56 protein-coding genes, 6 tRNA genes and 1 pseudogene (1 of these 63 only partly in view) are annotated in these 57171 nt (G+C 47.4%); 39 read left to right on the forward strand and 24 right to left on the reverse strand.

Translation table 11 applies throughout. The annotated features are described in order from the left end of the window. The 3 genes from DFR44_RS02575 to DFR44_RS02585 all read left to right on the forward strand — a co-directional run. A partial coding sequence (locus tag DFR44_RS02575; protein WP_162845126.1) for an OmpA family protein occupies window positions 1-489 on the forward strand: 489 nt, incomplete at its 5' end. Between the two features lie 116 nt (window positions 490-605). Then, the gene (locus DFR44_RS02580; protein ID WP_133619161.1) at window positions 606-962 is read left to right on the forward strand and encodes a hypothetical protein; all 357 of its coding nucleotides are present in this window, start codon (window positions 606-608) and stop codon (window positions 960-962) included. A 9-nt stretch (window positions 963-971) separates the two neighbouring features. Next, window positions 972-1313, forward strand: coding sequence for an arsenate reductase (locus DFR44_RS02585; RefSeq protein ID WP_133619162.1), 342 nt, complete (start codon window positions 972-974; stop codon window positions 1311-1313). Window positions 1314-1315: 2 nt separating this feature from the next. Here DFR44_RS02585 and yiaA read toward each other — a convergent pair. Next, a pseudogene (yiaA, locus tag DFR44_RS02590) lies at window positions 1316-1658 on the reverse strand (inner membrane protein YiaA). Between the two features lie 172 nt (window positions 1659-1830). On the opposite strand from yiaA, the gene dapE reads away from it, so the two are divergent. Then, window positions 1831-2997 carry a succinyl-diaminopimelate desuccinylase gene (dapE, locus tag DFR44_RS02595; RefSeq protein WP_133619163.1) on the forward strand — a complete coding sequence of 389 codons (1167 nt, stop codon included), beginning with the start codon at window positions 1831-1833 and terminating at the stop codon, window positions 2995-2997. A 20-nt stretch (window positions 2998-3017) separates the two neighbouring features. Next, window positions 3018-3893, forward strand: a complete 876-nt coding sequence (prmB, locus tag DFR44_RS02600) for a 50S ribosomal protein L3 N(5)-glutamine methyltransferase (RefSeq protein WP_133619164.1) — start codon at window positions 3018-3020, stop codon at window positions 3891-3893. 54 nt (window positions 3894-3947) lie between these two features. Here prmB and DFR44_RS02605 read toward each other — a convergent pair whose 3' ends face one another. The 3 genes from DFR44_RS02605 to dapA form a co-directional block, all read right to left on the reverse strand. Then, window positions 3948-4751, reverse strand: coding sequence for an MBL fold metallo-hydrolase (locus DFR44_RS02605; protein WP_246012029.1), 804 nt, complete (start codon window positions 4749-4751; stop codon window positions 3948-3950). Window positions 4752-4755: 4 nt separating this feature from the next. After that, window positions 4756-5823, reverse strand: a complete 1068-nt coding sequence (gene bamC, locus DFR44_RS02610; RefSeq protein WP_133619165.1) for an outer membrane protein assembly factor BamC — start codon at window positions 5821-5823, stop codon at window positions 4756-4758. Window positions 5824-5889: 66 nt separating this feature from the next. Further along, window positions 5890-6771, reverse strand: a complete 882-nt coding sequence (dapA, locus tag DFR44_RS02615) for a 4-hydroxy-tetrahydrodipicolinate synthase (RefSeq protein WP_133619166.1) — start codon at window positions 6769-6771, stop codon at window positions 5890-5892. Between the two features lie 224 nt (window positions 6772-6995). Between dapA and DFR44_RS02620 the strand changes: the two genes are divergently transcribed. From DFR44_RS02620 to DFR44_RS02655, 8 genes are all read left to right on the forward strand, one after another. Further along, window positions 6996-7072: transfer RNA gene (locus DFR44_RS02620), tRNA-Arg, on the forward strand. Between the two features lie 67 nt (window positions 7073-7139). Further along, window positions 7140-7352, forward strand: coding sequence for a 30S ribosomal protein S21 (gene rpsU / locus DFR44_RS02625; RefSeq protein WP_114562290.1), 213 nt, complete (start codon window positions 7140-7142; stop codon window positions 7350-7352). 119 nt (window positions 7353-7471) lie between these two features. After that, window positions 7472-7924, forward strand: coding sequence for a GatB/YqeY domain-containing protein (locus DFR44_RS02630; RefSeq protein WP_133619167.1), 453 nt, complete (start codon window positions 7472-7474; stop codon window positions 7922-7924). Window positions 7925-8027: 103 nt separating this feature from the next. Beyond that, window positions 8028-9788, forward strand: coding sequence for a DNA primase (gene dnaG, locus DFR44_RS02635; protein WP_133619168.1), 1761 nt, complete (start codon window positions 8028-8030; stop codon window positions 9786-9788). A gap of 175 nt (window positions 9789-9963) precedes the next feature. Next, window positions 9964-12276: an RNA polymerase sigma factor RpoD gene (gene rpoD, locus DFR44_RS02640; protein WP_133619169.1), complete on the forward strand. Its 2313-nt coding sequence runs from the start codon at window positions 9964-9966 to the stop codon at window positions 12274-12276. A 59-nt stretch (window positions 12277-12335) separates the two neighbouring features. After that, window positions 12336-12412 (forward strand) — tRNA-Ile (locus DFR44_RS02645). 329 nt (window positions 12413-12741) lie between these two features. Beyond that, entirely contained in the window at window positions 12742-13515 is a 774-nt protein-coding gene (locus DFR44_RS02650; protein ID WP_133619170.1) for a YidX family protein, read from the forward strand. A 388-nt stretch (window positions 13516-13903) separates the two neighbouring features. Beyond that, entirely contained in the window at window positions 13904-14200 is a 297-nt protein-coding gene (locus DFR44_RS02655; protein ID WP_133619171.1) for a hypothetical protein, read from the forward strand. 166 nt (window positions 14201-14366) lie between these two features. Here DFR44_RS02655 and DFR44_RS02660 read toward each other — a convergent pair whose 3' ends face one another. The 3 genes from DFR44_RS02660 to DFR44_RS02670 are packed head-to-tail and all read right to left on the reverse strand — an operon-like array spanning window position 14367 to window position 16524. After that, entirely contained in the window at window positions 14367-14921 is a 555-nt protein-coding gene (locus DFR44_RS02660) for a shikimate kinase (protein ID WP_133619172.1), read from the reverse strand. After that, the gene (locus tag DFR44_RS02665) at window positions 14915-15163 is read right to left on the reverse strand and encodes a glutaredoxin family protein (protein WP_133619173.1); all 249 of its coding nucleotides are present in this window, start codon (window positions 15161-15163) and stop codon (window positions 14915-14917) included. Before DFR44_RS02665 ends, DFR44_RS02660 begins: the two co-directional genes overlap by 7 nt. 2 nt (window positions 15164-15165) lie before the next feature. Continuing rightward, window positions 15166-16524: a trypsin-like peptidase domain-containing protein gene (locus DFR44_RS02670; RefSeq protein ID WP_133619174.1), complete on the reverse strand. Its 1359-nt coding sequence runs from the start codon at window positions 16522-16524 to the stop codon at window positions 15166-15168. 207 nt (window positions 16525-16731) lie between these two features. Between DFR44_RS02670 and DFR44_RS02675 the strand changes: the two genes are divergently transcribed. Continuing rightward, complete coding sequence (locus tag DFR44_RS02675) at window positions 16732-18084, forward strand: tetratricopeptide repeat protein (RefSeq protein WP_133619175.1); 1353 nt, start codon at window positions 16732-16734, stop codon at window positions 18082-18084. Between the two features lie 32 nt (window positions 18085-18116). Here the strand turns inward: DFR44_RS02675 and DFR44_RS02680 are convergent, their stop codons facing one another. The 8 genes from DFR44_RS02680 to DFR44_RS11370 form a co-directional block, all read right to left on the reverse strand. Then, complete coding sequence (locus tag DFR44_RS02680; protein WP_133619176.1) at window positions 18117-18443, reverse strand: GlpM family protein; 327 nt, start codon at window positions 18441-18443, stop codon at window positions 18117-18119. A 28-nt stretch (window positions 18444-18471) separates the two neighbouring features. Further along, window positions 18472-19203, reverse strand: a complete 732-nt coding sequence (locus tag DFR44_RS02685) for an endonuclease/exonuclease/phosphatase family protein (RefSeq protein ID WP_133619177.1) — start codon at window positions 19201-19203, stop codon at window positions 18472-18474. Window positions 19204-19215: 12 nt separating this feature from the next. Next, complete coding sequence (locus DFR44_RS02690; protein WP_162845127.1) at window positions 19216-20130, reverse strand: cobalamin-binding protein; 915 nt, start codon at window positions 20128-20130, stop codon at window positions 19216-19218. A gap of 8 nt (window positions 20131-20138) precedes the next feature. Beyond that, complete coding sequence (locus tag DFR44_RS02695; RefSeq protein ID WP_133619179.1) at window positions 20139-20582, reverse strand: ExbD/TolR family protein; 444 nt, start codon at window positions 20580-20582, stop codon at window positions 20139-20141. 3 nt (window positions 20583-20585) lie between these two features. Further along, the gene (locus DFR44_RS02700) at window positions 20586-21200 is read right to left on the reverse strand and encodes a MotA/TolQ/ExbB proton channel family protein (RefSeq protein WP_133619180.1); all 615 of its coding nucleotides are present in this window, start codon (window positions 21198-21200) and stop codon (window positions 20586-20588) included. Window positions 21201-21334: 134 nt separating this feature from the next. After that, window positions 21335-22021 (reverse strand): TonB family protein, encoded by a 687-nt coding sequence (locus tag DFR44_RS02705; RefSeq protein WP_133619181.1) that lies wholly within the window; start codon window positions 22019-22021, stop codon window positions 21335-21337. A gap of 57 nt (window positions 22022-22078) precedes the next feature. Next, window positions 22079-22879, reverse strand: a complete 801-nt coding sequence (dapB, locus tag DFR44_RS02710) for a 4-hydroxy-tetrahydrodipicolinate reductase (protein ID WP_133619182.1) — start codon at window positions 22877-22879, stop codon at window positions 22079-22081. Between the two features lie 85 nt (window positions 22880-22964). Further along, the gene (locus DFR44_RS11370; protein ID WP_162845128.1) at window positions 22965-23336 is read right to left on the reverse strand and encodes an outer membrane protein assembly factor BamE; all 372 of its coding nucleotides are present in this window, start codon (window positions 23334-23336) and stop codon (window positions 22965-22967) included. 229 nt (window positions 23337-23565) lie between these two features. On the opposite strand from DFR44_RS11370, the gene fur reads away from it, so the two are divergent. From fur to DFR44_RS02730, 3 genes are all read left to right on the forward strand, one after another. Beyond that, window positions 23566-24003: a ferric iron uptake transcriptional regulator gene (gene fur / locus DFR44_RS02720; RefSeq protein ID WP_133619184.1), complete on the forward strand. Its 438-nt coding sequence runs from the start codon at window positions 23566-23568 to the stop codon at window positions 24001-24003. Window positions 24004-24082: 79 nt separating this feature from the next. Continuing rightward, window positions 24083-24868, forward strand: a complete 786-nt coding sequence (locus DFR44_RS02725) for a tRNA threonylcarbamoyladenosine dehydratase (protein ID WP_133619185.1) — start codon at window positions 24083-24085, stop codon at window positions 24866-24868. After that, a complete protein-coding gene (locus DFR44_RS02730) occupies window positions 24865-25716 on the forward strand; it encodes an MOSC domain-containing protein (RefSeq protein WP_133619186.1) in 852 nt (283 codons plus the stop codon). The genes DFR44_RS02725 and DFR44_RS02730 overlap by 4 nt, the downstream gene beginning before the upstream one ends. Before the next feature lie 34 nt (window positions 25717-25750). Here DFR44_RS02730 and DFR44_RS02735 read toward each other — a convergent pair whose 3' ends face one another. From DFR44_RS02735 to DFR44_RS02755, 5 genes are all read right to left on the reverse strand, one after another. Further along, complete coding sequence (locus DFR44_RS02735; RefSeq protein ID WP_133619187.1) at window positions 25751-26437, reverse strand: TIGR02117 family protein; 687 nt, start codon at window positions 26435-26437, stop codon at window positions 25751-25753. Between the two features lie 3 nt (window positions 26438-26440). Further along, window positions 26441-27046: a GNAT family N-acetyltransferase gene (locus DFR44_RS02740; RefSeq protein WP_133619188.1), complete on the reverse strand. Its 606-nt coding sequence runs from the start codon at window positions 27044-27046 to the stop codon at window positions 26441-26443. 169 nt (window positions 27047-27215) lie between these two features. Then, the gene (gene lolA / locus DFR44_RS02745) at window positions 27216-27848 is read right to left on the reverse strand and encodes an outer membrane lipoprotein periplasmic chaperone LolA (protein WP_246012030.1); all 633 of its coding nucleotides are present in this window, start codon (window positions 27846-27848) and stop codon (window positions 27216-27218) included. A gap of 147 nt (window positions 27849-27995) precedes the next feature. Beyond that, window positions 27996-29984 (reverse strand): DNA repair helicase YoaA, encoded by a 1989-nt coding sequence (gene yoaA / locus DFR44_RS02750; protein WP_133619189.1) that lies wholly within the window; start codon window positions 29982-29984, stop codon window positions 27996-27998. Between the two features lie 133 nt (window positions 29985-30117). After that, window positions 30118-30846, reverse strand: a complete 729-nt coding sequence (locus DFR44_RS02755; protein WP_133619190.1) for a hypothetical protein — start codon at window positions 30844-30846, stop codon at window positions 30118-30120. Between the two features lie 150 nt (window positions 30847-30996). On the opposite strand from DFR44_RS02755, the gene DFR44_RS02760 reads away from it, so the two are divergent. Both DFR44_RS02760 and DFR44_RS02765 read left to right on the forward strand, forming a co-directional pair. Then, window positions 30997-33375: a Tex family protein gene (locus DFR44_RS02760; protein ID WP_133619191.1), complete on the forward strand. Its 2379-nt coding sequence runs from the start codon at window positions 30997-30999 to the stop codon at window positions 33373-33375. Window positions 33376-33472: 97 nt separating this feature from the next. Next, entirely contained in the window at window positions 33473-34993 is a 1521-nt protein-coding gene (locus tag DFR44_RS02765) for a multicopper oxidase family protein (RefSeq protein ID WP_133619192.1), read from the forward strand. 72 nt (window positions 34994-35065) lie between these two features. Here the strand turns inward: DFR44_RS02765 and ubiM are convergent, their stop codons facing one another. Beyond that, window positions 35066-36253 (reverse strand): 5-demethoxyubiquinol-8 5-hydroxylase UbiM, encoded by a 1188-nt coding sequence (ubiM, locus tag DFR44_RS02770; protein WP_133619193.1) that lies wholly within the window; start codon window positions 36251-36253, stop codon window positions 35066-35068. A 186-nt stretch (window positions 36254-36439) separates the two neighbouring features. Next, complete coding sequence (locus DFR44_RS02775) at window positions 36440-36727, reverse strand: hypothetical protein (protein WP_133619194.1); 288 nt, start codon at window positions 36725-36727, stop codon at window positions 36440-36442. A 91-nt stretch (window positions 36728-36818) separates the two neighbouring features. Between DFR44_RS02775 and thrS the strand changes: the two genes are divergently transcribed. The 11 genes from thrS (at window position 36819) to DFR44_RS02830 (ending at window position 48454) form a co-directional block, all read left to right on the forward strand. After that, on the forward strand, window positions 36819-38726 hold the full coding sequence (gene thrS, locus DFR44_RS02780) for a threonine--tRNA ligase (protein ID WP_133619195.1): 1908 nt from the start codon (window positions 36819-36821) through the stop codon (window positions 38724-38726). 159 nt (window positions 38727-38885) lie between these two features. Continuing rightward, window positions 38886-39395 (forward strand): translation initiation factor IF-3, encoded by a 510-nt coding sequence (gene infC, locus DFR44_RS02785; RefSeq protein ID WP_133619196.1) that lies wholly within the window; start codon window positions 38886-38888, stop codon window positions 39393-39395. A gap of 189 nt (window positions 39396-39584) precedes the next feature. Further along, window positions 39585-39782: a 50S ribosomal protein L35 gene (gene rpmI / locus DFR44_RS02790; RefSeq protein WP_133619197.1), complete on the forward strand. Its 198-nt coding sequence runs from the start codon at window positions 39585-39587 to the stop codon at window positions 39780-39782. Between the two features lie 25 nt (window positions 39783-39807). Beyond that, on the forward strand, window positions 39808-40164 hold the full coding sequence (rplT, locus tag DFR44_RS02795; RefSeq protein WP_133619198.1) for a 50S ribosomal protein L20: 357 nt from the start codon (window positions 39808-39810) through the stop codon (window positions 40162-40164). A gap of 211 nt (window positions 40165-40375) precedes the next feature. Then, window positions 40376-41392 carry a phenylalanine--tRNA ligase subunit alpha gene (gene pheS / locus DFR44_RS02800; RefSeq protein WP_133619199.1) on the forward strand — a complete coding sequence of 339 codons (1017 nt, stop codon included), beginning with the start codon at window positions 40376-40378 and terminating at the stop codon, window positions 41390-41392. Between the two features lie 221 nt (window positions 41393-41613). Further along, window positions 41614-44031, forward strand: a complete 2418-nt coding sequence (gene pheT, locus DFR44_RS02805; RefSeq protein WP_133619200.1) for a phenylalanine--tRNA ligase subunit beta — start codon at window positions 41614-41616, stop codon at window positions 44029-44031. A gap of 80 nt (window positions 44032-44111) precedes the next feature. Further along, window positions 44112-44453, forward strand: coding sequence for an integration host factor subunit alpha (locus tag DFR44_RS02810; RefSeq protein WP_246012034.1), 342 nt, complete (start codon window positions 44112-44114; stop codon window positions 44451-44453). Window positions 44454-44466: 13 nt separating this feature from the next. Continuing rightward, complete coding sequence (locus DFR44_RS02815; RefSeq protein WP_133619202.1) at window positions 44467-45009, forward strand: MerR family transcriptional regulator; 543 nt, start codon at window positions 44467-44469, stop codon at window positions 45007-45009. 100 nt (window positions 45010-45109) lie between these two features. Continuing rightward, entirely contained in the window at window positions 45110-45784 is a 675-nt protein-coding gene (locus tag DFR44_RS02820) for an HAD family hydrolase (RefSeq protein ID WP_133619203.1), read from the forward strand. Window positions 45785-45786: 2 nt separating this feature from the next. Further along, complete coding sequence (locus DFR44_RS02825; RefSeq protein ID WP_133619204.1) at window positions 45787-47808, forward strand: sensor histidine kinase; 2022 nt, start codon at window positions 45787-45789, stop codon at window positions 47806-47808. 37 nt (window positions 47809-47845) lie between these two features. After that, the gene (locus DFR44_RS02830; RefSeq protein WP_133619205.1) at window positions 47846-48454 is read left to right on the forward strand and encodes a response regulator transcription factor; all 609 of its coding nucleotides are present in this window, start codon (window positions 47846-47848) and stop codon (window positions 48452-48454) included. Window positions 48455-48526: 72 nt separating this feature from the next. Here DFR44_RS02830 and DFR44_RS02835 read toward each other — a convergent pair whose 3' ends face one another. Further along, window positions 48527-49381, reverse strand: coding sequence for a ZIP family metal transporter (locus DFR44_RS02835; protein WP_133619206.1), 855 nt, complete (start codon window positions 49379-49381; stop codon window positions 48527-48529). A gap of 312 nt (window positions 49382-49693) precedes the next feature. On the opposite strand from DFR44_RS02835, the gene DFR44_RS02840 reads away from it, so the two are divergent. From DFR44_RS02840 to DFR44_RS02850, 3 genes are all read left to right on the forward strand, one after another. Further along, window positions 49694-50443: an electron transfer flavoprotein subunit beta/FixA family protein gene (locus tag DFR44_RS02840; protein ID WP_133619207.1), complete on the forward strand. Its 750-nt coding sequence runs from the start codon at window positions 49694-49696 to the stop codon at window positions 50441-50443. A 100-nt stretch (window positions 50444-50543) separates the two neighbouring features. Continuing rightward, on the forward strand, window positions 50544-51473 hold the full coding sequence (locus tag DFR44_RS02845) for an electron transfer flavoprotein subunit alpha/FixB family protein (RefSeq protein ID WP_133619208.1): 930 nt from the start codon (window positions 50544-50546) through the stop codon (window positions 51471-51473). Window positions 51474-51642: 169 nt separating this feature from the next. Continuing rightward, window positions 51643-53427: an acyl-CoA dehydrogenase family protein gene (locus DFR44_RS02850; RefSeq protein ID WP_133619209.1), complete on the forward strand. Its 1785-nt coding sequence runs from the start codon at window positions 51643-51645 to the stop codon at window positions 53425-53427. Between the two features lie 114 nt (window positions 53428-53541). Here DFR44_RS02850 and argH read toward each other — a convergent pair whose 3' ends face one another. After that, window positions 53542-54975, reverse strand: a complete 1434-nt coding sequence (argH, locus tag DFR44_RS02855) for an argininosuccinate lyase (protein ID WP_133619210.1) — start codon at window positions 54973-54975, stop codon at window positions 53542-53544. Between the two features lie 367 nt (window positions 54976-55342). On the opposite strand from argH, the gene DFR44_RS02860 reads away from it, so the two are divergent. The 6 genes from DFR44_RS02860 to DFR44_RS02885 form a co-directional block, all read left to right on the forward strand. Further along, window positions 55343-55615, forward strand: a complete 273-nt coding sequence (locus DFR44_RS02860; RefSeq protein ID WP_133619211.1) for an HU family DNA-binding protein — start codon at window positions 55343-55345, stop codon at window positions 55613-55615. A gap of 10 nt (window positions 55616-55625) precedes the next feature. Further along, window positions 55626-55701: transfer RNA gene (locus tag DFR44_RS02865), tRNA-Val, on the forward strand. A gap of 19 nt (window positions 55702-55720) precedes the next feature. After that, window positions 55721-55797: transfer RNA gene (locus tag DFR44_RS02870), tRNA-Asp, on the forward strand. A 72-nt stretch (window positions 55798-55869) separates the two neighbouring features. Further along, window positions 55870-55945 (forward strand) — tRNA-Val (locus tag DFR44_RS02875). 24 nt (window positions 55946-55969) lie between these two features. Continuing rightward, window positions 55970-56046: transfer RNA gene (locus DFR44_RS02880), tRNA-Asp, on the forward strand. Between the two features lie 160 nt (window positions 56047-56206). Next, window positions 56207-57171, forward strand: the 5' portion of a protein-coding gene (locus DFR44_RS02885; RefSeq protein WP_133619212.1) for a peptidylprolyl isomerase. The gene runs 607 nt beyond the window's last position; only the first 965 of its 1572 coding nucleotides appear in the window; it begins with the start codon at window positions 56207-56209; its stop codon lies beyond the right edge, outside the window.

The raw sequence follows: 57171 nt of genomic DNA on the forward strand, positions 1-57171 counted from the left end.
TGCCAATATCAGGTGCAATACGATGAGAAATATCGTGTCAAAGCCACTTACTGGAAAGATGGGCAATGCGAAAACTTTTTGCATCCAAAAGCCAAGCCTGCGGTGGCCAAACCTTTGACATTGTCAGCCGATGGACTGTTTGCCTTTGGGCGTTCGGATTTGAATAGCTTGCAGGCGTCAGGTCGTGCAAACTTGCAGCAACTGGCCTCAAAAATCAACTCAAGTTCAGCTAAATTAAACTCGGTTTCGATAGTGGGTTACACCGATCGTTTTGGTTCACAAGCGCAAAATCAAGCCTTGTCAGAGGCGCGCGCCGCATCGGTTAAAGCATATTTGGTGCAACAAGGTGTGCCTGCCAATTTAATCCAAACCGAAGGTCGTGGGGCTTCCAATCCAGTGGTGAGCTGCCCAGGTGCAAAATCACCTCAGGTCGTTGCGTGCTTGATGCCCAATCGACGGATTGAAGTGACTTTAAAGGGTGAAATCTAATCGTGTAAACCCAGCAGATTCAACGAAGAAAAACAAAAAGCGTCGTGCCAGTCACGACGCTTTTTGTTTTACAATGATTCATCTGCAATCACGCTTATCACATATAGAGGCTCTACATGGCAGTCACCCCTTGGCTACAAGCAGCACTTGCTGCCTTGCCCCACATCACTGAGTTGATGAAAAGCAGTAAAGACTTGCTGAAAAGCAATAAGTCCAAACGCATGGATGAGCCGCTTGTGATTGATGCAAATGACTCGCAAGCACTTGCGGTTCAAGTGGCTCGCATCTCTAAAGCGTGCGAGAACAATTCTGAATCCATTCAAATTCTTGCCGAGCAGATGCACAATCAACTTGAACACGCCAATCAAACCATCACTCGCCTCACTCAGAAGTTACGACGCGCTCAAATGTTATCTACTGCGGCATTACTGATGGCGTGTTTAGCTGCAGCAAAAGTGTTTTCAATTTTTTAAGGTCTGTTCATGATTACTGTTTATGGCATCCCCAATTGCTCCTCTGTTAAAAAAACCCGCGCATGGCTGGACAGCCACAGCATCGATTACGTTTTTCACGATTTTAAAAAGCAAGGCATTGACGAATCAACCATCAAAAGTTGGCTTTCTCATGTTCCGCTGACGGTTCTGGTGAATCGAAAGGGAACCACATGGCGAGGACTTTCAAGCGAACAGCAAGCGATGAGTCAAGACGAGCACAGCGCAATTGAGCTCATGATGCAAAATTCATCGGTGATTAAACGCCCTGTGCTGGTTTTTGACAGTGGTGTTATTGTGGGGCATGACGAGGAGGCTTTAGCACGACTGTGACCTTACAAATGGTGTTTGTCTCGGGTGTTCTTTTGCACGGCAACCGCAGCAAATAACGCCAAGATAATGAAATGCCATAAAACCTTTTTTCACTCTGCAACATGTTGGTATTCAACAGACGGGCTACAAGTAGCAAAACAGATAACACCAAAGACAACCATGCCAAGCTATAATATACAGATGGTACGGGGATGTTTTCTTCTTTATCACGGATACTTTTTTGCAACGAAATCGCAGAAAAAAGGCCGTACATTAGAATGGTAAAAAACACCCTTTTTCATTGAGTTGCATGTGTGCATCAACGAGCCCTAAGATGAACACAGTGACACCTGCGCATAATGCCAACCAAGAAGCCCCAACGAATGCGGTTGATGGTTTTTAATAGTGAACTTGAATCATAATTTACCTTTCTTTAAATGTTCATGTAGTTGAATTTTTGAAGATGCTTATTTGCATCGGTCGAAATGATAATGCACACATTAACAATATTAAATCTATAGATTGATTATAAATTTTTATGCCTACTTCTACTTTCGATTTAACTTGCCAACTTTTACGTTTGGCTTCCGTCACGCCCAACGATGAAACCTGTCAAGAGCTTTTAATTAAACGCTTACAGCCGTTGGGCTTTGAGTGTGAAACCCTCATCCGCGGGCCTGACGATTTTCGCGTGACGAATCTATGGGCCATTCGCCGTGGCGAGTTGCACAAGGCGGGTCAAGTGGGTCAGACTTTTGTTTTTGCGGGGCATACTGATGTTGTTCCCACTGGGCCTGTTGCGCAATGGCGCAGTGAGCCTTTTACACCAACCGTGAAAGATGATGGTTATTTATATGGTCGCGGTGCGGCGGATATGAAAACTTCAATCGCTGCTTTTGTCACCAGTATCGAATCTTTTTTAAAGCAGACTCCTAATCCCGCGCACAACATTGCCCTGCTTATCACCAGTGATGAAGAAGGGCCTGCCCACGATGGCACGGTTAAAGTGGTGGAGATGCTTAAAGCGCGGGGAGAGCGTTTGGATTATTGCATTGTTGGCGAGCCAACGAGCAATGAGGTTTTTGGTGATATGATGAAAAACGGTCGTCGCGGGACGATGAGTGGCCGTCTGACAGTCAAAGGCAAGCAAGGTCATATCGCTTATCCGCATCGCGCCATTAATCCCATTCATTTATTTGCGCCCGCGCTGACGGAGTTGGCATCGACAGTTTGGGATGAGGGCAATGCATATTTTCAACCCACTTCATGGCAGGTCTCTAATATTCATGCGGGTACGGGTGCATCCAATATCATTCCAGGTGAATTGGTTGTGGATTTCAATTTTCGCTTTTCAACCGCCAGCACATCGTCGGACTTACAGCAGCGTGTCCATGCGATTTTGGATAAACATAATTTAAACTACGATTTATCTTGGGTCATTGGCGGGCAACCTTTTTTAACAGAAGCAGGCGAATTATCCAAAGCCATGAGCCACGCGATACAACAGCATTCAACTCAAACGCCTGAGTTGTCCACTTCAGGTGGCACATCGGATGGTCGCTTTATCGCCACAATTTGCCCTCAAGTGATTGAGTTTGGCCCTGTTTCAAAAAGTATTCATCAGATTGATGAGCGAGTTGAAGTGGCGTGCATGACGCCTTTATCAAATATCTATCGTGATGTGCTTCAGCAATTGGTGGCGTAAACCCTCTTTGAAGGAAAAAAATGAACACTTTTGAACAAGCCGTTGAAGCTGCGGAAAAACACTTACTCAAAGCGAATTTGTTTTACGGGCACGGCATGGGCGACGCTTATGATGAGGCGGTGTATGCCGCATTGTACTGCGCTAAGTTGCCCGTTGATGAAGACATTGATTGGGAGGCGCAATACCCCAGTGCTGCTTTTTTAAAATTGTCTGAGTTGATTAATGCCCGTTGCCAAACCAAAAAACCGTTGGCTTATTTGACGCGAGAAGCCTATTTACATGGCTACAAGTTTTATGTGGACGAGCGCGTGATTGTTCCACGTAGTTTTATTGGGGAGTTGGTTTTAGACGGTTTTGCGCCTTGGGTCAATCCTGATAAAGTCACTGATGTGTTGGAACTATGTACAGGCTCTGGCTGTTTGGCCATTATGGCGGCGGACACGTTTCACAATGCGCACATTGATGCGATTGACATCGATAACGCAGCCCTTGAAGTGGCGCAGCTTAATGTCAAGGATTACAACTTAAGCGAGCGCATCTCCTTAATCAAAAGTGATTTGTATCAAGCGATTGCGCATCAAGCCAAACAATACGACATCATTTTTTCAAATCCGCCCTACGTCAACAGCGAGAGCATGAGTAATTTGCCCTCCGAATACCTCGCCGAGCCACACATCGCCTTGGCTGGCGGTCAAGATGGCATGGACTTGGTGCGCACCATTGTTAATCAAGCCGCGCCTTTGCTCAAGCCCAATGGTATTTTGGTGGTGGAAATTGGTAACGAATATGCCCATGCGAATGCGGCTTTTAAGCAATTGCCTTTGGTTTGGCTCGACACCAGCGGCGCGGATAATGCCGTGTTCTTACTCACTCGCGCGGATTTAGAACGGCTCTAAACATATTGATTTCGCACTGAATCGCATTTTGTAAAATTTGCTCGCCACGCCAAGTTATGTCACTTCAAACCAATCGAAACCTTGATTCTGACAGGCCAATGCAAATGGAATACCTTGAGCCGAAAGTGCTTCCTCCAGCAACTGCTGAACCCGTGTGACATCGTTATTATTTTGGCTGATGTGCGCAGCATGCACATGGTGTAAGTTTGGATGAATCAGCTGTAATAACAAAGCTTGAGCCACTTGATTATCTAAGTGCCCATAATCACCGATGATGCGCTGTTTGAGTTTGGGTGGGTACTTGGTCGATGCGGCCATCATTGCCGCATCGTAATTGTATTCAATGACCAAACCGTGACAATTTTGTAACGATGCAACCACTGCAGGGGTAATGTGCCCCACATCTGTAATCACCCCCAAATGCAAGTCCTGACATTTAAATGTGAATTGCAAAGGCTCACGTGCATCATGTGGCACGGTATATGGATTCACCTGCACAACGCCGAGTTCAAACGGCTTATGGTCGGCACAAAAAAACACATCCAATCCCCTGCATGAATGCATGTGCTCCAGCACGCTTAAGTACGTCCCACGTGACATATAAATCGGCGTGCCAAATCGGCGGGCAAAACGAGCCACGCCACCAATATGGTCGTCATGCTCATGTGTGACCAGCAGTGCATCAATGTCACTCCCCGTCAATTCAAGGCGTGCGAGCCGCTTTTCGGTTTCTTTGGTACTGAAACCACAGTCCAACAAAAGGCGCGTTGTCTGTCCTGCACAACGCGCCTCGATGACTAAAGCATTGCCCGAACTGCCGCTACCCAAACTGGCGTAGCGCAAAATCGGTCTAGTCATATGGTTATTTCAAACTTTTTTGTAACGTTTTCAACACTCTCGCCAACCCTGATGTGTCAGCAACAGCAGCCCCGTTCTTATCTGTGAACGACACTTGAGTTTGCTCCGCACCCAAAGACTTGAACTTCACTTGATACGTTTCGTTCAATTTACCAAAAGACTTACGGAAAATGCCTTTGTCGTCAGGGCTTGGTGTCACATAATAGATGCGCGATGTGTAATCCCGATCAACCACAGACAAGCCTGCACGGTCAAGTGACAAGCCAACCCGACGCCACGCGTTCTCCATCGTATCCGCCACAATTAATGTGTTGTCGCTGATGGTTGCCCCTTTAGAGTTGTTGACGCTATTGGCCAAAGCCGCTTTCGCCTCTTTTTCATTCGTGCCCAGCTTGACCATTAAACGACGCAAGAACTCGGCTTCCAATTGCGTATCCGCTGGACGAGGCTGCCAAATTGTGTTTTCTTTAGCGGCGGACGTGTACACTTCCTCCATGCCACGATGGCTAATGTAAACCTCAACGCCGCCAGTGGTCGGCTCAATGCGGGTTTTAAACATGTCGCGCGTGCCCGTGTCATACAAACCATCTAAAGCCTTGCCCAAAATTTTACGCAAGCCTGTTTGTGGCAGGCTGGCTCGATTTTCAGCCCAATCGGTTTCAATTAAACCCAACTTAGGCGAGCTGGAACGAATGGAAAAACCATTTTCTTCCCAGAACTCTTGTAACACAGGCCAAACTTGCTCGGCAGGTCGCTTAACCACCAACCAACGGGCATCTCCTGATTTTTGGATAGACATATCCGCAGCGGATACCAATAAATTTCCTGTCGTCGGTTGTTGAGCCGTTGGGTCTTGATTCACCGATGAATAGCGAACGCCATCGCCCTCTAAACTAAATTGTTTATTTTTTTCATAGTCCGTTAAACCAGGCGGGACTTCAAGCGATACGCCCTTGGTTTGACTTTTATAATCAATTTTTGAACCCGTAGATAAGCTATCCAATGAGCTGCACGCCGACAAGCCGAGCGCCCCGACCAAAGCCAAAACGTAAGACACTTTTTTTAATTGCATTACACTTCCTTGAGAATCGATTCAGTACGAACCAACATAAAATATTGAGACAGGTCGCTTAACAGTTTACAGCAAACCCGCCGTTTGCATCGCCGCGCGAACAACGCCCTGAGAGCTTGCCGACAATTGAGTCAAAGGCAAGCGCAAACCTGCTGAGATTCGACCCATTTCTGCCAATGCCCATTTCACGGTAATCGGATTGGCCTCGATAAATAAATTTTTATTTAAACTCGACAACTTCGCGGTTAAGGCGCGTACGGTTGGAATGTCTGCATTCAACGCCGCCACACACAAATCATGCATCATTTTTGGCGCAACGTTCGCTGTCACAGATACATTGCCATGTGCACCCAACAAAATATAAGCCGCAGCAGTCAAATCATCGCCGCTGTAAACCGCAAAATCGCTTGGAACTTGTTGCAACAGCAACGTGCCACGACCGATGTCGCCCGTGGCATCTTTAATGCCAATGATGTTAGGAATATCCGCCAAACGCACCACCGTCTCGTTCGACAAATCAGCCACCGTTCGTCCTGGGACGTTGTACAACACAACAGGACAATCGACGCTTTCAGCAATGGTTTTGAAATGTTGGTACATGCCTTCTTGAGTTGGCTTGTTGTAGTAAGGCACGACTTGTAAGGTCGCATCAACGCCAACCGAATGAGCATATCGGCTCAACTCAATCGCTTCACGAGTAGAATTACCACCCGCGCCCGCAATAATTGGGATGCGCTTGGCGGCATGCTCCACCGCGACCTTAATCAATTCACATTGTTCGTCCACCGAAACAGTCGGCGACTCACCACTCGTGCCCACGGCCACAATGGCGTCCGTGCCTTGTTCGATGTGCCAATCAATCAATGCTCGGTATGCGGCAAAATCAATGTCGCCATTTTCGTGCATTGGGGTGACTAAAGCCACCAAGCTACCTGTAATCATTGTCATAAAATACCGTTTTATCAGTTGTCTGTGGGTGTATACTGTCGAGAGAATGCGAAAAAAACATGAAATAACATGACGCATGCAATATTGCTCGAACATTCTACTGCGAATAGCGACGGATTGCCACAATTGCGACAAATTAAGACTCAAGTTTTAAGTTTTTTAATTTATTTTGCAAAAAAGACTTGCCAAACGACTAGAAGTCTTGCTATAGTTTCGTTCTCAGCGCGGCCGTAGCTCAGCTGGATAGAGTACTTGGCTACGAACCAAGGGGTCGTGGGTTCGATTCCTGCCGGCCGCGCCATTATTTTTGTTTTCGCTGCTTTCTAAAGCAAGTCAAGCGTAAATACAACCTTTTAAGAGTAAGCACTATGCCTTTAATTCGTGTTAAAGAGAATGAACCATTTGAAGTTGCCATGCGTCGCTTCAAACGCGCCATCGAAAAAACAGGTTTGTTGACCGACTTGCGCGCTCGTGAATTCTACGAAAAACCTACAACAGAACGCAAACGCAAACACGCGGCTGCATGCAAACGCAATTACAAGCGTCTTCGCAGTCAAATGTTGCCAAAGAAAATGTACTAAATCGAACTGATTTTTGTGATTTTCGTGTTCAAAAACCCGCTCAATTATAGAGCGGGTTTTCCGTTTTTCTATATTCATGTGATTTTTAAAACACATTTTTTACTTTACGAGGAAACGCCATGTCTTTAAAAACTCAAATCAAAGCCGACACCATCGCCGCCATGAAGGCCCGCGAAACCACGAAACTTGAAACCTTACGCCTCCTCTCAGCAGACATTCAACGACGTGAAGTCGATGGGCAAGCAGAATTAGATGACGCTGCAATTTTGGCCGTCATCGAAAAAGCCTGCAAACAACGCAAAGAATCCATTACTCAGTTTAAACAAGCGGCGCGAGTGGACTTGGTGGATAAAGAACAAGCCGAATTGGATATTCTATCCACTTATCTGCCCACCCAAATGTCTGATGATGAAATTGCGATGGCTGTTTCTGCCGCCGTGACCAGCACCAATGCGGCGGGCTTGCAAGACATGGGCAAGGTCATGGGCGTACTCAAAAGTCAGCTTGCGGGTCGAGCGGACATGGGTCGCGTATCTGCTCTTATCAAGGCGGCGTTATCAAACAAAGCTTAAACAAAAAAGTTTAAACTCCCCATGCCGTTTTAAATAAGCAACGATGGTTCGCAAATCGTTTTCGTGCATTAAAATAAACCACTCTTAATGATTTCTAACCGCCATGATTCCAAATGAGTTCATCAACGACCTGCTGAACCGCGTTGACATCGTTGACGTGGTGGGGCAGTACGTGCAACTCAAGCGTGCGGGGGCAAATCATCAAGGGCTATGCCCCTTTCATAACGAGAAAAGCCCCTCGTTTACGGTCAGTGCATTCAAGCAGTTTTATCACTGCTTCGGTTGTGGTGCGCACGGTACAGCAGTCGGTTTTTTGATGGAGCACAATGGGCTGACTTTTGTCGAAGCGATTAACGATTTGGCGCGTCAAGCAGGCATGACCGTGCCACAAGATAAACCTCAAAGCCCCCAACAAATTCAAGCTCAAATTGCACAAAAAGTCCGTACGCAAAATCTTGGACAAGTGTTAACCGAGGCCGCCACTTTTTACAAGCAACAACTGCGCGAACATCCGCATGCCATTGCTTACTTGAAACGGCGCGGCTTAAGTGGCGACATTGCCCAACGTTTTGGACTCGGTTTTGCACCATTTGAACCGACTTTATCAAGCGTTTTTGATGACTACAACGAATCGAGCAGCTTGCTTGATGCAGGTCTATGCAAACAGCGTGAAGGACAAAATCGGCGTTATGATTTTTTCCGCGAGCGCATAATGTTTCCCATCCGCAACACCAAAGGCCAAATCATCGGCTTTGGCGGACGGGTATTGGACAAGAGCGAACCTAAATACCTCAACTCTCCCGAAACGCCCTTATTCCAAAAAGGGCAAGAACTGTACGGTTTGTTCGAAGCCCGCAGTGCCATTTCGCAACAACAATACGCCTTAATCGTCGAGGGCTACATGGATGTGGTCGCGCTTGCACAAGCGGGGCTTGCCAACGCTGTCGCTACATTAGGCACAGCGACCAGCACGGCGCACGTACAAAAACTCTTTCGCTTTACGGACACCATTGTATTTAGTTTTGATGGTGACTCAGCGGGGCGAAAGGCGGCTTGGCGCGCGATGATTAACGCGCTGCCACTCGCCACAGACACGCGCACCATTAAATTTTTATTCCTGCCGCCTGAGCACGACCCAGATACCTTTGTCCGAGAAAAAGGTGCTGATGCCTTCGCCGCTGAAGTGCAGACCGCCATGACATTGTCGCAATTTTTATTGTTTGGTTTAAATCAAGCCGCTCCCGATGGCAGTGCAGAAGCGCGCGCTCGACAGCTCCATCTCGCCAAGCCTTTACTACAATCCTTACCCAATGGCGCATTGCGCACACACATCATTCAAGCCTTGGCGGCTCAGTTGAACAGCACACCTAGTGATGTGAGTGAATATTGCGAACTTAATGCCGCTCTTCGCCCCCGCAAAAATGCCCGTGAAAAAACCAAACGCATAGCCCCGCCCACTTCTGTTGAGCGAGCCTTAGACTTGCTGGTGGCGCACCCTCAGATAGCAAGCCACGCGAACCCCCACGTTTGGCAACATTTACCACAACACCAAGCGCTCACTCATTTAATTGAATTGTTGCAAGCACAACTGCATTTGTCTCCCGCCGCTTTGCAACTCCAGCTGGAACAATCAGATTACGCCGACTGGTACCAGTATTATTTACAAAAGCATTTGCGCGAACCCGCCCCGATGTCGGAGGAAGATGCAACAACGGCTTACATCGCCATCGAAAAGCAACTTGAACGCGATGCACTGGATGCAGCGCTGAAACAATTGGCTCAAAAAATGACCGCCGACACCAGCGTTAAAGCCGAATATACACGCCTACTGCGTGAACGCGCCAAACTCAATAACGCATCCTAATTTTTGTTAAGTTCCAGCTTGCTTTTTTAGCATCCGCCCCAATATGTACAGTGGGAATCATCGAAAAAAACCCTTTATATTCATGGTATAATGAGAAGTTATTGTGATTTGAATGTTTTTAAACTGATTTTGCCAAAGTGTTTCTTTCATAAATTTATTTATCAAAGGTTGATACATGAGCACAGCCAAACCCCGTAAAACCGCCAACAGCAAGACAGCCGCCAGCAAGTCCGTTGCCAAGTCAACCACTTCCGCGAGCACAGTCCAAACGGTCATAACAGCTGAAAAAAAATCAAAAGTTAAAACCAGTTCAAAGAGCACCGTCAAAACGTCTGCCCCCGTCGCCAAAACAGCGGCCGTGCGCAGCACTAAAGTTACTGAGAGCCGCATGCCTGCAAAAAAAACCACACCCACAGCAAAAACTGTCAAGCCCGCTACTAAAAAGCCCAGCAAAACCACCAAGGTAGCCACCAAGAAAAATCCAGAGCTTGAAGAAGAGTTGTTAGATGATGCCGACGTCCCCTCGGGTGACGATGATTTGCTCGAAGACTTAGATGACAGCGAAGTCATTCCCGACTTTGATTCTCCCAGCACAAAATCCGACAAAAGTAAGCGTAAAGGCAAAGAAACCAACTCCGAGTTAGCCGCAGCAATGCTTGAGTTTAAGCGCAATCAGATGAAAACCCTCATCAAATTGGGTAAAGATCGCGGCTATCTCACGCATGCTGAAATCAACGACAACCTGCCTGACAATATGGTCGAAGGCGACGCGCTTGAAAACATGATTTCGGCATTCTCCGACATGGGCATTCGCGTATACGAACAAGCGCCCGATGCCGAAACCTTATTGATGGCCGACAACGTTCCGACCGCCTCAAATGACGATGACACCGAAGAAGAAGCGGAAGCCGCATTATCTACCGTTGACTCTGAATTTGGACGAACCACAGATCCTGTCCGCATGTATATGCGCGAAATGGGTACAGTTGACTTGTTGACCAAAGCCGAAGAAATTGTCATTGCCAAACGCATTGAAGAAGGCCAACGCGAAATGATGGCGGCTATTTCAGCATGCCCATCCACCATCCAGCAGATTCGTGAGATGGTCGATAAAATGCGTACTGACGAAATTAACGTGTTGGATTTAATCGATGGTTTGGCGGGTACTGAAGACAACTTCAATGCCAAAAAAGCCGACGCCGTAGAAGATGACGATGATGATGACGCCGAAGAAGCCGAAGATACAGGTAACGGTTTGTCGAATAAACAACTCGAAGCCTTAAAAACACAAGCGCTCGATAGATTTTTGGTCGTTGAAAAACACTTTGACAAAATGCGCATCGCATTTGGCAAAGATGGTTACCTATCACCAGCCTACAACAAAGCACAAGAAGCCATCACCAATGAACTGATGGGCATACGCTTCACGGTAAAAACCGTTGACCGCCTATGCGACACCCTGCGCTCACAAGTTGAATCCATTCGCAAAATCGAGCGCAAAATCCGCGCACTGTGTGTCACACGCATCGGCATGGACGCCCAATTTTTCATCAACAATTTCCCAGGGCATGAAACCAACTTAGAATGGGCCAATGAATTGCTCAAAGGCAAGCACGCTTTCAACGCCTTACTGTCACGCAACCTACCTGCTTTGCACGAACTGCAAAACCAGCTCATTGAACTGCAAGCACAAGTTGTATTGCCTTTGACCGACCTCAAAGCCATCCACAAACAAATGATTACGGGCGAATCAAAAACCCGTGATGCAAAAAAAGAAATGACCGAAGCCAACTTGCGCCTTGTTATTTCCATCGCCAAACGTTATACCAACCGTGGCCTGCAATTCCTCGACTTAATTCAAGAAGGCAATATAGGCTTAATGAAAGCGGTTGATAAGTTTGAATACCGTCGTGGCTACAAATTCTCAACCTACGCCACATGGTGGATTCGTCAAGCCATTACGCGCTCAATCGCCGATCAAGCGCGTACCATTCGCATCCCCGTGCACATGATTGAAACCATCAACAAGATGAATCGCATCTCGCGCCAAATTTTGCAAGAAACAGGTTCAGAGCCAGATGCGGCTGTCTTGGCTGAAAAAATGGAAATGCCTGAGCACAAAATTCGCAAAATCATGAAAATCGCCAAAGAACCCATTTCAATGGAAACACCCATTGGCGACGATGAAGATTCACATTTAGGCGACTTTATCGAAGACGGCAACACCATGACACCCGCCGAAGCTGCGCTGCATACAGGCATGCAAGACATCGTTAAAGACGTGCTCGACTCACTCACGCCACGCGAAGCAAAAGTTCTGCGCATGCGTTTTGGTATCGAAATGACCACCGACCATACCCTAGAAGAAGTCGGCAAACAATTCGATGTCACCCGTGAGCGTATTCGTCAGATAGAAGCCAAAGCTTTACGTAAACTGCGCCACCCTTCACGCTCAGAAAAACTAAAAAGCTTTCTCGAAAACAGCTAAACCAATGGCACAACATTGTGCTTTTCGGTACAATGCCGTCTTGAGTTTTTTCAAACATAGGGCCGTTAGCTCAGTTGGTTAGAGCAGAGGACTCATAATCCTTTGGTCCGCGGTTCAAGTCCGCGACGGCCCACCAATAAAATAGAAACGGCTTACAGAGATGTAAGCCGCTTTTATTTTGATTAAATTATTTTTCGTGTAATGTTTATGTAATGTTTATGTAATGTTTTTAGCAAGATGCACTAAAACAAGAGGTTTCATTCAAGCCTAGTTATTACACCGTATCAATAAGATTCAAGTTGCACAATAGACTATAAAAATGCAAGTATTACTTGATGCGCTTAACCCATCAATAAAGTTTTGAACCTAATATCGCCAATTGATTTTTACTTGCGCCACAACACTGTTAGATAGATGATGAAATATGATTTATAGTGCCGAAGCTATTTATTTTTAAGGAAAACAATGAAAACAAAATACAAGCGTATCGCAATTACTTTAGGGGTGGCTATTTGCTCTTCGATTATTTTAAATGGTTGCGCATCTTATATTAATGCAGGTTGTCGTATCAATATATTGGGTGGAACTGGAAGTAGTTCATGTGATGGTTTTACTGACACTAGTTTCAAAACCGTTCAAGGCGAACTGCTGTTTTCCGATAAGTTACTGGCATTGTCAATTCCAAGTGAGGCACAGCTAGCTGTGTGGCAAACACAAGGCTTGCAATCTCAACACTTCAAAGAAAAGCCAATGCTTTTATTAGGGCAATCTCACAGTTATTTGCTCGACAAAGGTGGCGATGCTTTGTTCAGATTGGCGCAAGGATTTAAAAAAAATGCCAACTTAGACCCAAAGTCACTGCGCATTATGTCCAACGAAAGTCGTGTGATTGCCAAAGATAATATGTTGCACGGTGAAATGGTTTTTGAGTACAAAATCAAAAATCAAGAAGAGGCTCGAACAATCATTGATTTGGGTTTTACACCAGCACAGAATAATCGCTACGTAATCAATATAGAAGTCCTTGCATTGTTGATTCCTGCGGTTGATACAAGTGCTTATGTAGCAGATGGATTTGCCCAGCAACGCTCCTTAAATGTCTACGCTCCTGACAGTCAAAAAACTTACGAAACCCCTCGTTGGGGAAATATAGCCCTGGCACCTTTTGCACTTGCTGTTGACATTGCGCTTTCTCCAATTTTTTTGCTAGGTGCTGCTGGAATTGTTTTAAGTAATTAAAAAGCGAGAATCTCAGATTTAATCTCCCCGTGCCTCTAAACAGTATTTTTGCAGAATACTGTTTATTGATAAGTTTACCCATGCGTACACATTTTACTTGAAGCTGATTCATGGCTTTTGACCGCTCTATAAGCCCCTAAAATAATTAGCTTAACAATGCCGTTAGCCCATGTTCATACGCGCGTGACGGTGACAAAAAACTCCTGCAAATGCGCAATCGACACGCTAAAATCGTTAGGTAAATTGACATAAAATTAGCATTCTGAGGGTGAAGCGCATTGTGCAATTTCACTCAGGCCATGAAACGAATCTATACCGTGATTTAATGCTGTGTGTTGAGTGTAGGAATACTCACTGGCTTGCCATGCCCGCCGTCTGTTAATGTATATTGGCTTTACAGAACCTCTCGCGCAAGGTTTTCTTCTTTTGTGGTGGGAATGGCGGGCAAGTTGTATTTAAAGTGCTCAAAAAGACAGTGCCCACTATCTGGCACATTATCGTGGCCAGCGACAATGACCAATTTAAGCCCAATCACATGGGTTTAGTTCATGGCACACAAGCGGCACAGGTGGTTGTGACTGTACTTGTCGTGCTGAGCTTTGTCGGTCTAGATGTGAGACAAGAACAAACCAATTTTAATAATTTGTATGCTTGCGGGCATGGGGGCGGTGCGCGAACAGTTTAAAAGCGTACTCAGTCATATTGGGATATCCGAAGACATCATCGAGCCGATCGAAGCCGAAGTGCTTGTGGGGATACATGCGCTCAAATTCGATAGGGCCAAGTTTTCAATTAGTTTTGTCGAATTTGAAATAACATGCTTATAGTCGTATGGTTTTGTTAGTTGCAGCTTAACGTAATGTTTTTAAAATTATAGAAGCTTCTTGTGGTTGCTGCAAAGTCGCCCATTTTAAATGTGAATATTCGTTTTGTTGTTGAAGAGTAGAGTACTTCAAACGGTTTTGTTTGAATGTGCGTATGACCCATAATAGTATTGAGTCACGTGATAAAAAGACTCGTTTGAATGACTCATGATTGCCATGCCAAAGCGACTCTTGAGTTAATAACCTGCGAAAAGTTCGACGAAGTGAACGCCATATAATGACTGAAAAGCTGTAGTCGAGCCAGATGATGAGTGTGGCACGAGACCAAATAATATTGCGTACTATACTAAAGTCGCCAGCGACAATCCATTCTTGGTCGGACACTGCTTGTGCTGTGAGTTGAATAAAATCTTTTGTTGTTTTAGGTGTCCAGTTTTTATCCCAAAATAGCTCATCTAAGTCAATCATTGAACAACCCAACTGATGGGCTAATTCGTTTGCAAAGGTTGTTTTGCCTGCACAGCTATTTCCAATGACAACAACTCTTTTAAAATCAGAGGATTGAAGGGCTTTGTTTAACATGGGTCATTGATTTGAAGTGTCAGTACATCAGGATTTAAACGCCCGTAACAAAGTACTTCTCCTGCGGTGTTGCATAGGGCTGGAACCATCATTCCGTATTTTTGTTGCAGTGTCACATCCTCATCAATATCCATCACATCGAACGTGAAATTGATACGGGTTTGCCATAGCCGAAGTTCTTCGTACATGTCGTGGCAAAGGTGACAGGTTTCGCGGCTGTATAAAATAAAGTGCGCGCTCATGGTCAATCGGTGATGTTGATGCCGACAAATTGTCGTATTGCGCCGCGCACAACGTAGACAAACACAGTGTCGCCGCTGGTCAAGCCTTTGGCTGTCTGTTCGATTTGCTCAATCGATTTGATGTCTTGTTGATTGAGATTGAGTAAAAAGTCTCCGACTTGTAATCCTGCGGCCATTGCTGGGTTTTGTGCTTCTGTGATTTGTACGCCTGCGGTGGTGTTGACCGTGGCTTTTTGTGCCGCGCTCATGGGGCGAAGCTTTAGCCCTAGTTTTTTCCAAGTGAATAGGTTGCTTGGGTCGTTAGGGTTGTTGGGTTTTGGGACGGTGAATTGAATGATTTTGCGTTCGCCATTGCGTAGGATGCTGAGGTTGACGCTGTCATCTTCGGCGAGGAAGTCGCCTAAGGCGTTTAAATCAGAAATATCGACAACTTTTTGAGATTCTAATGCAATGATGATGTCGTTGATTTGTAGACCTGAGTGACTGGCAATTGAGTTGGGTGTGATGCTACGTACCCACGCGCCTGTTGCGTCTGCTAGGTTGAGTTCTTTTTGCTGCTTTTCTTCGATGTTGCTGGCGGAGAAGCCCAGTTTTTGCCATGTTTTTGGTAAAGCCGCATGCAGGTCTTTGCTATTGATGAGCTTGCCAATGAGTGCGTGGCGGGTCAGGCCCATCGGTGCTTTGAGTAGGTTGGAGTTCATGGCGAGGACTTCGCCTTTGATGTTGAGTAAGGGGCCGCCAGAGTTGTTGCTGTCGATGTCGACATCGGTCACGAGTTCTTGCACGTGCTGGCTGTTAAGTGTGCTGACAATGGTGCCTGCGGAGATGCCGTTTTTATTCGCGCCTAAGGCCAAGACCCATTCGCCTTCATTGATGTCTGTGGCCAAAGGTAGGGCGGGTAAATTGTTGTTGGCGACTTTTAAAATGGCTAAGTCTTGTTTGGGTTGAGTGCGCAGTACGGTGGCTTTCAAGCGGCGTTTGTCAAACAGTTGCACGTAAATTTCGTTGGCATTCACGATGGTGTGATAGTTGGTTACAATCACACCATTATTGGCGATGATGAAGCCATTGCCTTGATTTTTTTTCTTAACAATTGGGGCTTCGGTGTTTGTTGCGGGCACGATTTCGTCGGTGTTGAACATGCGTGAAAACACTTGATAAACGGGGTCTTGCGTCACGCCTTTGTATTGTTCGGGGAGTTTGACTTTGACCCATTTTAAAGCGTGTACACTGACGATGCTGTCCGCGCTGTCGTTAATGATTTGCGAAACATTTGGGGCTGCCTGAGCTTGAGCCGCAAGGAGTAAAGCAGTGAAGCCAAGTAGTCGTTTGAAAAAAATAGGTAATGCGCGTGGGTGCATGACCACATCCTGTGTCTGTTGTTGAGGCGGTTAAAATAGAAAGTGCGTTATTGTAACAAGACTTGAGTGAGACGACATGAGTGCTTATGTTTAGTTCATGTTTTAACACGAGTCAAGTGGGTTTTGTGATAAATTGAGTCGATGGGGTAGAACCAATGCACAGTTTTACCATAACGACAATTGAGTTGATTTTTTACTGAGGTGTTCATGTTTAAGTATCGTTTTCGAGGTTGGTTGGTGTGGGTGACTGCGGCTTGCTTGGCGAGTGGTGTGGTTCAGGCAAAAACAGTTGCTAAAAAAGCCGAGAGGCATGCAACGCAGTATGTACTGACTGACCCTGTGACTGGTGCTGTATTGCCTTATACGCCGTATGTATTGTTTACGCGTCATGTCAGTTTGGCGGATGCGGGCAAGGTGTGGTACACCGATGCACAAGGGCGTACACGTGCCATTCAAGGTGAAACACCCGAAGACTTGAATAACCCCGCCGCGCCTGTGGTGCTTGTGCAGGCTGAAGGCAAAGAAGGACACATGCTGCTGGTCAATCTACATGATGTCGCAGGGGCAGGTGAGCAACAAACGGGTCAGCCAACAGCTGCCGTTGATTTTAAGGGCGCACCCTATGTTTTGTGGAATAAAGTCAATCACCAAGCCTTATGTGGGCACAGCAATGCCCAAGGTTTTACTCAAGCCTATTTTGTGCCGAGAAACAGTGGTTGGGATAAAGAAATGTATGTCCTGCGTTTAAAAGGTGACCAGCCTTGCCGAGAGGTGCGCGCGAGTTTAATCAACTTGTTTAATACGGCCGATTCAAGTGCTTTTGAGCAAGGTTATGACTATGCGCGTGAGCATTTTGTTTTAAACGAAAAGCAAGAAAGTTCTTTTATTTATCACCATGTGGGTGAGTTGATTGAGAATAAAACAGCGAGTATTGACCAAGGTGCGAATAAGCGCATGATTACCCGAGCCATTGATTTGGCAAAAAGTACACAAGACGCGGGACAACTCAATATGCTCGGCTATAGTTTGGGTTTTGAGCGTAAGGATTACAAGCGAGGGTTACCCTTAATCGACCAAGCATTGTCGATTAAACCGAATGATTGTTATTTTTTGAATAGCAAAGGTTATTTGCTCATGCGCCAAGGGGATTTAAAACAATCGCGTTCATTTTTAGAGGCATCGGATGCCGCTTGTCAAGCCAATCGCGCCCAGTTGGGTGGGCAGGAGGCTCTGGATATGGCGTATCCAATTGCGGTTAATTATGCTCATTTGGCCGAAAATTACGGTCTTAGTGGGGATGAGTCGATGGCGAATGATTATTTTAATCGTGCATTGAAAGAAGGTTCGGCGCGAGCGAAAAACGAGCTGGTTGAAGTCGCGCGACATTTAAGCGAAAAAAATATCCTTAACTCGGCTAATTTGCAGTTGTTTGCACTTTACTTGGCGTACGCAGAGAAAGTCGATGCTGAAAATTCAGACGGACAGGCTGAGCCCGCTGCGAGTGCGGCAAGGGTTCCCGAAGCTGAGAAAAAAGCGAAAAAACAGCCCAAGAAAAAATAAGATAAAAACGCTCGATATCGTCGAGCGTTTTTTTATGTACGCGCATAAATCAATATGCCCGCCGCGATGCACCAAAAAACCGTTGCTAAACTCAGGGCGGCCCATAAAGACATTTTGTCGACCAAACAATAAGCCGAGATTAAGTACACCGCATAAGGCAACAATGCCCACAGACCAAAGGCGATGGTCGCTTTAAGCTCGGCCTGACTGCGTTCCATGCCGACGATGTAATGGCTGATGAGGGCAAAACTGGGAAATAATGGCACCAGCCCCGCGAGCAAAAAATATCGACTGCGCGACAATAAAGCGATGACGAGTACGACGATTGCACCTAAAACAGCTTTTAAAAAAAGAGTCATAACGCCCGAGTCCGTGGCTAAAATAAAATTAAAGTAAATGGGCGCAAATGGGCGCGTGATCTGAGCGGCTGCGCCATGTGGGGCCACTGTAAATTTTGGACGCTTGTATCGCCAGACCTCTGACATACAATCGGTCAAGCTTAAACCACGGAATTAAACTGGGGAAAGTGCGTCCCACATCTTCTTGTTGAAAATGTTCGACCACGTCCGTGACTTTGAGATGATGGGTTAATGCGCGATGAACGTGCAAGTTCCAATCGTTAAAATCACCGCCGATGATTAAGGTGGCGTGTGGCGGCACATGTTGTTCAATGTGTTGAATTAAGGCATGGGCTTGGCGGTTGCGTCCGCCTTTGAATAAGCCAAAATGGGCGCAAATCACATGCAATTCACTGTAGCGAGGGTGCTCAATCACCGCGTGCAATAAGCCACGCTGTTCTAAACGATGGTCTGATACATCGATGTTTTGCCAAGACACAATTGGAAACTTCGACAAAATGGCATTGCCGTGGTTGCCGTGTCGATAAATGGCATTGGCACCATACGCACTAAATGGGTAATGATTGTCGTGCAAACTGGCCAGTTGAGATTGACCTTTGAGCGTATGGTTAATGACGCGCTTAACATTGACCTCTTGTACTTCTTGTAAGCATAAAATATCGGCCGATAGCTCGTTGAGCCCTGCGCGCAGTTGAATGACGCGCGAACCTTGGGTCATTGAGTGGCCTTTGTGAATATTGTAGGTGGCGACAGTGAGCATGGTGGTGATTAGTCAAAAACGAGAACGGATGTCCGCGATTTTAGCGCATAACGTTCGTGTTGCGCTAAGTGTTCGCAAAGTGGCTCGATTCATGGCGTTGTCATCAATAAATATGAAACCTTGGATGCGGTTTGCGGGCGCATCCGTCCATTTTTTCCAAGCATCAAGACTGTTGTTGGCAATCCCATTGGGCGTTGCCGTGGCAAAAATGGCGGGTTGAGCTTTGAGCACATCTTCAATGTTCACGGTCGGCGCGGCTAAGGGTAAGTCCGCAAAAATATTGCGTGCGCCACAACGTGCCAGTGCGTCAGTCACCCAACTGTTGCGCCCCAATGTCATCAATGGACTGGACCACACTTGATAAAACGTCGGTAAGATGGGTTGCGGAGCGTCTTTGAGTAAGTCAATTTGCTGATACGCCTTTAAGATAATCGGCGCAGTTGCAAGTTCCGTGCCTGTTAATTGCGCCAAGCGCATCAAAGCCAGTGGGATGTCGGGCAAGGTGTCAACGCGGTGAAAATAAACAGGAATATTTAAACGCTCTAACGCTGCAATTTGTGCCGTTGAATTGCCCCCTTGCCATGCCACGATGACATCGGGCTTGAGCGCGGCGATGCGCTCAAGGTCAAGGCTTTGATAGTCGCCGATGAGGGGAATGCTTTGAGCCGCATGAGGAAAGTCACTGGATGCGCTCGTGCCAACGATTCGCGCGCCCACGCCAATGGCAAAGAGGTTTTCAGTGATGGATGGCGCGAGTGACACGATGCGCTGGGCGGGGCCATTTAAGGTCAATGTGCGCCCTGTGTCGTCACGAATGGTCAGGGCGTGTGCCGTTTGACTGATGAGCCATACGCTGATAATCACGCACAATAAACACACGCGTCTGAAACAAAACAACCCAACATGTGGCGCAGACAAACGGTTCATGGGTTTCATTATTTGACAGCACCGCTGTTGGCTGCGTTTGAACGGCCGCTTTGGGTTAAAAAACTGACTTTTGATAAGCCAGAGGTTTGGGCTGCGGTTAATAAATGTGCAACCTTGGCATAAGGTACGGCTTGGTCGGCGCGAATGTGTACGGGTGTTTCGGCATTTTTGGCCGCCAGCGCAGTCAGGCTACCGAGTAAATCGGCGTCTTTTACCGCGTGTCCGTCGATGAAGTATTGACCCTGTGCGTCAATCGACAAAACCACGGGTGTCTTGTCAACAGCAGTGCCTTGTGCTTTTTCATTGGGCAATTCAACTTTGACCGAGTGAGTCAGTAGCGGGGCTGCCATGATGAAAAAAACCAGCAATACCAGCATCACATCAACCATCGGCGTGACATTGATGTCCGCCATCGGACGGTGCCCTTGGTTTCTTTGAGAATTGAACGCCATGATTTACTTTCGATTGTTCAAAATGTCGTGTGCAAACGAGTCCAGTTCAGTTTGAAGGTTTTGATTGTTGCGGCTGAAAAAGTTATAGGCGAACAATGCGGGTAAAGCCACCACCAACCCAAACGCCGTCATAATCAAAGCCTCCCCCACGGGGCCAATGATATTGGCAATCTCAAGTTGACCTTGCGCCGCCACTGAGGTCAAGGTGCGATAAATGCCCCAGACCGTACCGAGTAAGCCGACAAACGTGGCTGAAGAAGCCACGGTCGCCAACAACGTCAGTCCCTTGTCGAGGTGCTGGTGAGCCAAGCGAACCGCGTGTGATAATTTACGCTCGAGGGTGGCGGTGTCCATTGCTTGGTTCTCGAGTTGCGCGATGGGTGTCAGTAGGTTTTCTTTATCAAATGTTTTCATCGCACTTAAGCGCGAGTCATTGTCTTTGTTGTGCCAAAAGGCGGCCAAGCCTTTGTCCAAATCGCGCAGGCGCATCAGCATGGACATCCTCATGAAAATCACACCCCAGCTTAAGATAGACATGAGTAATAACACCAGTACGGTGAAATGCCCAAATGCGTCGCCTTGCGACCAGAAATGTTGTAAGTTAAAAGAGTTATCCATAAGTTTCGCGTGTTTGAAAATGGTTTAGGGTGGGGTATTTTTGAGGTGCTCAATAGAACCCATTAAGGCGCATATTGTAACAAGGGTTGACCGTGCATATTTTTCAGGCATCAATAAACGTTGCTGTGTCACATTCAACTGTTGCGACAATCATAGGTGAGTTTGACTTCAGAAAAGCTCTCAACAGTTTCTCCAGCTGAATTTTTCATCGTTGGAAACTTGAGCTGTTTGGCTTGAGTGAGGGCCAGTTCATTCATGCTGCGGTCTTTACTGGTGTTGATGCTCGCGTTTTTAACTGAGCCGTTGATTGATATGCTGACATGAACAACAACCTGCCCTGCGATGCTTTGTCGTTGTGCAAATGCAGGACAGTTCATGGCGCGAGTCAATGGCTCGTTGCGCAAAGGTGCGCTTGAGGCGGCGGCGATTGATGCACTACTGCTTGGTGAATTTGCGGCTGATGGAGGGTGAGTCTGGTTTGCCTTGCCCTCAATGGTTGGTGCCGTTGAGTTTTGATTGCTGGGCGTGATGCTGTTTGTTGAATGTTGTATGGATTGTTGCGTGTTTGCTGTGGACGCAGGGGCTGCTGTGGTTGTTAAGACGCTATTATTGTTATCGGAGTCAGATTGGGGCGTGGGTTGCGGCGATGCGCTGCTTGATGGAGCGACCTCTTTATGAATTGGGGAGGACAGTTCAACAATGGTATCAACTGTTTGAGGAGGCAAGTCTGGCTGTTGTAATGTCTTGGGCGCGCTCATCCACAACCAAGTGAGCACACTTAGATGCATCAACAAACTGAGAGACAGAAAAAAACGAGACATGAGGCGTTTCAGTAAAAACGCCCAGCATCGGCTGGGCGTGAGCGATGTAGTGTTGATTTAATCTTTTAACCCCAACACATCTTGCATGTCGTAATAACCTGCGCCATGTGCGTTTAAAAACTTTGCTGCGCGCATTGCGCCTGTGGCGTAGGTGATGCGGCTGGAAGATTTGTGTGTGATTTCGACGCGCTCGCCTTGTCCCATGAACATCACTGTATGGTCACCAATCACGTCACCACCACGGATGGTGGAAAAACCAATGGTTTGGTCGTCGCGCACCCCAGTGACGCCTTCTCGTCCATAAATCGCACAATCTTTCAAATCACGCCCTAAAGCGTTAGCGACCACCTCACCCATTTTCAATGCGGTACCAGACGGCGCGTCCACTTTTAAGCGGTGGTGGGCTTCGACAATTTCGATGTCGTAACCAGAGTTCAAAATTTTGGCGGCAAGCTCAAGAATTTTTAAAGTGGCATTGACGCCTACGCCCATATTGGGGGCGAACACCACGCCGATGTGTGCGCCAGCCGCGTGAATCTCGGCCTTACCCGCGTCATCAAAACCTGTCGTGCCAATCACACAATTGATGTTGTGTTTGATACAAATGGGCAAATACGCCAAAGTGGCTTCGGGGCGTGTAAAGTCTATCACGCAGTCCGCGCCCATGAGGGTTGCTTCAACATCGTTGCTGATTAGCACACCTGTGGTTTGACCGAGAAACTCACCAGCATCTTTACCCAAAAACGCGCTATTGGCCGAGTCCAGTGCGCCATGCAAAATAATACCGTCGGTTTGTAAAGCGGTTTCAATGAGCATCCGCCCCATGCGGCCTGATGCACCCGTAATGACTAATTTCATTCTGTTTTCCAAAAATCAAAAAAGAAAAGTCCTGCTTCTCGTTCTAGTGAAACGGCTGAAGCAGGGGCTTTGATTGAATGCGTACTTATTTGCTGGCAGGCTTGGCGACAGGCGTTGTCGTTTCAACGGGGAGGTCACGTTCGATTTTTGCGGCGACGCCTTTGTTGAACCAAATGGTGATGCGGCGTTGATCGGGTTTTTGATAATGTTTATCTAGGCGATAAATATAATCCCAGCGGTCAGCGTGAAAAATGTCTTGTAGAATGGGTGAACCAATGGTGTTGGCGACTTCTACTTTGGTCATGCCCTCACGAACCATGCCAATCCGATCCGCTTCAACCACGTTGCCTTGTTGAATGGGGGCTTTATAAGGGATGTTGACGCAGGCCGCGAGAGAAAGCGTCATTCCTGCGGCCAAGCAGAAGTGTGACAGTGATTGAGTCATTGATTTTTTCATGGACAGGTCTTTCATGAATGCGAAAAAAGTAAGTTTTTGTAACGGTTTGGTTCTTGATGAAAATAAAGCACAATCAAAAATATCGAAGTTATGCCGTATTTTCATCACAAAATATAAATAAGGCAAAGCGGCTTGAGTTGGCTTCGCTCGCTTGATGCCCTGAATTGTTGTAAGATTAACATAAATTGGGATTAAAAAGCGGTATAAGCCGCGCAAATCAGAGGAAATCATGGATAAAACGTTTGAGCTCAAAAGCAGTGGTTTGAAAGTCACATTGCCACGCTTGAAGATTTTGGAGCTTTTTCAAAACAGCGTCGCCAATGGCGAGCGTCATTTAAGCGCGGATGATGTGTATCGTGTGTTGATGAATGAGCAAATGGACATTGGCTTGGCCACGGTGTATCGCGTTTTGACTCAGTTTGAGCAGGCGGGTTTATTGGTGCGCCGAAATTTCGAGTCGGGCAAAGCCTTGTACGAATTGAATGAGGGCGAGCCTCATGACCATTTATTGTGTTTAAACTGCGGTAAAGTTGAGGAGTTTTCTGATGCGCAAATTGAGGCGCGTCAACATGAAATTGCTGAGCAATATGGTTATGTGTTGCATGAACGCGCCATGAGTTTATACGGCGTGTGTGCCGATTGTCAGACGAAGTCGAAACGCCGTTAATCGTGACCGTGAAACGAACAGCGCAATGCGCTGTTTTTATTTGAGATGTTTTATTTGAAAAAGATTTGAAAAGTTGAGTATGAGTGAAACAATAAATCGCCGTTTTTCAGGTCTTGACCGTTTGTATGGCGACGGTGCTGCACAACGTTTGAGCCAAGCGCATGTGTGCGTGGTCGGTGTCGGTGGTGTCGGTTCATGGGCGGTCGAGGCTTTGGCACGGTGTGGCGTGGGGCAGTTGACTTTAATTGATGCAGACCATGTGGTTGAGTCGAACGTGAATCGACAAATTCAAGCCTTAGAGCCGAGCTTGGGGCAGGCTAAAATCACGGCATTGGCGCAACGCATTGCGCTGATTAACTCTCAATGTGTGGTGCATCAGGTTGATGATTTTATTGATGACAGTAATTTAGAGCTTATCCCTACCGCTGCTGATGTGGTGCTCGATTGCACCGATCAGGTTAAGGCTAAATTGGCGATGCTGCTCGCTGCTCGTCAACGCCGACAGGCTTTTTTGTGTTGTGGGGCGGCGGGTGGTAAGCAAGATGCGACACGAATTGTCCAAGCCGATTTGGCGTTGAGTATTCAAGACCCCATTTTGGCGAAAGTCCGTTCACGGTTACGCAGTCACTTAAAAAAATCAGGCGCGAATATGAGCGGTTGTGCACATAAACTGGGCGTGCCCGTCTTGTTTTCAGATGAAGCGGTGCGCTATCCAGCTGCGGTGTGCGATGCCAATGAGGCGTCGTCATCAGGGGTGCACGGTTTGAATTGCGCAGGTTTTGGCTCGTCGGTGATGGTGACGGCGAGTTTTGGCATGGCGGCGGCTCAGTGGGCGGTGGCACAGATTTTGAAAGGTAAATCATGAGTGATTTTGATGTGAGTGCTCAAATTGCGCAGTTGTTTGTTTATCCCGTGAAGTCATGTGCGGGGGTTGAAGTGCAAGAGGCAGTGTTGACCTCGACAGGCTTTAAATATGACCGCGAATGGGTGTTGGTTGATGATGCTCATCGATTTGTCAGCCAGCGCGAATATCCGCGTATGGTTTTGATTGTCCCCAGCTTGACTGATGAGGCGCTCGTACTGCGTGCGCCCGATATGCCTGAGTGTGTGATTCCATTTGCGACACAGGGTGCGGTTGTCCAGATGCAGTTATGGGATGAGGCTTTGCAAGGGGTTGATATGGGCGATGCGGTGGCGCAATGGTTGAGCGCCTTTTTAAATGCGCCTTTGCGACTGTTGCGTTTTGATTCCAATCATGAACGTGTGTGCAGTGAAAAGTGGACGAAAGAACACCGTGCCCACACGATGTTTGCCGATGGCTACCCATTGTTGATGATCAGCGCGGCGGCGATGGATGATTTAAATACGCGCTTGGCTGCGGCTGGGGCGGCGCAAGTCACCGCCTTGCGCTTTCGCCCGAATATTGTTTTAAACAATATGGCTGCGCATGATGAAGATTTACTCGATGACGTGTACATCGAGGCGGCGGGTGTACAGTTGCGAAATGTTAAACCCTGCGTGCGCTGCCCCATTCCTAATATTGAACCGACAAATGCGAAAGTGGATTCAATCGTCACAGATACGCTGTTGACCTATCGTCGCAATGCCAATATGGAAGACCAACCGACTTTTGGTATGAATGCGATTGTCGTGCAAGGGGTTGGGCAGGTGTTGCGGGTTGGGCAAGCGGTGGAGGCCAATTACGTTTTTTAGTGCATGAGGGTTGATACGCGCTCATACGCTGTTTTTATGGCAAAAAGCGCATGATGCCGTCTTGCAAAGGGCTAAATGCTGCGGTTTTGATGTGAGCGTTGGATAAGCCTCGACGTGTCCACTCATTACACGTTGTGAATATGGAATAACGTCCTTCGGCCTCGTAAAACGCATCGTGATCGTTGTAGAGGGCGGTGGTGTTGATGCGCATGACACTGCCTTTGCTGTCGTAGGAGAAACTTTGGTCGATGTGCTGAATAATCGCTTGTAATTGCTGGTCATTGATGTTGAGCATGCGCACGCTCTCACTCACCTGAGGTTGCGCAGTGGCTTCAATGTGCATGGCGGTGCGCCCTAAGCCTGTGGCGGCGATGAATGCCGTTGAGGCTTTCAGGTCAGCCCAAGTCGGGGTGTCGAGGTAAAAACCTTTATCGCCCCAGCCGAACGACATGTAAGGCAAATGCCCGTTTTCATTGTGTACATCAGCCGCAGGAATCACCTCCCGCCAGTCTCGTAGATGCGTTGTGATGGGCATTAAGATGTCTGTGTGCACGCCATTTGTGCGCACATAAATGGTGGTGAGTGGTTCAGTTGCTTGTTTATCGGGCAACGACCGATTGACTGGAATCCGACTAAGCGTCACGACCGCTAACACGTAGACAGCGACAAAAGCAACGAGTGCCACAATGAGCACTCGAATCAAACGAATTAATGTTTTCATTGTTTATTGATATTGTTGTATTTTAAATTCAAGATGGGTTTTGATGGCTGGCCATTCGTGCGCGCCAATCGAGTAAACCGCAGTATCGCGTAAAGTGCCGTTGGGCATGATTTGGTGGGCGCGCAAAATACCATCGAGTTGTGCGCCCAGTCGTTCTATGGCGCGGCGGCTTTGGGTGTTTAAACGATGGGTGCGGAACTCAACGGCGATGACTTTCCATTGCTCAAACGCATATTCAAGCATCAAATGTTTCACTGCGGTGTTTAATACTGTGCGCTGAACCCGTGGCGAGTACCAAGTCGAGCCAATTTCGGCGCGTTGATACAACGGCGTTTGCTCGATATTCATGAAACTGGTCATGCCAACAATCTCATCAACCCCATTCAAAGTGCGGATGATGGTCAGCGGAATCATTTTACCTTGTTCAAAAAGACCCAAGCGGCGTTCAATCTCTGCCGCAACCCCTTCAATGGTCGGCACAGTGGTGTACCACAATCGCCATAACTCGCCATCGGCCGTGGCTTTTTGTAAACCTTCAACGTGGGCTAAAGAGGACAGTTCAAGTCGGACAAATTCGTTGGACAATTGGAGTGCAGGCAGTCGGCTCATGATGGACTTTCAGGGTTTAAATATTTTTGTTGGCAGTCATGATAATAAGGTAGGGAAGCAATCGCAGCAATGTGTTTTTGATTTTTCTTGGCAATAAAAAACGGCCTTGCCGCCATAAGCAAGGCCGATGATGTGAATCGTGCAATCGCATCAAATGATACGTGAGTGTTTACTTGCCCTGAATCGCGCCTGCTGGGGCCACAAAATTAAATGTGGACGCTGGTGCGCCGCTGTTTTTGCTGATGCCAGAGAAGTTTAATACAGTCACTTGCCCCAATGTGTCGTACAGTTCCATGGCATCGGGTAAACCATTGCGCATGCCAATATTCACTTTAGTGAAGTTGCCACTTTTTGATTTGGGCACGGCTGTGACCCAAGCACGGCCATCGGCCGAGCCACCATCCGACAAGGTGAAATTGGCGGACAAGTCTTTGCCACCGAACAGAATCGCGGCTGGTGACGAGCCAATCGCGCTGCCCAAACTGCGTTTGGTGACTTGATTGAGGTCTTTGTCAAAAATACTCAGGGTTTTACCATCGCTGACCAAGACTTGTTCATACGGTGCTGTATACGTCCAGCGGAATTTTCCTGGGCGAGCAAAAATAAATGTGCCTGAACTGACTTTTTTTGCACTGCCGCTTTTGCCAATGACTTTTTGCGTGAAGCTGCCAGATGCGCTGCTGGTCGTGCTGTTGAATTGTTGCAAATCGTCGATTGGTGTGGCGTGTGCCAAATGGCTCAAGCTGACTAAAAGTGTGGTGGCGAATAACTGAGGTAAAACAGATTTAAACATAGCTGTCATGGCCTTGTTGAAGGTTAAAGAAAATGTACTAAGGTTTAAAGAAGTGTTCGGTTGACGACAAACGGGCATTGTTATGGCATGGGCGTCGAAAGGCGTGATTTTACTTGAAAAAAGCGAGGGGTTCTTCACGCCTTAATTTAAATGTCTCTAAGTTGTTTCGCTAAAAAATGTTCGCACCACTTCTTCTTGGCGGGTGCGGGCAAATGCAGGTAGACTTTGCCAAATTCGACGACCGTAAGGCTTTGAAATCAAACGCGTATCACAAATCATCAACACGCCTTTGTCGGTTTCGGAGCGAATCAAACGCCCCGCGCCTTGCTTAAGGTTAATGACGGCTTGCGGCACTTGGTAGGTCATAAAGCCATTTTCACCTTTTTCTTCAATTGCCTTCAAACGCGCCGCCAACACGGGGTCATCGGGAGGAGCAAACGGCAGCTTGTCAATAATGACGAGCGATAAAGCCTCACCGCGCACATCGACACCCTCCCAGAAACTTTGTGAACCGACCAATACGGGGTGGTTCGCGGCACGGTATTGATTGAGTAATTCGGTGCGCGATGCACTGCCTTGCACGAGCAGCGTCCAAGGCAAATCGTGCGTTTTAATCTGTTCGTCAAGCCACGCTGCGTAGCGTTTCACCGCAGCCAAAGTGGTGCAGAGCAAAAATGCACGGCCATTCGACGCTTGTAAAACAGGCCATACTTTATCTAGCATGGCGTTGCCAAAAGCGCGATGAGACGGCTCAGGCAGGCCTTCGGGTACGTAAAGTAAACCTTGCTTTGGGTAGTCAAATGGGCTGTCCCATGTGGCGGTGACGGCATCGTTTAGCCCCAACTGCTCCGTGAATAATGAAAAGTCCTTTTTGACGGACAAAGTGGCTGAGGCAAAAATCCAAGTGCGCAAGTGATCTGATTCGCGTTGACGTGTGAAGCCTTCCGCCACAGACAGCGGGGTGGCGTTCAGACGAACCGAATAGGTCATGGCCTCAATCCAACGCACCATGTCTAAACCCGTTTGGTCGCGCCATTGGATATACGCGGTGATTAATCCACTGAGGCGTTCGGCGCATTGTGCCAAGGTCTCCGCACGAACCGTACTGGGCTCTATTGTTTTTAGGCTATCTTCTAAAGTGTCAATGAGCGTGTCTAACGCCGTCCATAGGGGTGAATCAGATGGCAACTGGTCTGCACTCCACCGTCCGTTGTCTTCGCCACAGGCGATGCGAAAATCTTTCACAGCGCGTTCCATACGGTCTTTGAGCGCGCTCCAATCCAAAGCGTCTCTGGCGTGCGTGATGCCCTCGGCAAGAAAGTCTCTCGCCAAATCAACAATTTGGGCGGTTGAAACTTGTTGCCCAAAAAACACGCTGGCGATGTCGGGCACTTGGTGGGCCTCATCAAAAATCACCGTATTGGCAGCAGGCAATAATTCGGCAATGCCCTCTTCACGCAGCATCACATCGGCAAAGAACAAATGATGATTGACCACAACCACGTCGGCTGCTTGAGCGTCTTTGCGCGCTTGCATCACGAAGCATTCTTTGTGGTTGGGGCAGTCCGAACCAAGGCAGTTTTCGCGGGTTGAAGTGACTTGCGCCCACACTTGCGCATCATCTGGAATGTCAGGCCACTCAGCTTTATCGCCGCGTTTCACGAGGTTCAAATCTTTTTTAATGCGATTAAGGTGCTTCACATCCTCGCGTCCAAACAAGCGGCCATTGAGTAGGGTGCGTTCGAGATGATAGTGACACACATAGTTTGAACGCCCTTTGAGCAGCGCAATCGAAACGGGTGCCGCGAGCACATCGCGTACCGTTGGTAAGTCGCGTTCAAATAATTGGTCTTGTAAAGTTTTTGTGCCCGTTGAGACTATGACCTTGCCGCCCCACATCAAGGCGGGGGCCAGGTAAGCAAAGGTTTTCCCTGTTCCCGTCCCTGCTTCGAGTACGGCACAACCGACATCGTTCAAGGCTTGAGTGACCGCTTGAGCCATTTCGAGTTGCTCATGACGAGTGCGATAATGGGGCAAGCGTTGCGCGAACACGCCCCCTTCGCCAAAAATTTTAGTCAGTTGCTGCTGCTGTTCAAAAGGCAAAGTCGAGGGGCGGGGTGGATTTTGGATGTTGGTATCTGACATTTAAAGTGTGCCGAAAAAAGTGGTATTTGTTTTTCGGGTATTTGGGTTGGCTTGATTATTTATGCGTGTCATAAAAAATCAAAGGCTTGCCATCGGACATCGTTGGCAAGCCGTGTAAAAACAACAGCAACGGTTATTGCACGGGTGCATTGGCTAAGGCCGCCGCTTGAGCGGCTTGTGCCGCTTTGGCCGCGTTCTTTGCTGCTTCGATGCGCGCTTGTTCAGCATCAGCCCGTTTTTTTTGCATCTCCAGTATTTTAGTTCGTTTTTGGTTGTACAGGGTCACATTCTGGGCGCGCTCTTCGGGTGAGAGTGTGTCGGGGTTCGCCAGTTTAGCGTTATAGGCTTGAATCTTTGACTCGTAAGCGGCTTTGCTGGCCGCCCGTGCAGGGGCTTGGGCCGCCTCTGAGCGGCGGTAGTCTTCTAATTTTTGCGCCAAGGCCGTTCGACGAGCGTTCGCCTCATATTGACGAATATAGTAACGCGCAGACGTGCGCTCGATTTGAGCGGCATCCCATGTGGCGTTACGTGTTGCACTGGCTTTGTCGATGCAGCGATTGACTAAAAACACCTTGAGGCAAGCCGCTTTATCAAGTAACAAGTCGGTATCGGCTTGATTCTGTTTGGCAATGGCAGCGGCTTCTTGCATTTGTGCTTGTTTCAAAGACTTGATTTGCTTGCTGCGCTCAACGACCTTGGGTTGAGCCAACTCATCGTCCGTGGTCACTTGAGTTTTTGGGGTTGCGCAGCCCGTCAGGCTCAGAACTATGGCACAATACGCGGCGAATTTAGAAGACTTGAGCTTTTGTGGAAAAGTGTCGAGCAACCGATGGGGTGTTTGTTTGCTTGTCATGAAGTACATATTTGAATCCTTTGGATGCGATTTGATTCCATTGCTGTCCATGTGGTCGCATCATCTTTTAAACTCGAATGGTTCAACTGCTTTGTGTGTGACCTTGTCTAGCGCAAGGTACGTGCTAAGTAATTATCACATGAATAGCTGATATAAAATATGACAATTGTTAAAAATAATGAATCCGAGATGGTTCTACACAATCGTATTATCCTCCAAATTGCCGCAGATTTGCAGATTCGCGCCGAGCAAGTGCGTGCCACAGTAGAATTACTTGATGAAGGGGCGACTGTCCCTTTTATCGCACGGTATCGTAAGGAGGTCACACAAGGTTTAGATGATACACAATTGCGCGACTTGCATGAGCGTCTGGGTTATTTGCGTGAATTGGAAGAACGCCGTGCGGCGATTGTTAAATCAATTGATGAGCAAGGCAAGCTCACGCCTGAATTAGCCGTTGCAATTGACGCGGCCGCGACCAAACAAGCGTTAGAAGACTTGTATTTGCCATACAAACCCAAACGACGCACCCGCGCGATGATTGCTCGTGAGGCGGGTTTAGAACCTTTGGCGTTGGCGTTGTTGGCCAATCCGAACCTCAATCCAAACACCGAGGCGGAGCAATACATCAATTTGAACCCCGATGTGCCTGTGGCTGATGTTAAAGCCGCTTTGGACGGGGCACGGGATATTTTGGCGGAAAATTTTGCCGAGCATGCCGAGTTGTTGGCGCAGTTGCGTGGGTATTTGCACAAAAATGGCGTTGTCTATGCTGCTGTGGTTGAGGGCAAAGAAACCGAAGGCCAGAAGTTCCAAGATTATTTTGCTTACGACGAACGATTGAGCCAAATTCCCTCTCATCGTGCTTTGGCCATGTTCCGAGGTCGTAACGAGGGCGTGTTGAGTGTGCGCTTGGGGCTGTCGGAGGAGTTGGAGCAACTCGCACCGCATCCGTGTGAAGCGTTAATCGCGCAACAATTTAATATTGCGGATATGAATCGCGCAGCCGATGCCTTTTTGCTCAACTGTTGCCGTTGGAGCTGGCGTGTTAAGCTGCAATTGCATTTGGAAACAGATTTGCTTGGTGATTTGCGCGAAAAAGCAGAGACTGAAGCAATTGCTGTCTTTGGCAGCAATTTGCGCGACTTATTGCTCGCCGCACCTGCTGGGCAAAAATCCATCATGGGGCTTGACCCAGGCATTCGTACGGGCGTGAAAGTGGCGGTGGTTGACGCAACCAGCAAGTTGCTTGCGACCGATACCATTTATCCGCACCAACCACGCAATGACTGGGAAGGTTCTGTTCATCGTATTGCGGTACTGGCAAAAATGCACGGCGTGCAGTTGGTCGCGATAGGCAATGGCACGGCGAGTCGTGAAACTGAAAAATTGGTGGCTGACGTCATGAAACGCCACCCAGAGTTGGGTTTGCAAAAAATCGTTGTGTCGGAAGCAGGCGCATCGGTTTATTCCGCTTCAGCGTTGGCGGCGCAAGAGTTCCCTGATTTGGACGTGTCATTGCGCGGTGCGGTCTCCATCGCTCGACGCTTACAAGACCCACTGGCCGAGCTGGTTAAGATTGACCCAAAATCCATCGGCGTGGGGCAGTATCAACATGATGTCAATCAACGTGAACTCATGCGCGGTCTGGATGCTGTGGTCGAGGATTGCGTGAATGCGGTCGGTGTTGATGTCAACACGGCATCGGTTCCCTTACTTGCGCGAATTTCGGGGCTTAATAATGTGTTGGCAAAAAATATTGTTGAATATCGCGATGCCAACGGCGCATTTCCCAACCGTAAAGCTTTAAAAAATGTACCGCGTTTGGGTGAAAAAACCTTTGAGCAAGCGGCAGGATTCTTGCGAATTTCCAGCGACTCGCCTGATGCCAACCCACTTGATGCATCATCGGTTCACCCTGAAGCCTATCCCGTGGTTGAGAAAATTTTAGCCAAAATAAAACAAGGCATCCGTGATGTCATGGGGCAGCGCGAAGCCTTGAAAGGCATTTCGCCTGCTGAGTTTACGGATACGCAATTTGGCTTGCCGACCGTCATGGATATTTTCAGCGAATTGGAAAAACCAGGGCGCGACCCGCGTGGCGAATTTAAAACGGCAACATTCTCGGACGGTGTAGAAGACATCAAGGATTTGCAACCTGGCATGATTTTGGAAGGTGTTGTGACCAATGTGGCAGCATTTGGTGCATTTATTGACATTGGCGTGCATCAAGATGGTTTGGTTCACGTATCGGCTTTGTCCAATAAATTTGTACAAGACCCGCGCGAGGTGGTTAAAACGGGGCAGTTGGTTAAAGTCAAAGTGATGGAAGTCGATGTGGCGCGCGCGCGAATTGGTTTAAGCATGCGTCTGGATGACGAGCCAAGCAGCACCCGTAGTTCGGCGAGTGCTCCTGCTGAACGACGCAATGACCGAGCCCAAGGCGAACGTTCGCGCTCTGGCCATAATCAACGCGGCTCATCCGCCGCGCCGCCCAATACCGCATTTGCACAGGCATTTGCCAAATTGAAGCGATGATAAAAAGATGCCTTCGGGCATCTTTTTTGTGCCCAATCCAACCTTTGTGTTGTTTTTTTGTTACGATAGGTCTCGACTACTTAGAATAGGAGGCCGTATGAATCGCCGAGATTTTATGTTGAAAACATTGTATTCAAGCCTGGCTTTGGGTTTTGCGGGTGGTGCTCAAGCGCAAAACGCCATGTCAGGTATGAATCATGCAGGCATGCGCATGCCTGCAGCAGACCTGACGAACGCGGCACCTTTGGCCAGTTTGGATGTTTTGCCCAAAGGCTTGCCATTGTCTACACTGCCTGTATTGGCTAACCAAAGTAGCGATGCACAGTTATTTAAAGCCACTTTGACCGCCGCGCCGATGACCCATGAAATCATCAAGGGTAAGCCGACAACGATTTGGGCTTACAACCAAAGCGCAGCACCGCTTTTAATCGAGTGGACCGAAGGCATGACGGTTGAGATAGAGTTGATTAATGACTTACCGCAAACGACTACAATTCATTGGCATGGCTTGCCTGTGCCCCCCGATCAAGACGGTGCGCCGCAAGATGGTGTCCCGCCGAAAGGTCGACGCATGTATCGTTTTACGTTGCCTGATGACTGTGCGGGCACGTATTGGTTTCATCCACATCCGCATGGCATAACGCATGAGCAGGTGTTTCGAGGCTTGGCGGGAGTGATTGTGGTTAAACCCAAACACAAAGACGCTTTGACAGATGTCAAAGAAGTGCATTGGGTGGTGACAGATTTAAAGCTCAATGCCGATGGTCGCATTGCTGAAAACGATGCCAATGATGTAATGAATGGTCGTGAGGGGCAATTTTTATTGGTTAATGGTCAATATCAACCAAGCTTGAATGTGAGTGAGCCCGTGCGTGTTCGTTTGTGGAATGCCACCAATGCCCGTTTTTTGAATTTACAGTGGCTTGGTGAATCAGGGCAGGCGCAGGATTTGCTGCAAATTGGTACAGATGGTGGCTTGTTAACAGCGGCTGAGTCGCATTCCACTTTGTTGGTCGCTTCGGGAGAGCGGGTCGAGTTGCTGTTGTCGCCAAAAGAATCGAAAATGAGTGTGCATGCCAGTGCCTATAATCAGGGCAAAATGGGGGGTGCTAAACCCACGCCTGCCACGCCTTTATTGAGCATTCATGCGAGTCCAATGGACAAAGGTCTAGAGCTTCCCGCGCAGTTGCGAGCCATCTCCCCGCTGGGGGGGGCGACAGTGACACAAAACGTGGTTTTCTCTGAAACCATGAGCATGGAGAACGGTGTGCATCAGATGAACTTTTTGTTGAATGGTAAAAAATTCGATATGCAGCGTGTTGACTTCACCAGCAAAGAGGGTGAAATTGAAGAGTGGCGTGTTGAAAACACATCGGATATGGACCATCCGTTTCATATTCACGGCGGGCAATTTCAATTGCAGCGCCGCGAATGGATAGACCCCAGCCGTGGTTCACCAACCGCATTTTCATTGGCTTGGAAAGATACCGTGAACGTCAAGTCGGGTGAGCGCGTGGTGTTTAAAATGGTACAAAAGCATAAAGGCTTGCGCATGTTGCACTGTCATATTTTGGAGCATGAAGATGCAGGCATGATGGCCAATTTGAATGTGGTTTAAACAGCTGAAACTCAATTGAAGTACACCAAAAAGCGAGGCGCATGCCTCGCTTTTTTTAAACCTAATTTGAAATTAACCCGTCAGTTGACGGCTAATTAAAGACTTCACGGGTGATAACGCGTTCGATACGCGCAACACCGCACCACGCAACAACTTAGCGGGCGGTGCTTCATTGGTGAATAGCTTAACCACGAAGTTGGTGCCATGATAAATCGGGCGGGTTTTCAATTGGTGTCTGCGATCGTATTGTTGCAGCAACTCACCAGAACCGATGTCGCGCCCCATTGTTTCGGCTTTTTGAATCAACTCACTTAAAGTGTTCTGTCCATACAATCCAAGGTTGTAACCGTGTGCAGTGACAGGGTGCATCCCAACGGCAGCGTCGCCGATAAGGGCAAAGCGTGTGCTGTAAAAACGTCGTGCATGCGTGCCCACCAATGGATAGCGATAACGTGAACTGGCAACCTTGATTGTGCCAAGCCGACCATTGAGGCGTTGCTCCAAGTCCGCCGCCAAAGCGTCATCACTTAAATCCAACACTTCAGAAGTGCGTTGGCTGTCGATGGTGATGACGGCACTTGAAAGGTGTTCTGTCAATGGCAAAATCGCCAATGTGCGTCCGTAGTGAAAGCATTCAAAAGCGGTGTTTTCATTTGTGCCGCTGTGTTCAATGCGGCAGGTGATGACGGTACGACCAAAGTCGTGCATGTCTACGGGAATGCCCATTTGCTGGCGGGTTTGTGAAAAACGCGAGTCTGCGGCCACGACCAATTTGGCTTGAATGGTTTCGCCGCTTGATAAACAAACCGTGGCCTGTGATGAATCCGCGTTCACCGTTTGTACTTTTTGTTCAGCGAACCAAGTTAAGTTGGCTTGTGGTTCGGTTTTTTCAAAAAGTGCTTGGCGGATGTGGTGATTGGAAACCAAGTACCCAAGGGTGTCATCCGAAAGGTTCTTGCTAGCAGTTGGGGTTTTGAAATGCAATTCAAAAGGTGAATCGCCATCCACCACTTTAGCCGAACGCAAATAAAAAATTTGCCCCTCAGGAATCGCTTGCCAAGCCCCTAGTTGCTGCAACAGTTGTTTGGATGGATGCGTTAAGGCAATTTCACGGCCATCAGGAGCGGGTGTGCGCAATTGCTCCATATTGGCGGGGTCGACAATGGCGATGCGCAAAGCACTGTGCGCCAGTGAGCGGGCAAAACTCAAGCCAGCAGGCCCTGCGCCGATAATGACAATATCAAAATGTGAAGTGCTCATGTCTATCCTTTGTAAAGGGGCGGAAAATATAAAAAAGCAACTGTTTTTAACCTGCAAAAGCCAAGGCAAATAAAGCCAAAATGGCTAAGAGATTACCACGAATACTGAATTATAAAACAGAATGGCTTTAAACCCCATTCCCAATAAGATTTATGCGCGGGTTCGGTTAAAGGCTAGGTGCGTCCATCATCCAAAGGTGCATGGTGAATCATTGTCCATGTAAAAAAATGAAACAATTGTTGTTTTTGAGTTGGCAGTAAAAGCGTGGAGTGTCCATTTTGGTGGTTTTAGTAGCGAAAATGCTGCATGTGCACATTTTGTGTTTAATGCGCTTGTCATGTATAATGGCGCGAATTGGCGTGAGGAAACGCCGCTTAATTTTTTTATGCCTTTTTTATGTTTTTTTTCGATGCCGCAGATTATCTTAACCACCCATTCAACGATTACGGCGACCTTGGCGTGGTGAGCGGTCATTGATGCTTGATACAATGCGGCTCACCTTAAGTGAGCCGTTTTTGTATAACCCGTTTTTCAACTTTCAACCTGACGACTGAACGAGAATTTTATGATTAACATCACTTTACCTGACGGCTCCATTCGACAATTTGATGCGCCAGTGACGGTACACGGCGTGGCAGCGAGCATTGGCGCGGGCTTGGCAAAAGCAGCGCTGGCAGGGCGCGTTGATGGTGAGTTGGTCGACACCTCTTTCTTGATTGAGTCCGACGCGAGTTTAGCCATTGTCACGGACAAAGACGCTGATGGCTTGGAAGTGATTCGTCATTCAACCGCGCACTTGCTCGCCTATGCCGTTAAACAACTGTTTCCCGATGCGCAGGTGACGATTGGTCCTGTGATTGACAACGGTTTTTATTATGACTTCGCTTATAAACGTCCATTTACGCCCGAGGATTTACTGGCGATTGAAGCCAAAATGACCGAATTGGCCAAAAAAGACGAGGTGGTGACGCGCGAAATATGGTCTCGTGATGATGCAGTGGCATTTTTTAAAGCGCAGGGCGAAGATTACAAAGCAGAGATCATCAGCAGTATTCCCGCTGAACAAAAGATTAGCTTGTATCGTGAAGGTGACTTTATCGACTTATGCCGCGGTCCACACGTGCCATCAACAGGAAAATTGAAAGTATTTAAGTTGATGAAAGTCGCAGGCGCATACTGGCGCGGCGACTCGAAAAATGAAATGTTGCAGCGCGTGTACGGTACCGCTTGGGCCAAAAAAGAAGACCAAGCCGCATATTTGCACATGCTCGAAGAAGCCGAAAAACGCGACCATAGAAAACTCGGCAAAGCACTGGATTTATTCCACATGCAAGACGAAGCCCCTGGTTTGGTGTTTTGGCACGCCAAGGGCTGGAGCATCTGGCAAGAAGTCGAGCAATACATGCGTCGCGTCTATCGTGACAATGGCTATCAAGAGGTGAAAGGCCCGCAAATCATCGACCGCACTTTGTGGGAAAAAACGGGCCATTGGGATAATTACAAAGACAATATGTTCACCACCGAGTCGGAGAATCGCAGCTACGCGCTCAAGCCGATGAACTGCCCAGGACACATTCAAATTTACAACACAGGTTTACACAGCTACCGTGACCTGCCTTTGCGCTATGGTGAGTTTGGTCAATGCCACCGTAACGAAACATCAGGCTCGTTGCACGGCATCATGCGTGTACGTGGCTTTACGCAGGATGATGGGCATATTTTTTGTACAGAAGAACAAATCGAAGCCGAAGTGGCTGCCTTTGATAAACTGGCGCGTAAAGTGTATAAAGACTTTGGTTTTGAAGAGCTGGCGGTCAAACTGGCCTTGCGCCCAGACAACCGCATCGGCTCAGATGAAACATGGGACAAAACCGAAAATGCGATGCGCGAAGCCATCCGCGCATCAGGTGCTCAATGGGAAGAACTACCAGGCGAAGGCGCGTTTTATGGCCCGAAAATTGAATACCACTTAAAAGACTCGATTGGCCGCTCATGGCAATGTGGCACCATGCAGGTCGATGCGTTTATGCCCGAGCGTCTTGGGGCCACCTATGTTGACGAAAATGACCAACGCCAAACGCCTGTGATGTTGCATCGTGCGATAGTTGGTTCGTTGGAGCGTTTTATCGGGATTTTGATTGAAAGCCATGCGGGCGCATTGCCCACTTGGCTTGCACCTGTGCAAGTGGTCATTTGCAATATTTCTCAATATCAAGCCGAATATGTCGCACAAGTGGCACAAGAGTTGGAAAAACAAGGGCTTAGAGTGCAATTAGATTTGCGTAATGAGAAGATAACGTATAAAATTCGCGAGCACAGTTTGCAAAAAGTGCCTTATATCTTGGTCGTCGGTGACAAAGAGCGCGATAATCACGCTGTTGCCGTGCGTGCCCGTGGTAACCAAGACTTAGGCGTAATGGGTGTCGATGCGTTTGTTGCACACATCAAAGCTGAAGTTGAGGCACGACAATAATACAAAAAATCAAACTTGGCTCATGATTCATATTGAGCCAGTTTGGTTTTGATTTTTTAGGTAAATCATCGCGGACAATTGCAATGATTTTTAATTAAAACCCCATACGGTTTTTCCTCATTTTAAACGGAGTTTACTATCGCTACGCAAGCAAACAAAATGCAGCATCGCATCAACGGCGAAATCACTGCGCGCGAAATTCGATTGATTGGCATTGATGGCGAAGCCATTGGCATCACACCAACCCGCGAAGCCATGCGCATGGCCGAAGAAATTGATACTGATTTAGTTGAAATCTCGCCGAACGCTGAACCGCCCGTATGTCGCTTGATGGATTACGGCAAGTTCAAGTTCCAAGAACAGAAAAAAGCCGCTGAAGCCCGCGCCAAGCAAAAAATCATCCAGATTAAGGAAATCAAATTCCGTCCTGGAACAGACGAAAACGACTATCAAGTTAAATTACGCAATGTCAAACGCTTCCTTGAAGATGGCGATAAAGTCAAAATCACATTGCGTTTTCGCGGTCGTGAAATGGCGCACCAAGAAATTGGTATGCAGCTTTTGATTCGTGTTCGAGATGAGTTGGCTGAGATGTCGCAAGTCGAATCCATGCCAAAGTTGGAAGGTCGCCAAATGATTATGATGTTGGCGCCACCGAAGAAAAAATAATCGGTCAAAAAATAGTTTTAAATCATTTTTTGACTTAAAAATTATTTGAGTTTGTGTGAACAAACCCAAATAAGGCTGAATGAGGTGCGTCAGGGCAACCACGCACCCACATTCAATTAAAAGTGAATAGGGTTCCCAAGTGTCTCTAAGTTCGAGTCCACCTGTATTCATGTTAAAAACGGAGTTGTTATGCCTAAAATGAAGACCAAAAGCAGCGCCAAAAAGCGCTTCGTGGTGCGTCCAGGCGGGACTGTTAAACGCGGTCAAGCCTTCAAACGTCATATCCTGACCAAGAAGACCACCAAAAACAAACGCCACTTGCGTGGTGCTGTAAACGTTTCAGCTGCAGATTCAGCCGCAGTGAAATCTTTGATGCCTTACGCTTAACCCAACCTAAACCAAGGAGTAATATATGCCTAGAGTAAAACGTGGGGTCACAGCAAGAGCCCGTCATAAGAAAGTTTTAGCCCTCGCCAAGGGTTATCGTGGTCGTCGTAAAAACGTCTATCGCGTCGCCAAACAAGCGGTGATGCGTGCAGGCCAATACGCTTACCGCGATCGCCGCAACAAAAAGCGCGTATTCCGTGCTTTGTGGATTGCGCGTATCAATGCAGCCGCTCGTCAAAACGAGATGACTTACAGCAAATTCATGAACGGCTTGAAAAAAGCATCGATTGAAATTGACCGTAAAGTCCTCGCTGACTTGGCCGTATTTGATAAACCTGCATTTGCAGCGATTGTTGCAAAAGCAAAAGCAGCGTTGGCGTAAGCCGTTTCAAAAGCCAAAAAAATCGAGGCAAACCATTCGGTTTGCCTCGTTTTTTCTTGAAAATAATGTGTGACATGCTGATTTAAGCGGTTTTAAGTGTTTTTTATAAAAGTCTTGCCGAAAAGACTGTTTAAATCAATGTGTCGATTGTTTTGTTTAAACTTAAATAGCTGTCAAAAAAGTTTAATGCACCTTTAACTAAAGAGAATGTATGAGTGATTTAAATCATATCGTCGATGAAGCGCGTATTGCGTTTGCCAGTGCCAGCCGCCCCGCCGACTTAGAAAATGAAAAAGCCAAATTTTTAGGTAAAGACGGTGTCCTCACCAAAGAACTTAAAGCGTTGGGCGCATTACCCGTTGATGAAAAAAAACGACGAGGCGCAGAAGTCAATGCAATTCGCCAACAAGTGGAAGCATTGTTAAACGAGGCACGCAACGCGCTCGCTGAAGCCGCCTTGAATGCCAAACTCGCCACCGAGCAATTGGACGTGACCTTGCCTGGGCGTGGTTTAGCGGTTGGCGGCGTGCATCCTGTGACCCGCGTCACCCGTCGCGTGACCGCGATTTTTCGCTCAATGGGTTTTGAAGTGGCCGATGGCCCTGAAATTGAGAACGACTGGTACAACTTCACTTCGCTCAACAGCCCCGAAAATCACCCCGCGCGCTCGATGCAAGACACGTTTTACGTCGAAGACAAAGACGAGCGCGGTCATCCGCTGGTGTTGCGCACGCACACCAGCCCAATGCAAGTGCGCTACGCGCGCCAACACACCCCACCGATTAAAGTCATCGCCCCAGGTCGCACCTACCGCGTCGATTCGGACGCGACCCATTCGCCAATGTTTCATCAGGTTGAAGGCTTGTGGATTGATGAAAACATCAGTTTTGCCGATTTAAAAGGCGTGTACACCACATTCTTGCAACGCTTCTTTGAAGATGATGACTTGCAATTGCGCTTCCGCCCGTCGTACTTCCCATTCACTGAACCTTCGGTCGAAATCGACATGGCCTTCACCAAAGGCCCGAACGCAGGCCGCTGGTTGGAAATTTCAGGCGCGGGCCAAGTCCACCCGACCGTTGTGCGCAATTTTGGCCTAGACCCTGAAAAATACATGGGTTTTGCCTTCGGTTCGGGCTTGGAGCGCTTGGCGATGTTGCGCTATGGCGTGAATGATTTGCGCTTGTTTTATGAGAATGATGTGCGGTTTTTAAGCCAATTTCACTGATTGAGGCGGAACGATGCAATTGCAGATTCATGGACCGTATGATGATGCATCCAATTCAATTTTTGCATCAGTGCCATCAATCAAGCTTGATTTGAAAATTGAGCTGCTTCTAATCAATTGGTTTTGTTTAAATTTTTGTCAGGGTCGCCCTGACAAAAATTCTAAAATAAAACACGGAAAAAGTAGGTTTGTACTTTTTCCGTATTTCCTAAAGGTAAAAAATGCGTTTTTCAGAAAGCTGGTTGCGTGAGTGGGTCAACCCGAGTTTGACCACAGCCGAATTAGACAATGTGTTGACCATGGGTGGTTTGGAAGTTGAAGAAGCCACGCCCGCCGCGCCTGCGTTTACGGGCGTAGTGGTCGGTGAAATCGTGTCCATCGAAAAGCACCCCGATGCGGATAAGCTCAATGTCTGCCAAGTCAATGTTGGCGGTGAGGCGTTGTTGCAAATCGTCTGCGGTGCGCCCAATGCGCGTGCGGGCATTCGTGTGCCGTGTGCGACGGTGGGTGCGGTGTTGCCAGGTGATTTTAAAATTAAGGATGCCAAGTTGCGCGGTGTGGCTTCGCATGGCATGTTGTGTTCGGCGAAAGAGTTGGGCGTTAATCCTGATGCGTCGGGTTTGTATGAGCTGCCACTGGATGCACCTGTGGGGCAAGACATTCGCCAGTATTTGAATTTAAACGACACTGTTTTTGAAATTAAACTCACGCCAAACCGAGCGGACTGTTTGTCGTTGCGTGGTGTAGCGCGTGATGTGGCGGCTTTGACGGGGGCGACTTTAACTCCTTTTCAGGCTGAGCCTGTGGCGGCCACCATTGATGATGTGTTGCCGATTCGGATTGATGCGCCTGCGGCTTGCGGTCGCTTCACGGGGCGCGTGCTCAAAGGTGTGAATGCGGCTGCGCCAACGCCTTTGTGGATGGTGCAACGCTTGGAGCGCGCGGGTGTGCGTTCGATTTCGGCTTTGGTCGATATCACCAATTATGTCATGTTGCACCTCGGTCAACCGATGCATGTGTATGATTTGAATGCAATTAAAGGTACGATTCACGCGCGTATGGCGGTGGCGGGTGAAACCATTGAACTGTTGAATGAGCAAACACACACGTTGCAAGAGGATGTGCTGGTTATCGCCGATGATTCGGGTGCGATTGGCATGGCGGGTGTGATGGGTGGCAATTCAACTAAAGCCGAGTTGAGTACGGCGGATATTTTCTTGGAGGCGGCGTATTTCGCACCTGACGTGATTCAGGGTAAGTCACGTCGGTTCCGTTTCTCATCGGATGCGTCACATCGTTTTGAACGCGGTGTGGACTTTAAGGGGCAGGTTGAGGCTTTGGAATTTGCCACACGCTTGGTGCTTGATATGTGTGGCGGTCAGGCGGGGCCTGTGTTGGAACAAGTGGGCGAGTTGCCGCAGCGCGAAAAATTGTCTATGCGCGTGGCGCGTGCGCAAAAGGTGATTGGTGTGGCGATTCCTGCGGACGATATGGTGGCGTCATTGAATCGCTTGCAGCTTCAAGTCACGCGTGCGCAAGATGCGATTGAAGGCGAAATTTTAAGCGTAACTGCGCCGAGCTATCGTTTTGATATGGCGATTGAAGAGGATTTGATTGAAGAAGTCGTGCGTTTATTTGGGTACGACAACATTCCTGTTAAGCCGCCCGTTGCGTTACAGACCATGTTGCATGTGACTGAAAATGAGCGTGCGTTGGATGCGGTTCGAGATGCTTTGGTCGGCATGGATTATCAGGAAGTGATTAATTTTAGTTTCGTTGATGATGCGGTTGAGCGAGATTTTGCGGGCAGTGAGGGTAACCCTATTCGCTTACTGAATCCGATTGCCAGCTCGTTGGCGGTGATGCGTACGCAATTGTTGGGCTCTTTGGTGGGTAATTTAAAAACCAATTTGGCACGCAGCGCGAGTCGCATTCGTGTTTTTGAGATTGCCAAGGTGTTTCATCGCGATGCAACGGTGCTTGCGTCAGAAAATACCGTGCCAAATATTGCCCAGCCATTGAAGCTGGCAGGTTTAGCGTACGGTTCACGCGTGCCTGAGCAATGGGCTGCGGCGGAAGACGATGTCGATTTTTATGATGTAAAAGGCGATATTGAACGCTTGTTTGCACCGCGACGGGTTCAATTTGAAGCCTTCACCCATGTTGCGGCTCATCCTGGGCGTTGTGCTAAATTGAGTGTGAACGGTCAAATGGTGGGCTGGCTTGGTCAAATGCACCCGCGCTTGCAACAAGCGCATGATTTGCCTAAAGCACCAATGATGTTTGAAATTGATATGTCCGCTGTGTTGGCAAGAGATGTGCCTGTGGCCGCTGAGGTCTCTAAATTGCCTATGGTGACTCGAGATTTGGCTCTAATCGTTGCTCGTGATGTAACGGCAGGTGCAATTATTGAGGCGGTTGAAAAATTTATTGCTATAGAACCAACGGCTTACGTGATTCGTGATGTACAATTGTTCGACGTTTATCAAGGCGAGCATATGGCCGCCCATGAAAAAAGCATGGCGTATCGCGTCAGCTTGCAAGACATGCAGACCACATTACAAGATGCACAGGTTGATGCGTTGATGCAAGCGTTGTTAGCGCACTTGCAAGTGCAAGTCAATGCCCGTTTAAGATAAGTTAAGACAGCCGTTAGTAAGGATTACATATGAACGTGAACATTGAAGAAGACATCATCAAAGCAACTTTGAATGACGTGATGGCTGAAAGCGGTGGCGCATTTACACTCACTAAGGCTGAGTTGGCTGAATTGTTGTTTGCACAAGTTGGGCTCAATAAGCGTGAAGCCAAAGAAATGGTGGAGGCTTTTTTTGAAGAAATTCGTAATGCTTTAGAACGAGGCGAGCTGGTTAAGTTGTCAGGGTTTGGCAATTTTTCTGTGCGCGATAAAGCCTCACGCCCAGGACGCAACCCGAAAACAGGCGAGATGGTGCCGATTGCGGCGCGTCGCGTGGTGACTTTTCATGCCAGTCAAAAATTTAAAAATGCAGTGGAAGGCGTCACAAATGCCGAGCCGTCTGCAACAAGTTTAAGTGCGTAAGGTGGAATAGCAAATGAGCCAACCGCAAGGCTACGTCTTAACTCAAGACTTACCCGCCATCCCCGCGAAGCGTTACTTCACGATTGGTGAGGTGAGCCAATTGTGTGGCGTGCGCTCTTATGTTTTGCGTTATTGGGAGCAAGAGTTTGCTCAATTGAGCCCAATGAAACGCCGTGGCAATCGACGCTATTATCAGCATCATGAAGTGGTTTTGGTGCGTAAAATTCGACAGCTGTTGTATGAGCAAGGCTATACCATTCAAGGGGCGCGACAACAATTGGGCGTGAAGGTAACGCCCAGCTTGGCCGAATCTCAAGCTTTTGAATTAAGTAGCGATGTGGACAATCGACTGGACGAGTCTACGTTTGAGTATGACATCGACTCTGATGCGATGGATGATGTGGCTATTGAAGCTGAGTCCGCTGACACGGAATCCGTTGTTGAAAAAGCAGGCGAGCACCCCGTACAATCAAATGCTCATCAAATGATTATTGATGATGTTGTGAGGGAACTGCGTGCAATTCGAGCTCTTTTGACTTTGCCTAAAGACCGTTGAGTCATTGGTAATGAGCGCGCAAATTTGCGTGCTTTTTTTATGATCAGTCACGTATGAATTTCGGATTCAAAGTGCAACTCTTTTTTATTATTAGGAACTTATGACTTTAGAGAAACTGTCTCAAGCCCGCTTAGTGATTTTTGATTGGGATGGTACTTTATTCGATTCAACGGGTGTCATTGCTTATAGTCTGCAACGTTCCTGTGAAGCATTGGGTTTTGCAACGCCGACCTTAAAGCAGGCAAAGCATGTCATTGGTTTGGATTTTAAGGAAGTCATTGCCTACTTGGTGGGTGACCTGGACGCTCAACAAACAGCAGAATTTATGCGTGTATATCGCAGTCATTATTTGACCAGCGAGTCGATTGTGACGTTGTATGATGGCGTGATTGAGGTTTTAAAAGACCTGCGCGGGCACAATCGTTTGGCGGCGATTGCGACAGGAAAGTCACGTGTGGGTTTAGATCGGGTCCTTGAGCAAGGGCATTTGCGCACGTATTTTCAAGCCACTCGAACTGCTGACCAAACGAGTCCCAAGCCCCATCCGCTGATGCTACAAGAACTTTTGGATGAGCTGGATATACACCCACACGAGGCGGTGATGGTTGGCGATACGACCTATGACGTTGAGATGGCACATGCCGCAGGGGTGTCATCCATTGCGGTGTGTTACGGGGCACATGACGAACGGCAGTTACAAGCGGCACAGCCTTCAGCAATAGCTCACTCTGTGTCCGACTTGGCGGTTCTGTTGGGTGTAATGATAAAGGCGTAAAGATGAAACCGTTGTTTGTTAAAGAACGTGTCTGGGCGACATTCATTATTGTTTTATTGATTTTATTAATGTGGTCTATTCTTGCCGTTTTTCAGCGTGTGTCGAAAAATGAACAAGAGCAAAATATTAACTCGACCGCGTCAGACTTATTCTGGTTTGATCAAGCCATCAACACACGCTTAAACCAAGCTCAGTTGAAAATTTGGGGATTGGCACGAGAAATAGACAGCGGCAGTATCACTATCGATAGTTTTAATGCGCATACGTGGCAGGTTTTAGCCGAAGCCCCTGAATTAAGTAACATCATTTGGCTCGATCCAGACGGACAAGTCATCGCGCGTGCGTCCAATGTGCAAGCACAATTTCCGCAAGAACCCAATATCAGAGAGTTGACAGAGCAAGCCGCTTTAAAGCGTGCGAGCGAAATTCACGAAACGGCTAGTACTGCCCCGATTAAAATGAGCAACGGCAGTTACGAAGTATCTTTGACTCAGCCTTTTTATGACGATAAAAATGAAATTCAAGGTTTTATCAAAGCGCAATACTCGTTGACACAACTGTTTGGCAATACCATTCCCGATTGGTTTGCTAAAAAGTACCATGTCAACGCGTATTATTCAGACAATATATTATTTCACACGGATCAGCGTGAAAATGACGTGACCTTTGATAAAGGTTTACCTATCGTTGAACGCAATATCTACATCAGCACCACCCCGATTTTATTGCGAGCGCAGCTCTACCCAGACCGACAAGAGTGGGTGTTACGCGGCTTATTTGCAGGCATGGTGTTTTTATTATTGGCATTGTTGGGTAGTCTTTTTGCCTTGATTCGAGACATGCGTCAACGGCGTGACACTGAGAAAGAGTTACGCACTCAATATAATTTGCGTCATGCCATTGAAAATTCATTGACGGTTGGTATCCGTGCGCATTTGCTTGATGGAACCATGTTTTATGTCAATCCCGCGTTTTGTGAAATGATAGGCTACGAAGCTGACGAAATTATTAATATTCCACCGCCGTTGCCATACATCCCTAAAGAAGAAGCGAGCAAAGTGCTGTGGCTACGTGACATGTTGCTCGAAGATCCAGAGGCGGTGACCGTGACAGAGATTAAAATGCGACGAAAGTCGGGTGAAATCATTGAGACGGTGATGCGTGGCGGTCCTCTATATGATGAACAACAAAATCATATTGGTTGGATTACTTCAGTTGAAGACGTGACAGAGCGTCGCCGTCTGGAGCAATTCCAAGCCAATGAGCAAAAACGCTTAGAGGCAGTGAATCATTTGATTAATATGGGCGAGATGGCCTCAGTTATCGCGCATGAATTGAATCAGCCATTGTCAGCGATTTTAGGTTATACAACGGGGCTATCCAACTACATTAAAAAAGACACGGGAGCTTTAAGTAGCGAGCGGCTGATTGATGTGACTGAAAAAATTCGCCGTCAAGCAGACCGAGCGGCGAACGTCACGCGCCGAGTTCAGCAGTTCGCTCAGCAAAAGTCCATTGCACCTGCAACGGTGGATGTGTCGACTTGGGTCACGCAGACCATTGAGTTCATGGAGCTGGAATTTAAAAAACAAGGCGGGCAAGTTGTTAATCATATTAAGCCTAGGGATGTACATCCAGTGCGAATTGACGTTACAATGTTGCAACAAATATTAATAAATCTGCTGAGGAATGCACTCGAAGCAATGGTCGAGCATGGTAGCTCACCGCGAGAAGTGCATCTTTATGCGGAAAATTACTCCGCCCACCATGTGCTGCTTCAAGTGGTGGATAATGGTCCAGGCATCCCCGCGGATAAAGTTGAGACGATATTTAATCCTTTTTATACAACAAAAACGCATGGCGTTGGTATAGGTCTTAATATTTGTCGTACAATGATGGAGTCGAATGGAGGTCGACTGTGGGCAAGGGCTGATTCAAGCGGAGGCGTGTTTTATTTGACTTTGCCTATTGCCCCAGCAGATGATGCTGATGTTGAAAATACTGAAGCAGAATTGAGAGTTTAAACATTTAAATCATTGCACTCAAAAAAGAGAGAAAAAAATGCAAGTTTATATCATTGATGATGAAGAGGTTTTGCGAGATTCACTATCTTGGTTGTTGGAATCGCGAGATTTGAGCTGTAAAACTTTTGAGTCGGGAGAACAGTTTTTAGCTGCTCTGTCTGTATTGCCGCGCAATACTCCGAGTTGCATCATTTTGGATATCCGCATGGAGCCGATGATGTCTGGCATTGAGCTGTTTCACCAACTCGCGGATGTTCGTCAAGACTGGCCGATTATTTTCTTATCTGGGCATGGCGACATCACCTTGGCGGTCAATGCCGTCAAGCAAGGTGCGTTTGACTTTCTTGAAAAGCCTTTTGCGGATAACCAACTGGTCGATCGTGTTTTTGAAGCGTTGGCGTTGAGCCGTCAACGAGTGGTTATTTCTGTGCAATCGAATGCGATTCGCCAGCGCCTTGAAACCATCAGTCCGCGCGAGCAAGCTGTTATGGAGTGTATCTTGAATGGTAAATCCAGCCGTGAAGCAGCGGAAGAACTGGATATGGCTGTTCGCACCGTGGAAGTGCACCGAGCCAGTTTGTTTAAAAAAATGGGTGTTAAAGGTGCGGTGGAGTTAATTAATTTATTGCAGGTGTTGGAAGTTTAATGTTTTTTAATTAATTTCGGACTTCATCAAAAAATCCCAACATGTGTTGGGATTTTTTGCGTGTCCAGTTTGTTAAGCCAATAAGGTCAAAAGCGTCTGTTGTGACAAAGAGGCATGCTCACCGTGCTCATGAGGGTGTTCGCCGTGCCCTAAAAAAAGCCAGATGATGGCGACGCCAATAAATAACATTGCAATCTGTGTTAAACCTTGACGAATGCCTTTAAAAATACTCATTTGTGGAATCAAGTCCGCTACAGACACATATAAAAAAGAACTGGCAGAAACCACCAGCACATAGGGTATCCAGCGTGACAAGTCAGATAAAATAAAATAACCGATGACCCCGCCCAATACCGCCATTAAGCCTGTCAATAGGGTGTAAAGTAAGGCACGCTTTTGTTTCAAACCCGTGTTGATTAAGACGATAAAGTCGCCCAATTTATGCATGACCTCATGTAAGCCAACAGTGAGGGCTGTTGCCCAGCCGAGCTTGATGTCGGTTAAAAAAGCCGCTGCAATGAGCAAGCCATCGGTAAAGTTGTGAATGCCGCTGCCGACTAAAATCATCCAACCGCCATGACCCGCGGCATCTTCGTCAAAGCCGTGATGATGATTGTGACCGTCATGCTCGTTGTGATGGTTGTGGCGAAACAAGGCCAAGCGTTCGAGTAAAAAAAATCCGAGTATGCCAATTAAGAGAAATTTAAAAATGTCCGTTGCATCTAAACCTTGAGCCATCAGGCCTTCTTGAGCTTCGGGCAAAAGGTGCAATAAGGCCATCGAGAGTAAAGTCCCAGCCGCCAAGCTAATAAGGTGCTGCAGTACGTGGCGTTGCAGCCATACCCCAGCTGCCGCAGCTAGGGTGAGGCTCGTGACGATGGCGACTAGATTGGCAACCATGATGTGTAACAGTAAGGGTAAAGACATGGACAACCTTTCGGAGTAAATTTGATATGATTTTAATGTTATTTGGGCGCGCTTTAAAATATTTATACTTTTTAAATTAATAAATAAGTGAATGATTATCATAACAGGCGTGTCAAGTCTGCTTTTCTAAATGCTTACAAAAAGATGTTGTAAAAATAGAACGACTGTGCTATTTTTGAGGCGAATTTTATTTTGTCAAAGGTGCAACTGCCAAAACCGCCCAAAGTATAGGCGATGGCGTATAATCTTTGTTTAAAACAGAGTCAGTCAAAAGGGGGCTGAGTCATTAACTTATCATTGGAGACGTGCAATATGAAAATTTTGGTAGCCGTAAAACGAGTGGTTGACTACAACGTTAAAGTGCGTGTGAATGCTGATCAAACCGATGTGGATATTGCGAATGTAAAAATGTCGATGAACCCATTTGATGAAATCGCTGTTGAAGAAGCCGTGCGTTTAAAAGAAGCGGGCGTGGCCACTGAAATCGTTGTGGTGTCAGCGGGCGTGACTCAATGTCAAGAGACCATTCGTAGTGCGATGGCTTTAGGTGCTGATCGTGGAATTTTGATTGAAACAGGTGCGCAGCTCCAACCGCTGGCCGTGGCAAAATTGCTGGCAGCGGTAGTGAAAAACGAGCAGCCTCAACTCGTTATTTTAGGTAAACAAGCCATTGATGACGATGCCAACCAAACAGGACAAATGCTTGCGGCTTTACTGGACTTGCCACAAGCGACTTTTGCCTCAAAGATTGTTGTGGCCGAAGGTCAAGCAACGGTCACCCGCGAAATTGACGGTGGTTTAGAAACTTTAAGCATGAACTTGCCTGCGGTTGTGACGACCGACTTACGTCTGAACGAGCCACGCTACGCCACTTTGCCCAACATCATGAAAGCCAAGAAAAAGCAATTGGATGTAACCACGCCAGAGGCTTTGGGTGTTGATGTGACGCCTCGCCTGAAGACTTTAAAAACCATGGATCCTCCAACACGCAGTGCGGGCATCATCGTGCCAGATGTTGCGACGTTGGTTGAAAAATTACGCAACGAAGCCAAAGTCATATAAAAGCACGGCGATTGAAGGCTGTATTTTTGAGTCGTATTGATTTAACGAATTCAATATCAAAAAACAAACTAAAAATGTGGCGAGCCACAGGAGAGAGCAAATGACCATTTTAATTATTGCCGAACATGACAACAAACACCTGCGTCAATCGACCCTTAACACGGTCACAGCTGCACAGCAAGTTGGTGGAGACATTCACCTCGCTGTGTTCGGCTCTAGTATTGCGGGCGTGGCAACAGAAGCGGCCGCCGTGGCGGGGGTGGCAAAAGTATTAAGTTTTGATGATGCATCTTTAGCCGAACAGGGCAGTGAGGCTTTGTCCGCCAATGTTTTAAGTGTGGCAAGTGCTTACACTCACATTTTGGCGCCCGCGACATCCATCGGTAAGAGTGTGTTGCCGCGTGTTGCTGCGAAATTAGATGTGGCTCAAATATCAGACATCATCAAAGTTGAATCAGCGGATACGTTTGTTCGCCCTATCTATGCGGGCAATGTTCTCGCAACGGTGCAATCCATCGACCCTATAAAAGTCATCACAGTACGCACGACGTGCTTTGATGCCGCGGTGGCAACAGGCGGTTCGGCTGTTGTTGAGGCTCAAGCGGTACAAACTGTTGCTCAAGCGGCGACTTTTGTATCGCGGGAATTGGCGCAATCAGCGCGCCCTGATTTGACCGCTGCCTCTATCGTGGTGTCTGGTGGGCGTGGTGTTGGCAGTGCGGATAATTTTAAAATAATCGAGGCGTTGGCTGATAAGCTTGGTGCTGCCATGGGCGCATCACGCGCTGCAGTCGACGCAGGCTTTGTGCCCAATGATTTGCAAGTTGGGCAAACAGGGAAAATTGTTGCGCCTCAGTTGTATGTTGCAGTTGGCATTTCTGGTGCCATTCAGCATCAAGCGGGGATGAAAGACTCAAAAATTATTGTCGCAATTAATAAAAATCCAGATGAACCGATTTTTCAAATTGCGGATTATGGCATCGTCGGTGATTTGTTTGAGGTTGTACCTCAGTTGACAGCCGCTTTGTGATGAGTAAAAACCAGCCGATGTGATGCGGCTGGTTTTTTTGAATACAATAAAAGCACAGTCGTTCTTTTATTGTGTGATTTTCGTTGGGTTTTTTCGGGTTTTTGTCCAACGCCCATTATTTAGAATTATTTAGAATTTTGCTTTAGCGAAACGATTTAGGAGAAAAAGTATGCCATACATCGCCCCCCAAAAAGACATGATGTTCACGTTGGAACATGTGGCTAATTTAAACCAAGTATTTGCTGACTTGGGTGTAGATTTGGATTCAGAGATGGTCACGGGTATATTGGATGAGGCCGCTAAGCTGAACCAAGACATTGTTGCGCCCACAAACCGCACAGGTGATGTCAAGCCATCTTACCTACATGATGGCAAGGTGATTACCAGTCCAGGATTTAAAGAAGCGTTTAAAGCTTATACAGAGGGCGGGTGGCAGGGTTTGTCTCATCCTGAAAGTGTAGGCGGTCAGGGCTTGCCCAAGTTGCTTGCCACGGCGTGTTGTGAAATGCTCAATTCGTCAAATATGTCATTTGCTCTGTGTACTTTGCTCACAGATGGAGCCATTGAGGCCTTGCTTACAGCGGGTTCTGAGCGCATGAAACAACAATACATTCCGCGAATGATTAGTGGTGAGTGGACCGGTAGTATGAATTTGACTGAGCCACAGGCGGGTTCAGACCTTGCTTTGGTGCGTTCGCGGGCGGAACCGCAGCCTGACGGCACATATAAAGTCTTTGGTACAAAGATTTTTATCACATATGGTGACCATGATTTGGCGGAGAATATTATACATCTCGTGCTTGCCCGTACACCCACCGCACCCGAGGGCATTCGTGGGATTTCGTTATTTATTGTACCCAAGCGTATGGTGAATGCAGATGGCTCGCTGGGTGCGGCGAACGATGTGCAATGCTTGTCGCTTGAGCATAAGTTGGGTATCAAAGCGAGCCCAACAGCGGTGTTGCAGTTTGGTGACAATGGAGGTGCGACGGGCTATCTGGTCGGCGAAGAAAACCGAGGCTTGGAATACATGTTTGTCATGATGAATGCGGCACGCTTTTCGGTTGGGATTCAAGGGTTGTCTGTGATGGAAACTGCTTACCAGCAGGCGCGAGATTACGCGGCCGAGCGCATTCAAAGTCGTCCTGTTGATGGCAGTACGCGCGAAGCCGTCGCTATTATTCATCATCCTGATGTTAAACGCATGTTGTTGATGATGAAAGCGACGATTGAGGGTTGCCGTGCGATGTCCTATTACACTGCGGGTTTGTCCGACATCGCTCATCATCATGCCGATGAAAGCATCCGAGCCAAAGCCTTAGCGCAATACGAGTTCATGGTGCCTTTGGTCAAAGGTTTTAACACCGAGCAGTCGATTGAAATCACCAGCCTTGGTGTGCAAGTTCATGGCGGCATGGGTTTTATTGAAGAAACGGGCGCTGCGCAACATTACCGCGATGCGCGTATTTTGCCGATTTATGAAGGCACAACAGCAATTCAGGCCAATGATTTAATTGGACGAAAAACCATTCGAGACAATGGGGCTGTGGCCTTGAATTTCGCTGACCAAATTGATGAAACGGTAGCGCAATTGAGTCGTATTGAGTCGTTGGCAACTATGGCGCAACCGTTGGCGAATGCCAATACGGCTTATCGTCAAGTTGTTACTTTTGTGCTAAACCACAGTAAAAACCAACCGAATCACGTGTTTGCTGGCTCAGTGTTGTACTTGAAATTAGCAGGCCTATTGATGGCGGGCTGGCATAGCGCGCGTGCTGCACTGGCTGCGCAACAGCAGGCGCAAAACGGGACGGCCGATGAACTGTTTTTAACGGGTAAAATGGCTACGGCTAATTTTTATATGCAGCACATCTTGCCGCAAACAACGGCGCTGGCTCAAGCGATTATTGCTGGCGGCGATACCGTTGCTGATTTTGATGTGTCGTGCTTTTAGGCTGTTGTCCGTGAGATGCTAATCGTGTCTGAACATGTTAAAAACGCGCTAAAAGCGCGTTTTTAACAACAGTAAGTCAAATTATTTTAAGCAAATAAAATATTGCATTTAATGTTAAAAATTGGCTCGAAGGCGAGCAATGGACGCCCGCACTTGGTTTGGAGCCGTGCCGCCCACATGGTCTCGCGCCGCGACACTGCCTTCTAAAGTTAAGCAATGACCAACATCGGCATCAATCAGACTTTGTTGTTCGCTGCTTAAATGAGTGGCAGCTCGGAGTGCCTCAAGGCTTAAATCGGCTAAGTCACATCCTTTTTGAGTACAGACTTTGACAGCGTGTGCCACCGCCTCATGCGCGTCACGGAAAGGCAATCCTTTTTTGACCAAATAGTCTGCTAAATCAGTTGCTGTTGAAAAACCTTGCAAGGCTGCGGCACGCATGTTTTCAGGTTTAACAATAATGCCTTGAACCATCTCTGTGAAGATAATCAGGGTTTCCAAAACGGTATCCGCCGCATCAAACAAAGGCTCTTTGTCTTCTTGGTTGTCCTTGTTATACGCCAATGGCTGAGATTTCATCAAAGTAAGTAAACTCATCAGGTCACCATAAACTCGTCCTGTTTTTCCGCGAGCAAGCTCAGGCACATCTGGGTTTTTCTTTTGTGGCATGATGGATGAACCTGTACAAAAGCGGTCGGCCAAGTCGATGAAACCAACGCGCGGGCTCATCCAATTCACAAGCTCTTCAGAAAAGCGCGATACATGCATCATGATTAACGCCGCCGCTGCGCAAAACTCAATCGCAAAATCACGGTCAGAGACAGCATCCAAAGAGTTTTCGCATACCCCTTCAAATCCCAATTGTGCAGCGACAAACTCACGATCAATGGGGTAAGTTGTGCCTGCTAAGGCTGCTGCGCCTAAAGGCAGTCGATTAACACGACGACGGCAGTCGGTCATGCGCTCTAAATCGCGTCCAAACATATTGACGTAAGCCAATAAATGATGACCAAAAGTAATAGGTTGCGCGACTTGCAAATGTGTGAAGCCAGGTAAAATTGTGTCCGCCTCACGCTCCGCAACAGTCAATAGACCGTTTTGTAAACCACGCAAAGCCGCGCAGATATCATCGATTTGTGCCCTTAACCACAAGCGGATATCGGTTGCCACTTGGTCGTTACGAGAGCGGCCTGTATGCAAACGCTTACCCGCAGCGCCTACGAGTGATGTCAAACGCGCCTCAATATTCAAATGAACATCTTCCAAATCCAACTGCCATGTGAAATCTCCCGCTTCAATTTCTGCTTTGATTTGTGCCATCCCGCGTTCAATATCTGCAAAGTCTTGTGCATTGATGATGTTTTGTTTGGTGAGCATGGCGGCATGCGCCAAAGAACCCTGAATGTCAAATAAAGCGAGACGCTTGTCGAAATCAACGGAAGCTGTATAACGTTTTACCAGTTCGCTCATGGGTTCAGAAAAAAGAGCCGACCAGCCGCTGGTTTTGTTGTGTAATTGAGAGTTTGAAAAATCTGAAGCACTGTTCATATATATTCCTAAATTAAGCAAACGAGAGATGGCACATTTTAAAGCAAAGCCCGATATTAGATTAAACAATATATTTTTACGCACCCATTAGCGGGTGATTACAAGAATTGCTAGCGACTGGATGCGATAAGAGGACATACGCGCACAAACTACTAAACATCAACGCTATCAAGGGCTTAAGGGATAAAGTCGTTGGTAAGGCTTGTCAAATAAGCACTTTGCTAATTATTTTTTTTTAAATCACTTGACGAGGGTCAAATAAATGTGTTCTAATTCGGCTCGTTGTGAATGAAACGAGTGTTCTTGCAAATTTGGTTGCATGGTGATTTTCAGGGACTTTGACAAACTTGCTGGTGGAGAAAAAGATATGAATAAGTCAGAATTAGTAGATTTTATCGCAGCAGAAGCAGAGATTTCTAAAGCGGCTGCTGGTCGTGCATTAGATGCAGTGACAACAGCTGTTAAAAAAACCTTGAAAAAAGGCGGTACTGTGACTTTGGTTGGTTTCGGTACGTTTTCAGTAGGTAAACGTGCAGCGCGCGTGGGTCGTAACCCACAAACAGGCGCAGAGATTAAAATCAAAGCAGCTAAAGTACCTAAATTCAAACCAGGTAAAGGTTTGAAAGACGCAGTTAACTAATTTTAAGATTGGGTGTTTAGCTCAGTTGGTAGAGCGGCGCCCTTACAAGGCGTAGGTCGGGAGTTCGAGCCTCTCAACACCCACCAGTCTTAAGATTAAAATTTTGGAGCGGTAGTTCAGTTGGTTAGAATACCGGCCTGTCACGCCGGGGGTCGCGGGTTCGAGTCCCGTCCGCTCCGCCAAAAAATAACGTAAACACAGTTTATGTTAAAACCTTGTAAATCAAGGTTAAGTGACTATAGTTTTGAAATTGTGGGTGTTTAGCTCAGTTGGTAGAGCGGCGCCCTTACAAGGCGTAGGTCGGGAGTTCGAGCCTCTCAACACCCACCACGATTTCAATAGCTAAAAAAAGTTGGAGCGGTAGTTCAGTTGGTTAGAATACCGGCCTGTCACGCCGGGGGTCGCGGGTTCGAGCCCCGTCCGCTCCGCCAATTAGGAAAAAGGTGAACTTCGGTTCACCTTTTTTTGTTGCATGTATATTGCGTTAAGTGTTTCAAGACTGGCTTAGTTCGTGGAACGGCTATATAATGTCAAGCTTTACGAGCTTGGATAGGGCTTGAGAACCATGTGCTCAAATTTGAGAGGCGACTTATGTTTGATTTTGTGCATAAACACAAAAAAATAATACAATTGATATTAGCGGTGCTGTTTGTTCCCTTTATGTTTTCTGGGGTTTCAAACTTATCATCGGATGCTACGGCAGCTGATGTGGTGGCCAAAGTGGGTCAACAAGACATCACCGCAGCGATGTTTGAACGTCGCTATCAGCAATATATCGATGCAAAACGAGTGGCGCTGGGGGATGCTTTTGATCAATCGGCGTTTGATACACCCGACCAGCGTATTTTGTTTTTAAATGAAATGGTGAATCAGTTTGCCATCTCAGAAGCAGTCAAGGCTGGGCATTTAACAGTGGGCGATGCTCAGGTGTTGGCCGCTTTGCTGAAAGACCCTAATATCAAACGTGATGCGCAGGGCAATGTTGACCGTGCTGCTTATGAGTCGTTGCTAAAAAACAATAACTTAACGGAAGCACAATACGAGTCGACGGTGCGGGCCAGCTTGGCTGAAGGTTTGTTGCGTCAAATGGCTACCTCTGGTTTTTCTTTGACGCCACTACAAAAATCCACTTTGACTGAATTGTTGACGCGGGTGCGTGTTGTTGAAATGAAGTCTGTTGACTTGACGCCCTATATGGACAAGGTGAAGGTTGATGCGACTCAAGTTGAGCAATATTATAAAGCTCATACCGCTCAGTTTACTAAAACAGAGTCTTTTGATGTCGACTATGCGGTTATTCCCGTATTGCCAGCTAATTATGTGCCGACGGACGATGACATTAAAGCAGCTTTCGGTGGTACGCCAAGCGCGGAAGACATAGACAAAGTGCGTAAAGATTCTGCATTGCTCAAAGAAGTCGTGAGTAAGGTGGCTGCCAGTAAAATGGAAGGGGTCGCGAAATTAATTGATGAGGCCAGTGGAAAAGCCCCTCAGGATTTAGCTGCCATAGCCTCTCGTTTTGGTGGTACGGTTGAGACATTTAAAAACTTAAGCCG

Source organism: Hydromonas duriensis (genome assembly GCF_004363775.1).
Classification (GTDB): Bacteria; Pseudomonadota; Gammaproteobacteria; order Burkholderiales; family Burkholderiaceae; genus Hydromonas; species Hydromonas duriensis.

Coding starts and splice junctions, on each gene's coding strand:
- thrS (WP_133619195.1), top strand. CDS start 36,819: ATGATTAACATCACTTTACCTGACGGCTCCATTCGACAATTTGATGCG.
- DFR44_RS02825 (WP_133619204.1), top strand. CDS start 45,787: ATGAAACCGTTGTTTGTTAAAGAACGTGTCTGGGCGACATTCATTATT.
- dapA (WP_133619166.1), bottom strand. CDS start 6,771: ATGACAATGATTACAGGTAGCTTGGTGGCTTTAGTCACCCCAATGCAC.
- DFR44_RS02820 (WP_133619203.1), top strand. CDS start 45,110: ATGACTTTAGAGAAACTGTCTCAAGCCCGCTTAGTGATTTTTGATTGG.
- dapB (WP_133619182.1), bottom strand. CDS start 22,879: ATGAAATTAGTCATTACGGGTGCATCAGGCCGCATGGGGCGGATGCTC.
- dnaG (WP_133619168.1), top strand. CDS start 8,028: ATGATTCCAAATGAGTTCATCAACGACCTGCTGAACCGCGTTGACATC.
- DFR44_RS02840 (WP_133619207.1), top strand. CDS start 49,694: ATGAAAATTTTGGTAGCCGTAAAACGAGTGGTTGACTACAACGTTAAA.
- rpoD (WP_133619169.1), top strand. CDS start 9,964: ATGAGCACAGCCAAACCCCGTAAAACCGCCAACAGCAAGACAGCCGCC.
- DFR44_RS02605 (WP_246012029.1), bottom strand. CDS start 4,751: ATGACTAGACCGATTTTGCGCTACGCCAGTTTGGGTAGCGGCAGTTCG.
- DFR44_RS02815 (WP_133619202.1), top strand. CDS start 44,467: ATGAGCCAACCGCAAGGCTACGTCTTAACTCAAGACTTACCCGCCATC.
- DFR44_RS02735 (WP_133619187.1), bottom strand. CDS start 26,437: ATGAAAACATTAATTCGTTTGATTCGAGTGCTCATTGTGGCACTCGTT.
- DFR44_RS02730 (WP_133619186.1), top strand. CDS start 24,865: ATGAGTGATTTTGATGTGAGTGCTCAAATTGCGCAGTTGTTTGTTTAT.
- DFR44_RS02765 (WP_133619192.1), top strand. CDS start 33,473: ATGAATCGCCGAGATTTTATGTTGAAAACATTGTATTCAAGCCTGGCT.
- pheS (WP_133619199.1), top strand. CDS start 40,376: ATGAGTGATTTAAATCATATCGTCGATGAAGCGCGTATTGCGTTTGCC.
- DFR44_RS02685 (WP_133619177.1), bottom strand. CDS start 19,203: ATGCTCACTGTCGCCACCTACAATATTCACAAAGGCCACTCAATGACC.
- DFR44_RS02695 (WP_133619179.1), bottom strand. CDS start 20,582: ATGGCGTTCAATTCTCAAAGAAACCAAGGGCACCGTCCGATGGCGGAC.
- lolA (WP_246012030.1), bottom strand. CDS start 27,848: ATGACAGCTATGTTTAAATCTGTTTTACCTCAGTTATTCGCCACCACA.
- DFR44_RS02630 (WP_133619167.1), top strand. CDS start 7,472: ATGTCTTTAAAAACTCAAATCAAAGCCGACACCATCGCCGCCATGAAG.
- DFR44_RS02690 (WP_162845127.1), bottom strand. CDS start 20,130: ATGAACCGTTTGTCTGCGCCACATGTTGGGTTGTTTTGTTTCAGACGC.
- DFR44_RS02580 (WP_133619161.1), top strand. CDS start 606: ATGGCAGTCACCCCTTGGCTACAAGCAGCACTTGCTGCCTTGCCCCAC.
- DFR44_RS11370 (WP_162845128.1), bottom strand. CDS start 23,336: ATGAAAAAATCAATGACTCAATCACTGTCACACTTCTGCTTGGCCGCA.
- prmB (WP_133619164.1), top strand. CDS start 3,018: ATGAACACTTTTGAACAAGCCGTTGAAGCTGCGGAAAAACACTTACTC.
- DFR44_RS02810 (WP_246012034.1), top strand. CDS start 44,112: ATGGCTGAAAGCGGTGGCGCATTTACACTCACTAAGGCTGAGTTGGCT.
- DFR44_RS02665 (WP_133619173.1), bottom strand. CDS start 15,163: ATGAGCGCGCACTTTATTTTATACAGCCGCGAAACCTGTCACCTTTGC.
- DFR44_RS02860 (WP_133619211.1), top strand. CDS start 55,343: ATGAATAAGTCAGAATTAGTAGATTTTATCGCAGCAGAAGCAGAGATT.
- dapE (WP_133619163.1), top strand. CDS start 1,831: ATGCCTACTTCTACTTTCGATTTAACTTGCCAACTTTTACGTTTGGCT.
- rpmI (WP_133619197.1), top strand. CDS start 39,585: ATGCCTAAAATGAAGACCAAAAGCAGCGCCAAAAAGCGCTTCGTGGTG.
- DFR44_RS02670 (WP_133619174.1), bottom strand. CDS start 16,524: ATGCACCCACGCGCATTACCTATTTTTTTCAAACGACTACTTGGCTTC.
- DFR44_RS02845 (WP_133619208.1), top strand. CDS start 50,544: ATGACCATTTTAATTATTGCCGAACATGACAACAAACACCTGCGTCAA.
- yoaA (WP_133619189.1), bottom strand. CDS start 29,984: ATGTCAGATACCAACATCCAAAATCCACCCCGCCCCTCGACTTTGCCT.
- DFR44_RS02835 (WP_133619206.1), bottom strand. CDS start 49,381: ATGTCTTTACCCTTACTGTTACACATCATGGTTGCCAATCTAGTCGCC.
- fur (WP_133619184.1), top strand. CDS start 23,566: ATGGATAAAACGTTTGAGCTCAAAAGCAGTGGTTTGAAAGTCACATTG.
- DFR44_RS02705 (WP_133619181.1), bottom strand. CDS start 22,021: ATGTCTCGTTTTTTTCTGTCTCTCAGTTTGTTGATGCATCTAAGTGTG.
- rpsU (WP_114562290.1), top strand. CDS start 7,140: ATGCCTTTAATTCGTGTTAAAGAGAATGAACCATTTGAAGTTGCCATG.
- DFR44_RS02700 (WP_133619180.1), bottom strand. CDS start 21,200: ATGGATAACTCTTTTAACTTACAACATTTCTGGTCGCAAGGCGACGCA.
- infC (WP_133619196.1), top strand. CDS start 38,886: ATGCAGCATCGCATCAACGGCGAAATCACTGCGCGCGAAATTCGATTG.
- DFR44_RS02775 (WP_133619194.1), bottom strand. CDS start 36,727: ATGACCGCTCACCACGCCAAGGTCGCCGTAATCGTTGAATGGGTGGTT.
- DFR44_RS02585 (WP_133619162.1), top strand. CDS start 972: ATGATTACTGTTTATGGCATCCCCAATTGCTCCTCTGTTAAAAAAACC.
- DFR44_RS02650 (WP_133619170.1), top strand. CDS start 12,742: ATGAAAACAAAATACAAGCGTATCGCAATTACTTTAGGGGTGGCTATT.
- DFR44_RS02660 (WP_133619172.1), bottom strand. CDS start 14,921: ATGTTAAACAAAGCCCTTCAATCCTCTGATTTTAAAAGAGTTGTTGTC.
- argH (WP_133619210.1), bottom strand. CDS start 54,975: ATGAACAGTGCTTCAGATTTTTCAAACTCTCAATTACACAACAAAACC.
- ubiM (WP_133619193.1), bottom strand. CDS start 36,253: ATGAGCACTTCACATTTTGATATTGTCATTATCGGCGCAGGGCCTGCT.
- DFR44_RS02830 (WP_133619205.1), top strand. CDS start 47,846: ATGCAAGTTTATATCATTGATGATGAAGAGGTTTTGCGAGATTCACTA.
- DFR44_RS02680 (WP_133619176.1), bottom strand. CDS start 18,443: ATGACTCTTTTTTTAAAAGCTGTTTTAGGTGCAATCGTCGTACTCGTC.
- pheT (WP_133619200.1), top strand. CDS start 41,614: ATGCGTTTTTCAGAAAGCTGGTTGCGTGAGTGGGTCAACCCGAGTTTG.
- DFR44_RS02760 (WP_133619191.1), top strand. CDS start 30,997: ATGACAATTGTTAAAAATAATGAATCCGAGATGGTTCTACACAATCGT.
- DFR44_RS02675 (WP_133619175.1), top strand. CDS start 16,732: ATGTTTAAGTATCGTTTTCGAGGTTGGTTGGTGTGGGTGACTGCGGCT.
- DFR44_RS02850 (WP_133619209.1), top strand. CDS start 51,643: ATGCCATACATCGCCCCCCAAAAAGACATGATGTTCACGTTGGAACAT.
- DFR44_RS02755 (WP_133619190.1), bottom strand. CDS start 30,846: ATGTACTTCATGACAAGCAAACAAACACCCCATCGGTTGCTCGACACT.
- bamC (WP_133619165.1), bottom strand. CDS start 5,823: ATGCAATTAAAAAAAGTGTCTTACGTTTTGGCTTTGGTCGGGGCGCTC.
- rplT (WP_133619198.1), top strand. CDS start 39,808: ATGCCTAGAGTAAAACGTGGGGTCACAGCAAGAGCCCGTCATAAGAAA.
- DFR44_RS02740 (WP_133619188.1), bottom strand. CDS start 27,046: ATGAGCCGACTGCCTGCACTCCAATTGTCCAACGAATTTGTCCGACTT.
- DFR44_RS02725 (WP_133619185.1), top strand. CDS start 24,083: ATGAGTGAAACAATAAATCGCCGTTTTTCAGGTCTTGACCGTTTGTAT.